This is a genomic window from uncultured Sphingomonas sp. (assembly GCF_913776855.1).
Lineage (GTDB): Bacteria > Pseudomonadota > Alphaproteobacteria > Sphingomonadales > Sphingomonadaceae > Sphingomonas.
Genome location: NZ_CAJYQD010000018.1, coordinates 1 through 57,179, shown reverse-complemented (window position 1 = coordinate 57,179; position 57,179 = coordinate 1). Strand labels below are relative to the sequence as shown.

General features: G+C 67.3%; 53 protein-coding genes (1 of these 53 running past the window's edge). 13 read left to right on the top strand and 40 right to left on the bottom strand.

The features are described 5' to 3' along the window. The 5 genes in view from QZ755_RS04520 to ribH are tightly spaced (at most 16 nt apart) and all read left to right on the top strand, a layout consistent with a single transcriptional unit that may run on beyond the window. Positions 1–235 carry the 3' portion of a hypothetical protein gene (locus tag QZ755_RS04520; protein ID WP_294320180.1) on the top strand. The gene continues 113 nt to the left of window position 1, outside the view, so 235 of the gene's 348 nt are visible here — the last part of the coding sequence; its start codon lies beyond the left edge, outside the window; the stop codon is at positions 233–235. After that, a complete protein-coding gene (gene ribD, locus QZ755_RS04515) occupies positions 232–1,221 on the top strand; it encodes a bifunctional diaminohydroxyphosphoribosylaminopyrimidine deaminase/5-amino-6-(5-phosphoribosylamino)uracil reductase RibD (RefSeq protein WP_366509161.1) in 990 nt (329 codons plus the stop codon). Before QZ755_RS04520 ends, ribD begins: the two co-directional genes overlap by 4 nt. Positions 1,222–1,237: 16 nt before the next feature. Then, a complete protein-coding gene (locus tag QZ755_RS04510) occupies positions 1,238–1,843 on the top strand; it encodes a riboflavin synthase (protein ID WP_294320177.1) in 606 nt (201 codons plus the stop codon). Further along, positions 1,830–2,960: a 3,4-dihydroxy-2-butanone-4-phosphate synthase gene (gene ribB, locus QZ755_RS04505; RefSeq protein ID WP_294320175.1), complete on the top strand. Its 1,131-nt coding sequence runs from the start codon at positions 1,830–1,832 to the stop codon at positions 2,958–2,960. The genes QZ755_RS04510 and ribB overlap by 14 nt, the downstream gene beginning before the upstream one ends. A gap of 1 nt (position 2,961) precedes the next feature. Beyond that, positions 2,962–3,384 carry a 6,7-dimethyl-8-ribityllumazine synthase gene (ribH, locus tag QZ755_RS04500; RefSeq protein ID WP_294320173.1) on the top strand — a complete coding sequence of 141 codons (423 nt, stop codon included), beginning with the start codon at positions 2,962–2,964 and terminating at the stop codon, positions 3,382–3,384. A gap of 133 nt (positions 3,385–3,517) precedes the next feature. Here ribH and QZ755_RS04495 read toward each other — a convergent pair whose 3' ends face one another. Then, on the bottom strand, positions 3,518–4,135 hold the full coding sequence (locus QZ755_RS04495; protein ID WP_294320171.1) for a YbhB/YbcL family Raf kinase inhibitor-like protein: 618 nt from the start codon (positions 4,133–4,135) through the stop codon (positions 3,518–3,520). A gap of 155 nt (positions 4,136–4,290) precedes the next feature. Here QZ755_RS04495 and QZ755_RS04490 point away from each other — a divergent pair, with 155 nt between their 5' ends. Further along, complete coding sequence (locus QZ755_RS04490; protein WP_294320168.1) at positions 4,291–5,325, top strand: patatin-like phospholipase family protein; 1,035 nt, start codon at positions 4,291–4,293, stop codon at positions 5,323–5,325. Here QZ755_RS04490 and QZ755_RS04485 read toward each other — a convergent pair. From QZ755_RS04485 to QZ755_RS04470, 4 genes are all read right to left on the bottom strand, one after another. Then, positions 5,322–5,681, bottom strand: coding sequence for a Rieske (2Fe-2S) protein (locus QZ755_RS04485; RefSeq protein ID WP_294320166.1), 360 nt, complete (start codon positions 5,679–5,681; stop codon positions 5,322–5,324). The two genes, QZ755_RS04490 and QZ755_RS04485, sit on opposite strands and share 4 nt — an antisense overlap. Beyond that, complete coding sequence (gene hmgA, locus QZ755_RS04480; protein ID WP_294320211.1) at positions 5,678–6,958, bottom strand: homogentisate 1,2-dioxygenase; 1,281 nt, start codon at positions 6,956–6,958, stop codon at positions 5,678–5,680. Before hmgA ends, QZ755_RS04485 begins: the two co-directional genes overlap by 4 nt. Before the next feature lie 235 nt (positions 6,959–7,193). After that, positions 7,194–8,252, bottom strand: coding sequence for a 4-hydroxyphenylpyruvate dioxygenase (gene hppD, locus QZ755_RS04475; RefSeq protein WP_294320209.1), 1,059 nt, complete (start codon positions 8,250–8,252; stop codon positions 7,194–7,196). 32 nt (positions 8,253–8,284) lie between these two features. Continuing rightward, a complete protein-coding gene (locus QZ755_RS04470) occupies positions 8,285–9,211 on the bottom strand; it encodes a LysR family transcriptional regulator (protein ID WP_294320164.1) in 927 nt (308 codons plus the stop codon). Positions 9,212–9,334: 123 nt separating this feature from the next. On the opposite strand from QZ755_RS04470, the gene QZ755_RS04465 reads away from it, so the two are divergent. Beyond that, positions 9,335–11,422, top strand: coding sequence for a malate synthase G (locus QZ755_RS04465; RefSeq protein WP_294320162.1), 2,088 nt, complete (start codon positions 9,335–9,337; stop codon positions 11,420–11,422). A gap of 367 nt (positions 11,423–11,789) precedes the next feature. Here the strand turns inward: QZ755_RS04465 and QZ755_RS04460 are convergent, their stop codons facing one another. From QZ755_RS04460 to ftsE, 4 genes are read right to left on the bottom strand one after another with little or no spacing between them, the layout of a single operon-like run. Beyond that, positions 11,790–12,515 (bottom strand): lysophospholipid acyltransferase family protein, encoded by a 726-nt coding sequence (locus QZ755_RS04460; protein ID WP_366509160.1) that lies wholly within the window; start codon positions 12,513–12,515, stop codon positions 11,790–11,792. Further along, the gene (locus QZ755_RS04455; RefSeq protein ID WP_294320160.1) at positions 12,512–13,051 is read right to left on the bottom strand and encodes a YdcF family protein; all 540 of its coding nucleotides are present in this window, start codon (positions 13,049–13,051) and stop codon (positions 12,512–12,514) included. Before QZ755_RS04455 ends, QZ755_RS04460 begins: the two co-directional genes overlap by 4 nt. Continuing rightward, the gene (locus QZ755_RS04450; protein ID WP_294320158.1) at positions 13,048–13,929 is read right to left on the bottom strand and encodes a permease; all 882 of its coding nucleotides are present in this window, start codon (positions 13,927–13,929) and stop codon (positions 13,048–13,050) included. Before QZ755_RS04450 ends, QZ755_RS04455 begins: the two co-directional genes overlap by 4 nt. Beyond that, complete coding sequence (ftsE, locus tag QZ755_RS04445; protein ID WP_294320156.1) at positions 13,926–14,612, bottom strand: cell division ATP-binding protein FtsE; 687 nt, start codon at positions 14,610–14,612, stop codon at positions 13,926–13,928. Before ftsE ends, QZ755_RS04450 begins: the two co-directional genes overlap by 4 nt. A 184-nt stretch (positions 14,613–14,796) precedes the next feature. On the opposite strand from ftsE, the gene QZ755_RS04440 reads away from it, so the two are divergent. Next, positions 14,797–15,621, top strand: coding sequence for a zinc-ribbon domain-containing protein (locus QZ755_RS04440; RefSeq protein WP_294320154.1), 825 nt, complete (start codon positions 14,797–14,799; stop codon positions 15,619–15,621). A 203-nt stretch (positions 15,622–15,824) separates the two neighbouring features. Here the strand turns inward: QZ755_RS04440 and pdeM are convergent, their stop codons facing one another. The 4 genes from pdeM to QZ755_RS04420 all read right to left on the bottom strand — a co-directional run bounded on the left by pdeM (position 15,825) and on the right by QZ755_RS04420 (position 22,712). Continuing rightward, on the bottom strand, positions 15,825–16,487 hold the full coding sequence (gene pdeM, locus QZ755_RS04435) for a ligase-associated DNA damage response endonuclease PdeM (RefSeq protein WP_294320152.1): 663 nt from the start codon (positions 16,485–16,487) through the stop codon (positions 15,825–15,827). Positions 16,488–16,863: 376 nt separating this feature from the next. Continuing rightward, the gene (locus QZ755_RS04430; protein WP_294320150.1) at positions 16,864–18,129 is read right to left on the bottom strand and encodes a DUF445 domain-containing protein; all 1,266 of its coding nucleotides are present in this window, start codon (positions 18,127–18,129) and stop codon (positions 16,864–16,866) included. 172 nt (positions 18,130–18,301) lie between these two features. Beyond that, positions 18,302–21,499, bottom strand: a complete 3,198-nt coding sequence (locus QZ755_RS04425; RefSeq protein ID WP_294320148.1) for an efflux RND transporter permease subunit — start codon at positions 21,497–21,499, stop codon at positions 18,302–18,304. Between the two features lie 4 nt (positions 21,500–21,503). Further along, a complete protein-coding gene (locus QZ755_RS04420; protein ID WP_294320146.1) occupies positions 21,504–22,712 on the bottom strand; it encodes an efflux RND transporter periplasmic adaptor subunit in 1,209 nt (402 codons plus the stop codon). Positions 22,713–22,897: 185 nt separating this feature from the next. On the opposite strand from QZ755_RS04420, the gene QZ755_RS04415 reads away from it, so the two are divergent. Beyond that, positions 22,898–23,626 (top strand): SIMPL domain-containing protein, encoded by a 729-nt coding sequence (locus QZ755_RS04415; protein ID WP_294320144.1) that lies wholly within the window; start codon positions 22,898–22,900, stop codon positions 23,624–23,626. 71 nt (positions 23,627–23,697) lie between these two features. On the opposite strand, the gene QZ755_RS04410 is transcribed toward QZ755_RS04415, so the two are convergent. Genes QZ755_RS04410 through QZ755_RS04395 form a run of 4 tightly spaced genes read right to left on the bottom strand, consistent with a single transcriptional unit; the run spans position 23,698 to position 26,366 of the window. After that, on the bottom strand, positions 23,698–24,096 hold the full coding sequence (locus QZ755_RS04410; RefSeq protein WP_294320142.1) for an acyl-CoA thioesterase: 399 nt from the start codon (positions 24,094–24,096) through the stop codon (positions 23,698–23,700). Next, positions 24,093–24,725, bottom strand: coding sequence for a hypothetical protein (locus tag QZ755_RS04405; protein ID WP_294320139.1), 633 nt, complete (start codon positions 24,723–24,725; stop codon positions 24,093–24,095). The genes QZ755_RS04410 and QZ755_RS04405 overlap by 4 nt, the downstream gene beginning before the upstream one ends. Then, on the bottom strand, positions 24,722–25,063 hold the full coding sequence (locus QZ755_RS04400; RefSeq protein WP_294320137.1) for a DNA primase: 342 nt from the start codon (positions 25,061–25,063) through the stop codon (positions 24,722–24,724). The genes QZ755_RS04405 and QZ755_RS04400 overlap by 4 nt, the downstream gene beginning before the upstream one ends. 55 nt (positions 25,064–25,118) lie before the next feature. Next, positions 25,119–26,366 carry a multidrug effflux MFS transporter gene (locus QZ755_RS04395; RefSeq protein WP_294320134.1) on the bottom strand — a complete coding sequence of 416 codons (1,248 nt, stop codon included), beginning with the start codon at positions 26,364–26,366 and terminating at the stop codon, positions 25,119–25,121. Between the two features lie 119 nt (positions 26,367–26,485). On the opposite strand from QZ755_RS04395, the gene QZ755_RS04390 reads away from it, so the two are divergent. Both QZ755_RS04390 and QZ755_RS04385 read left to right on the top strand, forming a co-directional pair. Beyond that, positions 26,486–27,439, top strand: a complete 954-nt coding sequence (locus QZ755_RS04390; protein WP_294320132.1) for a 2-oxoglutarate and iron-dependent oxygenase domain-containing protein — start codon at positions 26,486–26,488, stop codon at positions 27,437–27,439. Positions 27,440–27,560: 121 nt separating this feature from the next. After that, positions 27,561–28,853 carry a homoserine dehydrogenase gene (locus QZ755_RS04385; protein ID WP_294320129.1) on the top strand — a complete coding sequence of 431 codons (1,293 nt, stop codon included), beginning with the start codon at positions 27,561–27,563 and terminating at the stop codon, positions 28,851–28,853. 228 nt (positions 28,854–29,081) lie between these two features. Here QZ755_RS04385 and QZ755_RS04380 read toward each other — a convergent pair whose 3' ends face one another. The 13 genes from QZ755_RS04380 to QZ755_RS04320 all read right to left on the bottom strand — a co-directional run bounded on the left by QZ755_RS04380 (position 29,082) and on the right by QZ755_RS04320 (position 43,779). Next, positions 29,082–29,480 carry a hypothetical protein gene (locus tag QZ755_RS04380; protein WP_294320127.1) on the bottom strand — a complete coding sequence of 133 codons (399 nt, stop codon included), beginning with the start codon at positions 29,478–29,480 and terminating at the stop codon, positions 29,082–29,084. A 32-nt stretch (positions 29,481–29,512) separates the two neighbouring features. Next, a complete protein-coding gene (locus tag QZ755_RS04375) occupies positions 29,513–30,052 on the bottom strand; it encodes a demethoxyubiquinone hydroxylase family protein (protein ID WP_294320125.1) in 540 nt (179 codons plus the stop codon). Next, a complete protein-coding gene (locus QZ755_RS04370) occupies positions 30,049–30,528 on the bottom strand; it encodes a disulfide bond formation protein B (protein WP_294320123.1) in 480 nt (159 codons plus the stop codon). Before QZ755_RS04370 ends, QZ755_RS04375 begins: the two co-directional genes overlap by 4 nt. A gap of 4 nt (positions 30,529–30,532) precedes the next feature. Further along, positions 30,533–31,882 carry a S41 family peptidase gene (locus QZ755_RS04365; protein ID WP_294320204.1) on the bottom strand — a complete coding sequence of 450 codons (1,350 nt, stop codon included), beginning with the start codon at positions 31,880–31,882 and terminating at the stop codon, positions 30,533–30,535. A 187-nt stretch (positions 31,883–32,069) separates the two neighbouring features. Beyond that, positions 32,070–33,896: a methyl-accepting chemotaxis protein gene (locus QZ755_RS04360; RefSeq protein ID WP_294320121.1), complete on the bottom strand. Its 1,827-nt coding sequence runs from the start codon at positions 33,894–33,896 to the stop codon at positions 32,070–32,072. A gap of 102 nt (positions 33,897–33,998) precedes the next feature. Then, positions 33,999–35,153 carry a peptidoglycan DD-metalloendopeptidase family protein gene (locus QZ755_RS04355; RefSeq protein WP_294320120.1) on the bottom strand — a complete coding sequence of 385 codons (1,155 nt, stop codon included), beginning with the start codon at positions 35,151–35,153 and terminating at the stop codon, positions 33,999–34,001. Then, the gene (locus QZ755_RS04350) at positions 35,150–35,572 is read right to left on the bottom strand and encodes a 23S rRNA (pseudouridine(1915)-N(3))-methyltransferase RlmH (RefSeq protein ID WP_294320119.1); all 423 of its coding nucleotides are present in this window, start codon (positions 35,570–35,572) and stop codon (positions 35,150–35,152) included. The genes QZ755_RS04355 and QZ755_RS04350 overlap by 4 nt, the downstream gene beginning before the upstream one ends. A gap of 13 nt (positions 35,573–35,585) precedes the next feature. After that, entirely contained in the window at positions 35,586–35,975 is a 390-nt protein-coding gene (gene rsfS / locus QZ755_RS04345) for a ribosome silencing factor (protein WP_294320117.1), read from the bottom strand. Beyond that, positions 35,975–36,604: a nicotinate-nucleotide adenylyltransferase gene (locus QZ755_RS04340; protein ID WP_294320115.1), complete on the bottom strand. Its 630-nt coding sequence runs from the start codon at positions 36,602–36,604 to the stop codon at positions 35,975–35,977. The genes rsfS and QZ755_RS04340 overlap by 1 nt, the downstream gene beginning before the upstream one ends. Continuing rightward, entirely contained in the window at positions 36,601–37,863 is a 1,263-nt protein-coding gene (locus tag QZ755_RS04335) for a glutamate-5-semialdehyde dehydrogenase (protein ID WP_294320113.1), read from the bottom strand. The genes QZ755_RS04340 and QZ755_RS04335 overlap by 4 nt, the downstream gene beginning before the upstream one ends. Positions 37,864–37,991: 128 nt before the next feature. Continuing rightward, complete coding sequence (locus QZ755_RS04330; protein WP_294320111.1) at positions 37,992–41,300, bottom strand: TonB-dependent receptor; 3,309 nt, start codon at positions 41,298–41,300, stop codon at positions 37,992–37,994. A 223-nt stretch (positions 41,301–41,523) separates the two neighbouring features. Then, positions 41,524–42,696: an acetyl-CoA C-acetyltransferase gene (locus tag QZ755_RS04325; protein WP_294320109.1), complete on the bottom strand. Its 1,173-nt coding sequence runs from the start codon at positions 42,694–42,696 to the stop codon at positions 41,524–41,526. A 15-nt stretch (positions 42,697–42,711) separates the two neighbouring features. Further along, positions 42,712–43,779, bottom strand: a complete 1,068-nt coding sequence (locus QZ755_RS04320) for an alpha/beta fold hydrolase (protein WP_294320107.1) — start codon at positions 43,777–43,779, stop codon at positions 42,712–42,714. Positions 43,780–43,808: 29 nt separating this feature from the next. Here QZ755_RS04320 and phaR point away from each other — a divergent pair, with 29 nt between their 5' ends. After that, positions 43,809–44,399, top strand: coding sequence for a polyhydroxyalkanoate synthesis repressor PhaR (gene phaR, locus QZ755_RS04315; protein ID WP_294320105.1), 591 nt, complete (start codon positions 43,809–43,811; stop codon positions 44,397–44,399). Positions 44,400–44,584: 185 nt separating this feature from the next. Here the strand turns inward: phaR and QZ755_RS04310 are convergent, their stop codons facing one another. After that, a complete protein-coding gene (locus QZ755_RS04310) occupies positions 44,585–45,385 on the bottom strand; it encodes a methyltransferase domain-containing protein (RefSeq protein WP_294320103.1) in 801 nt (266 codons plus the stop codon). Between the two features lie 26 nt (positions 45,386–45,411). Between QZ755_RS04310 and QZ755_RS04305 the strand changes: the two genes are divergently transcribed. Continuing rightward, positions 45,412–45,603 carry a hypothetical protein gene (locus QZ755_RS04305; RefSeq protein WP_294320101.1) on the top strand — a complete coding sequence of 64 codons (192 nt, stop codon included), beginning with the start codon at positions 45,412–45,414 and terminating at the stop codon, positions 45,601–45,603. Between the two features lie 128 nt (positions 45,604–45,731). Here the strand turns inward: QZ755_RS04305 and QZ755_RS04300 are convergent, their stop codons facing one another. From QZ755_RS04300 to mdh, 9 genes are all read right to left on the bottom strand, one after another. Further along, positions 45,732–46,898, bottom strand: a complete 1,167-nt coding sequence (locus QZ755_RS04300; protein ID WP_294320202.1) for an aspartyl protease family protein — start codon at positions 46,896–46,898, stop codon at positions 45,732–45,734. Between the two features lie 35 nt (positions 46,899–46,933). Next, positions 46,934–48,478: a CpaF family protein gene (locus QZ755_RS04295; protein WP_294320099.1), complete on the bottom strand. Its 1,545-nt coding sequence runs from the start codon at positions 48,476–48,478 to the stop codon at positions 46,934–46,936. 149 nt (positions 48,479–48,627) lie between these two features. Then, positions 48,628–50,028: a dihydrolipoyl dehydrogenase gene (gene lpdA / locus QZ755_RS04290; RefSeq protein ID WP_294320097.1), complete on the bottom strand. Its 1,401-nt coding sequence runs from the start codon at positions 50,026–50,028 to the stop codon at positions 48,628–48,630. A gap of 15 nt (positions 50,029–50,043) precedes the next feature. Then, complete coding sequence (locus tag QZ755_RS04285; RefSeq protein ID WP_294320095.1) at positions 50,044–50,535, bottom strand: DUF1877 family protein; 492 nt, start codon at positions 50,533–50,535, stop codon at positions 50,044–50,046. A 23-nt stretch (positions 50,536–50,558) separates the two neighbouring features. Further along, positions 50,559–51,806 carry a 2-oxoglutarate dehydrogenase complex dihydrolipoyllysine-residue succinyltransferase gene (odhB, locus tag QZ755_RS04280; protein ID WP_294320093.1) on the bottom strand — a complete coding sequence of 416 codons (1,248 nt, stop codon included), beginning with the start codon at positions 51,804–51,806 and terminating at the stop codon, positions 50,559–50,561. A 42-nt stretch (positions 51,807–51,848) separates the two neighbouring features. After that, on the bottom strand, positions 51,849–54,809 hold the full coding sequence (locus QZ755_RS04275) for a 2-oxoglutarate dehydrogenase E1 component (RefSeq protein ID WP_294320091.1): 2,961 nt from the start codon (positions 54,807–54,809) through the stop codon (positions 51,849–51,851). Positions 54,810–54,883: 74 nt separating this feature from the next. Then, the gene (sucD, locus tag QZ755_RS04270) at positions 54,884–55,768 is read right to left on the bottom strand and encodes a succinate--CoA ligase subunit alpha (RefSeq protein WP_294320089.1); all 885 of its coding nucleotides are present in this window, start codon (positions 55,766–55,768) and stop codon (positions 54,884–54,886) included. Between the two features lie 52 nt (positions 55,769–55,820). Further along, complete coding sequence (locus QZ755_RS04265) at positions 55,821–56,117, bottom strand: GIY-YIG nuclease family protein (RefSeq protein ID WP_294320087.1); 297 nt, start codon at positions 56,115–56,117, stop codon at positions 55,821–55,823. A 58-nt stretch (positions 56,118–56,175) separates the two neighbouring features. Further along, positions 56,176–57,138, bottom strand: a complete 963-nt coding sequence (mdh, locus tag QZ755_RS04260; RefSeq protein WP_294320086.1) for a malate dehydrogenase — start codon at positions 57,136–57,138, stop codon at positions 56,176–56,178. Positions 57,139–57,179: the final 41 nt, after the last annotated feature.

Sequence of the window (57,179 nt, the reverse complement as noted above, 5' to 3'; positions counted from 1 at the left end):
GCTGGTGATCGGATGGGGGTTCGTCCACGATTCCTATTTCGAACGCGCGTACAAGCCGAACATCATCTATGTCGAAAGCTGGCCCGCGAACCGCACCGACGAAGAGATCATCGCCCAGCAGCAGATCGACCTGGCCAAGGAAAAGGCCGAGGCCGCCGCATTCGAACGCGATCGCGCCAAGCGGCAGGCCGAATGGAAGAAGATCGACGACAAGCTGAAAAGCTGGGGCATCTGACCCGTTCGCACCCTGCAGGGGCCGCCGACGACGCGCGCTGGATGGGCGCGGCGCTGACGCTGGCCGAACGGACGCGGGGGCAGACCGCGCCCAATCCCAATGTCGGCTGCGTGATCGTGAACGACGGCCGGGTCGTCGGGCGCGGCTGGACCCGACCCGGCGGCCGCCCCCATGCCGAGGCGGCGGCGCTGGAGCAGGCCGGGGATCGGGCACGGGGCGCGACCGCCTATGTCACGTTGGAGCCTTGCGCCCATGTGTCGCCGCGCGGGCCGGCCTGTTCCGACCTGCTGATCGACAGCGGGGTGGCGCGGGTCGTCGTCGCACTGACCGATCCCGATCCGCGCACCGATGGACAGGGGATCGCCCGGCTGCGTGCCGCCGGAATCGCGGTGACCTGCGGCGTGCGGGCCGACGATGCCGCGCGCGGCATGGCCGGGTTCCTGACCCGGCGGACGCTGGGGCGGCCGTTCGTCACGCTGAAGCTCGCCTTGTCGCTCGATGGGGCGGTGTCGCGTGCCGATGGGCAGAGCCAGTGGATCACTGGAGCCCAAGCGCGGGCGCACGGCCATCTGGAGCGCAGCCGGCATGAGGCGATGCTGGTCGGGCGCGGCACGGCCGAGATCGATCGCCCGACGCTGAACGTCCGCCTGCCCGGCCTTGGTCAGCGCAGCCCGCAGCGGGTGCTGCTGTCGGCGGACAGCGCGGTGCTGGAGGGTTTCGCGATGCTGGCGAGTATCGGGCAGCTAGCCGATCTGCCCGGTGACCATGTGCTGGTGGAGGGCGGGGCGGCGACGGCGGCGGCGTTCCTGCGCGCCGATGCGGTCGACCGGCTGCTGCTGTACCGCGCGCCGATCCTGATCGGTCATGGCCGCACCCTGCCCGACATCGGCCTTACGGATCTGGCACAGGCGCATGGCCGCTGGCGGTTGCACGACGCCCGGATGCTTGGCAGCGACCGGCTGGAGGTTTACGAGCGCGCCAGATAGGGAGTGGAAACGAAGCGTGTTCACCGGAATAGTCAGCGACGTAGGGCGCATCGAATCGATCGACGGACCGGGCGATCTGCGGGTGCGGATCGGCTGTGCGTACGACACCGCCACCATCGACATGGGCGCGTCGATCGCCTGTTCGGGCGTGTGCCTGACGGTGGTGGGAAAAGGACCGAACTGGTTCACGGTCGATGTGTCGGGCGAAACCGTGTCGCGCACCGCCGACCAATGGGTCGCGGGACGTCCGCTGAACCTCGAACGCGCGCTGAAGCTGGGCGACGAGCTGGGCGGGCACATCGTCACCGGCCATGTCGACGGCGTGGGACAGGTGGTCGACGTGACCGCCGACCATGATTCGACCCGCGTGACCTTTGCGATCCCCCGCAGCCTCAGCGCGTTCGTCGCGGGGAAAGGCTCGGTGACGATCGACGGCGTGTCGCTGACCGTCAACGACGTGACCGACACCGCCGATGGCACCCGCTTCACCGTCAACCTGATCCCCCATACCCAGGCGGTCACGACGCTTGGGACCCTCGCGCCGGGGCAGTCGGTCAATATCGAGATCGACGTCCTCGCCCGCTATCTGATGCGAATGGAACAAGTCCGTGGCCAATCCTGAACTGGCGGGCCTCCGCCACGCCTTCCTCTCCAGCCCCGAAGAGATCATCGACGAAGCCCGCAACGGGCGGATGTTCATCCTGGTCGATGATGAGGATCGCGAGAATGAGGGCGATCTGGTCATCCCGGCACAGATGGCGACGCCCGATGCGGTCAATTTCATGGCGCGGCACGGGCGGGGCCTGATCTGCCTGGCGATGACCAAGGGGCGGGTCGAACAGCTCGGCCTCGACCTGATGGCGCGCAACAACGGGACGCGGCACGAAACCGCCTTCACCGTCTCGATCGAGGCGCGCGAGGGGGTGACGACCGGCATCTCCGCCGCCGACCGTGCGCGGACGATTGCGGTGGCGATCGACGCGTCGAAGGAAGCATCGGAGATCGTGACGCCGGGCCATGTCTTCCCGCTGGTCGCGCGGGAAGGGGGCGTGCTGGTGCGCGCCGGCCATACCGAGGCGGCGGTCGACGTGTCGCGTCTTGCCGGACTCAACCCCTCCGGCGTGATCTGCGAGATCATGAACGAGGACGGCACCATGGCGCGGATGGACGATCTTGTCGGCTTCGCGCAGCTGCACGGCCTCAAGATCGGGACGATCCGCGACCTGATCGCGTACCGCCGGCGCCACGATCATCTGGTCGAAAAGCGGGCGGAAACCGTGTTCGACAGCGAATGGGGCGGCGAATGGCGCGCCATGACCTTCTGGAACAAGGCGACCGGCAGCGAGCAGGTTGCGCTGGTCAAGGGGCTGATCGATCCGGGCAAGCCGACGCTGGTGCGGATGCACGCGCTGTCGCCGTTCGCCGATCTGTTCGGCGAAGGAGGGGCACGCGGCGGTCTGCTGCGCCAGTCGATGCGGATCATCGGTGAGGAAGGCGCCGGTGTCGTCGTCGTCATCAACCGCCCGCGCCCCGATGGCCTGACGCTCGCCATCCATGCCCGCAGCGGCGCGCCGGTGCCCGACATGGAGGAGCTGCGCGATTACGGTGTCGGCGCGATGATCCTGAACGAACTGGGCGTCGAGGACATGGTGCTGCTGACCAACACCCATCACACGCTGGTCGGCCTCGACGGCTATGGCCTCAAGATCGTCGGCGAACGGCCGATCACGGAGAATTGATATGGCGAAGATATTGATCGTCGAGGCGCGATTTTACGACCATCTGAACGACCTGCTGCTGGACGGCGCCCGCGCCGCGATCGAGGCGGCAGGGCATGAGCATGAGACGATCACCGTGCCCGGCGCGCTGGAAGTGCCCGGCGCGATCGCGATCGCCGATGCCGCCGAAACCTATGACGCGTTCGTCGCGCTGGGCGTCATCATTCGCGGCGAGACCTATCATTTCGAGGTCGTGGCGAACGAAAGCGCGCGCGGGTTGATGAACCTGAGCCTCGAAGGCGTACCGGTCGGCAACGGCATCCTGACCGTCGAGGACGAAGCGCAGGCGCTGACCCGTGCGAAACGGCACGAAAAGGACAAGGGCGGCGAGGCTGCCAAGGCTGCGCTGGCGATGCTGGAACTGCGCGAGCGGTTTTCGGTCTAGCTAAATCCTCCCCGGCACGGGGAGGGGGACCAGCCGCAGGCTGGTGGAGGGGGCTGTCCGCAAACGGATCGCTGGAGGAAGCCCCCCTCCACCACCGCTGCGCGGCGGTCCCCCTCCCCGTGCCGGGGAAGATTCAGATCGGTGCCACCTCACCGACCGGACCCACCTCCGCCGGCTCACCGCGCGAATAGACCCCGGTGAGCAATCCTGCCGCCAGCACCCGGCCCGCCATCGCCTCGACCACGGCACTCCGCCCCGGATTGGGGTCGAGATGCGGGGCTTGCCTGAGCGCGAACAGCTGAAACGCATAGCGATGCTCGCCATGTCCGGTCGGCGGATCGGGCGGCAGCCAGCCTTCGCGCAGATAGCTGTTGCGGCCGACATCGCCGTGCGTCGCGTCGCCGTCGCCATCGGGGCGGATGTCGCCTTCGGCCAGTTGCCCGTCCGCCGCCGCGATGTCCCACAGGATCGCATGGACCAGTGGCTGGGGCGAGGGCGCGTCGGCATCCTCGACGATCAGCGCCAGCGACGTTGCGCCCGCCGGTACCCCGCGCCAGTGCAACGGCGGCGACACGCCCGTGCCATCGGCAGTGAAGCGGTCGGGCAGGCGCTGCCCATCAGCAAAGGCGAGGCTGGCGAGGTCGAGGCTGTCGAAGCTGCCGAGCGCCGGATCGACGATCGTCAGCTTGGACGCGCCGGCGCGGACGTTCCGCAGCAATGCGCCCAGCCATCCCGGAACATGTTCGAGCATGACGGTCCTTTCGATGCTATTCCGACCAACAACCGGCAAAGGGCGGGGCGGGGTCCGTTGAGACCGGAAATAATGCGCTCGGTCGCGCGGGACGCAACCGGATACGAAGTGTGCCTGTTGCGTTGCAGCAAAACGAATTGCCGCAGGAGCCGTCCATGTCCGCCTCGACCGAACCGCCGCGCCTCGCCCTCGCGCTGCAGGGGGGCGGCGCGCATGGCGCCTATGGCTGGGGCGTTCTCGACCGGCTGCTGGAGGAGGACCTGCCGATCGTCGCGGTCAGCGGCGCATCGGCAGGCGCGCTGAACGGCGCCGCGCTGGTCACCGGGCTGGTGGCGGGCGGGCGACAGGGCGCGAAGGACGCGTTGGAGCGGCTGTGGGACACGGTGTCGCGAACCTCGCCGTTGCAGGCGTTCGACCTTGGCATGTGGGCGCCGCCGCTGTTCGAACCGGCGCTGCGCCGCTCGCTGGAGGTCGGCAAGCTGGTCGGGCGCTATGTCGCGCCGCTGTCGCCGGGCTTGCGCGACATGCGCGCGCTGCGCCGCGTCGTGGAGGAAAGCATCGACCTGTCACTGCTGCGCGTTCGCAGGGCGATCCCGCTGTCGATCGCCGCGACCCGTGTTGCGACGGGGGCGGCGCGGCTGTTCGACAATGACGCGATCACGCTCGACGCGCTGATGGCGTCGGCGTGCCTGCCCGACCTGTTCGGACCGGTGACGATCGACGACGAACCCTATTGGGACGGCGGTTTTTCGGCGAACCCGGCGCTCGAACCGCTGATCTTCGGCGGCCATGGGCAAAGCGACCTGCTGATCGTCCAGATCACGCCCTTCGCGACGCAGGACACGCCCGAGACGCTGGTCGAGGTGATGGGGCGGATGAGCGATATCGGATTCAATGCGTGCCTGCTGCGCGACCTCAAGGCGCTGACGCAGGTGCAGGCAATCGCGCGCCGCGCGCCGCCGATCGACGCCAATTTCACTGCACTGGCCAACACCAACCTGCACCTGATGGAGGCATCGCCGGCGCTCGCGGCACGCGGCCCCACCGGCAAGATCGATACCCGCCGGTCGCAGCTGGAGGCGCTGCGCGAACTGGGACGCGGCACGGCGGATGCGTGGCTACGCGACCATGGGGCCAGGCTGGGGCGCGGATCGACGCTGACCGCACTGCCCGAAGGAGTCGCGGCCTAGGCGGTGACGATCGCCCCGCCGACGACCGCGACCGGCCACGGCGTCAGCGACTGCCCCGGACACGGCCCGCCAAGGCATTTGCCGTCCGCAATCGCAAACAACGCCGCGTGCCAGCTGCACGTGATCGCACTGCGATCCGGCGTCAGATAGGCGTCGAGCGTCTGCGCCAGCGGCAGCCCCATATGCGGACAGCGGTCGACATAGCCGAACACCGCGCTCCCCTGTCGCACCACGAAGCCGTGAAAACGCCCGGCGCGCAGTTGCAGGACGTAATTGCGCGCGGTGCCATCGGGAATGTCGGACAACGGCCCGATCGTAACGCCGGCCGGCGTCGCAAAGACGCGTTCCTCGGTCATCCGGGCAGCTGCGCCTTGGCGAAACCGGTCCACACATCGTCGTAGTCGAGCTGCATCGTCGGCGTGGCCATCGCCCAGGTGGTCGGCCGCACGACGTGGCGGGTTTCGAACATGAACGCCATGGTGTCGGCGATCCGGTGCGGTGTCAGGTCGGTGGCGACCGCCTTTTCATAGCTCGCCTGATCGGGGCCGTGGCCGTTCATCTGGTTGTGGAGCGACGCGCCGCCGGGCGCGAAGCCGCCTTCCTTCGCATCATAGGCGCCGGTGACCAGCCCCATGAACTCGCTCATCACGTTGCGGTGGAACCAGGGCGGGCGGAACGTGTCCTCCGCCACCATCCAGCGCGGGGGAAAGATCACGAAATCACAATTGGCGGTGCCGGGCGTCTCACTGGGCGCGGTCAGCACGGTGAAGATCGACGGGTCGGGATGGTCGAAGCTGACGGTGTTGATCGTGTTGAAGCGGGTGAGGTCATAGCGGCACGGCGCCAGGTTGCCATGCCACGCCACCACGTCGAACGGCGAATGGTCGAGCGTAGTCGTCCACAGCCCGCCCTGGAATTTCTGCATAACCTCGCAGGACACGTCGCTGTCCTCGAACCATGCCGAGGGCGTTTCGAAGTCGCGCGGATTGGCGAGGCCGTTGGCGCCGATCGGCCCCAGATCGGGGAGGCGGAACAGGCTGCCGTAATTCTCGCAGACATAGCCGCGCGCCGCACCATCGGGCAGGCGTACCCGGAACCGCACCCCGCGCGGGATCAGCGCGATCTGCAGCGGGGCAATATCGATCCGGCCCAGTTCGGTATCGATCGCCAACGCACCCTGCTGCGGTACGATCAGCAACTCGCCATCGGCGGAAAAGAAGGCGCGCTCCATGTCCTTCGTCGCGGCATAGAGATGAATGCCGACCCCGCTCTGCGCCGCGACGTCGCCGGTCGCGCCATAGGTGACGAGGCCGTCGACCCAGTCGGTCGGCTCGGTCGGCAGGGGCAGCGGATCCCAGCGCATCCGGTTGGGGCTGGGCGGCGTCTCGATCGGCGCGGACTGGAGTTGTCGCGCGCCGGCATAGGGAACGAACGCGCCATGATTGGCGGTCGGGCGCAGGCGGTATAGCCACGAGCGGCGGTTCTCGCTGCGCGGTGCGGTGAAAGCGGTGCCGGACAGCTGCTCGGCATACAGGCCGAACGGCACGCGCTGCGGGCTGTTGCGGCCGATCGGCAGCGCGCCGGGGACCGCTTCGGTGGCGATGTGGTTGGCGAAACCGGGGTGGTAGGTCATGGTCACCTCATGATCCTCCCCGGAACGGGGAGGGGGACCGTTCGCATCGCGAACGGTGGAGGGGGCTGGCCGCAAATGGTCCGCTGGTGGATGCCCCTCCTCCACCAGCTTCAGCCGCCCGCCGGGCCGTCAGTCTCGGCGAAGCCGCGCCTTATGGCCCGGCTCCGATGCGCTGGCCGGTCGACGGCAGCGCCTGCGCGCTGCACCGCGACCGAAGCCTTTGCTTCGGTCTGGGTCAGGCGTCGACCGTGATGACCCCGCGTCGGATCTGATCCAATTCAATCGACTCATACAGTGCCTGGAAATTGCCGTTCCCGAACCCCTCATTCCCCTTGCGCTGGATGATCTCGAAAAAGATCGGCCCGAACATCGGTTCGGTAAAGATCTGCAACAGCAACCCTTCGTCACCGACATTGCCGTCGATCAGGATGCGGTTGCGCTTGAGCCGCTCGAGGTCCTCGCCATGGCCCGGTACGCGCTTGTCGACCAGTTCGTAATAGGTCTCGATCGTGTCCTGCAGCTTCACGCCCCGCGCGCGCAGCTTTTCCACCGTTTCGAAAATATCCTCGGTAGTGAATGCGAGATGCTGGATGCCCTCGCCATTATAGTCGCGGATGAATTCCTCGATCTGGCTCTTGTCGTCCTGGCTTTCGTTCAGCGGGATGCGGATCGCCTTGTCGGGTGCGATCATCGCCTGGCTGAACAGGCCGGTCGCCTTGCCCTTGATGTCGAAATACTTTTGCTCTTCGAACCCGAAAATCTGGTTGTAGAAGGTCGACCAGGTCCGCATCTGCCCGCGCTTCACATTGTGGGTCAGGTGGTCGAGCAGGTCGAGGCCGACATTGTTCTCGGCCTCCGCCTCCGCCGCGCCCGGCATTGCCTCCCAGTCGTCGTACAGCGAGCCGGCATCGCCATGCCGATCGACGAGGTACAGCATCGACCCGCCGATCCCCTCCAGCGCATAGCCATCGCCCAGCACCCCGCGCGACGCATCGGCCGGCTTGGCACCGCGCGCGACTGCCGCGTCGAACGCCGCCTTCGCATCCGCCACGCGGAACGCCATGCCTGACGCCGAAGGTCCATGCTGCGCAGCAAATTCCGCAGCATGGGCGTCGGGAATACGGTTCAGCAGCAGGTTGATTCGGCCCTGCTTGTAGCGGACCACGTCGCGGGTGCGGTGCTTCGACGCGGCGACGAAACCGAACTGTTCCAGCTGCTTGGCCATGCGGTCGAGGTCGGGCGCGGTGAATTCGCAGAATTCGAACCCGTCTAGGCCCATCGGGTTGACGTCCATGTGGTCCACGGCTGCATCCTCTCAAATTCGTATCAATTGATACCAATCTGATCCCAACCCATCGGCGAGTCAAGCGTCTCCCATGGCGGCGGCGACCAGCGGGCGGCGAGATGGTCGACAAAGGCGGTGACCGCCGGGCGCGGATCGGCGGCATGGATGGCGTGGATACCCAGGTCGCGCGGTCCCTCCCACGCCGGCAGCACCCGCACCAGCCGCCCGTCGGCCAGCGCCCGCCCGACGTCCCAGAGCGAGCGCAGCGCGATGCCGACCCCGGCCAGCGCCAGTTCGCGCACGACCTCGCTCGAATTGGTGCGGACATGGCTGCGTCCGGTCACCTGCACCCGCCCGCCGGGGCGCAGCAGCGTCCAAGGCAGCTGTCCGTCCGCAGCGAGCAGCCGGTGGTCGGCGAGCGCCCTCGGATGCGTCGGAGCGCCGTGTTCGGTGATATAGGCCGGGCTGGCACATACCACGCGGCGATTGTCGGCTAGCCGCCGCGCGACATGGCCGGCGGGCGGATCGGCGGTAATGCGGATCGCGCAATCGATCCGTTCGGCCGCCAGGTCGACAAGTCCGTCGGACAGCGACAGTTCGAGCTGTACCGCCGGATGGTCGCGCAGGAAATCGCCCAGCTGGGGTGCGATATGCAGCCGCGCGAACGAGGTCGGCGCCGCGATACGCAGCGGTCCGGCGGGCGCGGCGGCGGCCCCGGTCACTCGCGCTTCGGCGGCGGCCAGCGCCGACAGGATGGGGGTCAGGTCGGCATGGAGTTGCGCCCCGACCGGCGTCGGATGCAACCGCCGGGTGGTCCGCTCGATCAACCGCGCGCCCAGCCGCGCCTCGAACCGGGCCAGTCGTTTCGACACCATCGCGGGTGAGGTATCCAGTACCCGCGCGGCGGCGGCGATGCTGCCGGTGTCGAGGATCGCGGCGAACAGTTCGTGGTCGGGATCGAGCGGCATTCGTTCCTCACCGGCATGGCTGTACTGCGATTATGGGTGGTTCCGGCGGGAAAGGCGAGGGCGTATGCTCCGCTCGTATCGTCATTCCGGCCTGCGCCGGGATGACGAATTGGAGAGAATGCCATGCCGGAAACCTTCGTCGAACGCGCCGGGCTACAGGTCGCGACCGAACTCGCCGCCTTCCTCGAACGCGACGCCCTGCCTGGCACCGGCATTCCGGCCGACTCCTTCTGGGAAGGGACCGCGGCGATCCTCGCCCGGTTCGCGCCCGAAAACCGCGACCTGCTGCACCACCGTGACCGTTTGCAGGCACAGCTCGACGCATGGTTCGTGGCGCGGCAGGGCCAGCCGATCGACCCGGCTGAACAGGCCGCGTTCCTGCGTGAGATCGGCTATCTGGTCGCGGAGCCGACGCCGTTCACCGTCCATCCGGCGGATGTCGATCCGGAGATCGCGACGCTGGCCGGGCCGCAGCTGGTCGTGCCAATCCTCAATGCGCGTTTCCTGCTCAACGCCGCCAATGCGCGCTGGGGCAGCCTGTATGATGCGTTGTACGGCACCGATGCGATCCCCGGTGCGGCGGCACCCGGCGGCTATGATGCCGCGCGCGGAAGCCAGGTGATCGACCGGGCCAAGGCGTTCCTCGACGAAGCCGTGCCGCTCGCCACCGGCAGCTGGCGCGACTGGGCAGGGGGCACGCCCGACCTTGCCGATCCGGCGCAGCTGGTCGGGCGGGCCGGGGACAATTGGCTCCTGCGCCATCAAGGGCTGCACATCGAACTGGTCATCGACCGTACCCATCCGATCGGCAGCGGCGACCCGGCGGGACTCGCCGACATCCTGCTCGAATCGGCGCTGACGACCATCTGCGACCTCGAGGATTCGGTCGCGGCGGTTGATGCCGCGGACAAGGTTGCCGCCTATGCCAATTGGCTGGGGCTGATGCAGGGCACGCTGACCGCGCAGTTCGCCAAGGGCGGGCGCGAGGTCACGCGGACGCTGGCCGACGACCGGCGCTACACGACCCCCGATGGCAGCGAACTGGTCCTGCCCGGCCGGTCGCTGCTATTCGTGCGCAATGTCGGGCATTTGATGACGACGCCCGCTATCCGCCTGCCCGATGGTGGCGATGCCCCGGAAGGCATAATCGACGCGATCGTAACCAGCCTGATCGCGCTGCACGATTTGAACGGACCGCGCGCCAACAGCCGTGCGGGATCGATCTACATCGTCAAGCCGAAGCAGCACGGCCCGGAAGAGGTGGCCTTCACCGACCGGCTGTTCGATGCGGTCGAGGATTTGCTGCACCTGCCGCGCCACACGATCAAGGTCGGGGTGATGGACGAGGAACGCCGGACCTCCGCCAATCTCGCGGCCTGCATCCACGCCGTCCGCCACCGGATCGTGTTCATCAATACCGGCTTTCTCGACCGTACCGGCGACGAACTGCACAGCGCGATGCACGCCGGGCCGATGATCCCCAAGGGCGAGATGAAAGGCGCCGACTGGATCGCGGCGTACGAGGATCGCAACGTCCAGATCGGCCTTGCCTGTGGCCTTGGCGGGCGGGCGCAGATCGGCAAGGGCATGTGGGCCGCCCCCGACCGGATGGGCGACATGCTGGCGGCAAAGATCGCGCATCCGATGAGCGGGGCTAGCACCGCCTGGGTCCCGTCCCCCACCGCCGCGACGCTGCACGCGCTGCATTATCACGCTGTCGATGTTGCGCAGCGACAGGCGACGCGCGCGGCCGAACCGGTGGCGTCGCTCGACCGGCTGCTGACCCTGCCGCTGGCGCTGGGGCGCAACTGGGAGCGGGAGGAGGTCGCGCGGGAGCTGGACAACAACGTTCAGGGCATTCTCGGCTATGTCGTGCGCTGGATCGATCAGGGGATCGGCTGTTCGAAGGTGCCGGACATCCATGACATCGGATTGATGGAGGACCGCGCGACGCTGCGCATTTCGTCGCAGCATGTCGCCAACTGGCTGCTGCACGGCGTCTGCACGACGGCGGACGTCGACGCGGCGTTCGAACGGATGGCGGTCAAGGTCGATGCGCAGAACGCCGGCGACCCGGCCTACCGCCCGCTGGCCGACGGCATCGCGCTACAGGCGTCGCGGGCGCTGGTGTTCGAGGGGCTTGAGCAGCCCAATGGCTATACCGAGCCGTTGTTGCACGCGTATCGGGCGGTGGCAAAGGCGGCGGGGTGAGATAGGAGCCTGATCCAATCCGTCTGCAACAGGCGTCATCCCAGCGAAGGCTGGGATCTTTTGGTGGTAGCACGGGAAAAGGGCCGCTTGAGGCCCCAGCCTTCGCTGGGGCGACGTTTCTGGTCGAACGAATACAATTTCAGGTCGTGGCTCCGTATTTTTCGACCCGTCGACTGAACTCGGCTTCCAACTGCGGATGCGCCTCAAAGGCTGGTTTCATCACGTTCAAGCTGATTTCCGCCAGCGCAGAAGCGATACCTAATCGAAGCTCCTGTCTTCAGGCAGATGCTCCAAAAGCAGGTCATACAGACGGACCAGCTCTCGAGATGCGACGGTCCCGCCGGTCGCGAGAATACGTGCGATGTCTTCATCCATGACGAGTTACTCCCGTCATTACGCCCCCCACCGCCGGCTCCAGCGCATTGATCGCGGCATGGACCCGCGCCTCGATCTCCTCGCGCGGCAACCCGGCCGGGATCGGATCGAAGAAGCGGATCGTAATCACCCCCGCCCGGCTCGGCCCTTTGCGCGGCATACAGCGCCCGCTGTCCAGCGCCACCGGCACGACGGCCATGTTCAGCGCCTTGTACAGCCCGGCAAAGCCCGACCGCAGCGGCGGGGCCTCGCCGACCGCGACCCGCGTGCCTTCGGGAAAGATCAGCACCGACCGGTTTTCTACCCGCGCCACGGCGGCTTCCTTCAGCATCTGGCGTAGCGCCTTGGATGACGCATCGCGGTCGACGCCGATCGCGCCATAGGCTTTCGCGGTCCTGCCCCAGAAGGGCATGTCGATCAGCTCGCGCTTCATCACGATCAGCGGGCCGTCGATCCGCTCGGCCATTTCCAGCGTCTCGAACATCGCCTGGTGCTTGACCGCAAAGAGGTACGTGCCGGGCGGCCGCGTGCCCTCGACCCGCACCCGCACGCCCAATATCCAGCGCGCCAGGAAGCGGTGGGTGCGGATCCACACATGGGCATGGACATGCATCGCCCGCTGCCCGAACCGCGCGGACAAAGGCGCGCTCAGCACGATCGGCACCGACGCACCATAGAACAGGATGCGGAACAGGATCGTGCGGACCCACGCGATCACAGGTCGATCCCCAGCCGCATCACCAATCCCCGCACGATATATTTGTTATATTCGCCGAACAGCAGCGCGAAGCCGGGATTGGCCTTGACCGGATCGCGCACGATCTCGACCGAATTGCCCAGTGCATGGCGCAGCTCCATCGCGGCGCGTGCCATATGCCAGTTGGAGGTGACCAGCCGGACCGAGCGATAGCGGTTGCGCCGCACCCAGTCGGCGGTCTCGTCGGCGTTGGAGCGGGTATCGACCGCCTCATGGCCCAGGTCGACGCAGCAGCGGAACAGCCGGCGCGGCGCACCGTTCGCGGCGGCCAGCTCGCCCGGCCGCACATCGGGGTCGACGCCGGTGACCAGCATCCGCTTCGCCTCGCCGCGTTCGATCACCGCCAGCCCACGCTCGATCCGTCCCGGCCCACCCGTCGGCACAACCACGCCGTCGGTCCGGCGCGGGTCGGTGAGCGGCGTCGGCAGCGTCACCGCGAACAGCGCGAAGCCCAGCGCATAGAGCAGCAGCACGACCGCAAGGATGCGCCCCATCACAGCACCCCCGCCAGCCGCCGCAGTACCGCGATCCGCGCCGCCAGCATGGCCAGCGCGGTAAAGGCGAAGGGCAATGCCGCGACCACCGCCCAGTCGAGTGGCATGAGCGTGACGCCATCGACCAGCTGCGATTCCAGCGTCGCCATCCGTTCCCCCAGCGCCGCGATTACCAGTCCGCCCGCCAGCACGCCGATCAGGGCGCCGGTCAGCGTGTCCTGCCCGATACGGCGCTGGAACAGGCGTGCGATCTGAAGGTCGGTCGAACCCAGCATATGCAGGATGTCGATCGTTCCGCGATGCGTATCAAGCCCCGCCCGTGCCGCGAGCAGCACGACGGCGGCGGTGGCACTCGCCATCACCAGCACCAGCGCAAACGCGGTCAGCCCGATCGCGCCGACGAAGCTGCGCACCGGGGCCAGCCACGTCGCATGGCGATCGACCCGGATGCCCGCACCGACACCCCTGGCCAGTGCTTCCACCCGCGCCACCGCCGCGTCGTCGCCGCTTCGCAAGTCCACATCGATCATCGCCGGCATCGGCAGGTCGGCGTCCAGCCCCGCCTCGCCCAGCCACGGCTTCAGCAGTTCGGCCAGGCGCGCACGATCGACTTCGCTTACGCGCGTCACATCGGCCGATGCCTGCAACCGCGCGAGCAGGCGGACGACCTCCGCATCGCGCCTTGCCGCGTCGCCCTCGATCACCTGCACCGTCAGCCGCGCCGCCAGTTGCCGGTCGAGCGCACCGCCGGCATTGCGCGTCGACAGGCCCAATGCGGCGCTCAGCGTCGTCAGGAAGATCATGATCGCCATGATCCACACCATCGCGCGGCGTCCCTGCCGGTCGTCGAGCAGCGGCTGTACGCCGGCACGCCGGGTCATGCGGCGCCGATGCCGGTAACACCGACCAGCCGCCCGCGGTCGAGCTGCATCAGCCGCGCGCCCGCCACCCGGTCGAGCAGGTGGTGGTCGTGCGTCGCCATCACAACGGTCGTGCCCAGCCGGTTGAGCGAGGCGAACAGCTTCAGCAACCGTTCGGCCATGTCGGGGTCGACGTTGCCGGTCGGTTCGTCGGCGACCAGCACTTCGGGCCGGTTGATGACCGCGCGGGCGATGGCGACGCGCTGCTGCTCCCCGCCCGACAGTGTCGGCGGACGGGCATCGGCGCGGTCAGTCAGCCCGACCCATGCCAGCATTTCGCCCACCGGCTCGGCGATATCCTCTTCCGGCATCCCCGCGACCCGCAGCGGGAGCGCGATATTGTCGCGCGCGGACAGATGCGGCACCAGCCGGAAATCCTGGAACACCACCCCGATGCGGCGGCGAAAGCCGGGCAGGCGGCTGCGCGGCGATGTCACCATGTCTTCACCGAACAGGCGGATCACGCCCCGGCTGGGTCGCTGCGAGAGATAGAGCAGGCGCAGCAGCGACGTCTTGCCCGCGCCCGATGCTCCGACCAGGAAATGGAACGTGCCGGCGCTCAGCGTAAAGCTGACGTCGCTCAGCGTTTCCGGCCCCTGACCGTACCGAAGACCGACATTTTCGAACTGAACGATGCTGGCCACGGGCGCCCTTGCTTCCACCGGTCCTTGTGCCCATCGCACATGGGGGCAATTGTCTCAAGCACCACGCAATCGCGCCTTGCCATCGACCGCAAACCCGCCGTAGATTCAGCGCCAGTTTTAGTCGCGCCCAGTTGGCTCCGTACGTGGCGGCCCGGCGCGGCCCATGCAGGGGGCAGGGGACGACATGATCCTCGAATGTACGCAATGCCATATGCGGTATCTGGTCGCTGATTCGGCGATCGGCCCGGCGGGGCGCACGGTGCGTTGCGCGGGATGCCGGCATAGCTGGTTCCAGCCGCCGGCGATGCTCGACCTCGGCACCACGGCGGCGGTAACTCCGCCCACCGAACCGGCGCGCGTGCCGCAACCGGCGATGGCCGAAGCGGTCGCCGACGCGCCGCGCCCCCGGACCGCCCCACCGACCGCCGCCGCGCCCGACCTCCCCTATGCTGAAGCGTCGCGTCCCGCACCCTTGCGCGCGCGCAGCACCGAACCGCGCCGCTATGTCGATCCGGAGGCCGAGCGGGCCGAGCGCGGCGAACCGATCAATGCCTTTGCCCATCAGGCGCCGTTCGTGCCGCGCCGCAATCCGGCGCGCCGCCGCACCGCGATGGCGGTCGCCGCCGGAGTGGCGATGCTCGCGGCCTGTGGCGGCATCCTCTATACCGGCACGCCCGGCATCGCCGAACAGCTGGGCCTGCCGATCGCATCGAGCGCCAGCGACGCGCTGAAATTCGCAATCAACACACCCGAACGCCGGCTGCTGTCGAGCGGCAACGAACTGTTCGCGGTATCGGGCCGGATCATCAACGAAACCGGCAGCCGCCAGCGCATTCCCGACATTCGCGCCGTGCTGAAGGACAGCCAGAACCGCGACGTCTATAGCTGGACGATCAAGCCGCAGACGCGGGTGATCGGGCCAAGCGGAAGCCTCAGCTTCAACAGCGCCGCGCTGGACGTGCCCGCCAATGCCAAGGAACTCGAACTGAGCTTCGCGTCGGGACTGTAGCGGGCAGTTACGTCGCTCTCCCGCATCCCCGCGCAGGCGGGAATCCAGGGTAACTGGCGGCGATGTTCGCGGCCCTGGACCCCCGCCTGCGCCGGGGTACGGATCCAGACGATGCGCGCCGCGGTTCCGCTAAGTGGCCGTTGACTGCGCACCGTAGCGGACTCCCCAGCCCACACCGGGTTACGTCGAAGGCCGTGGCACCCTCACGCCGCGATCGGAAAGCGCAGCAACCGGTCCTCCAGCGCGATCAGCGCCTCGGCACCACCGCCCACCGCGCGCACGATCTCCGGGTGATGCGCGTCCAGCCCGCCGGTCAGCGACCCGAACGCCGGCAGGATCAGCTTGGTCGCGCTCGCCACGAAACACCGCCGCGACACGCCGCGCCCGCGCAGCTTCAGCCGCAGCTTCGGGTGGAAATGGCCCGACAGTTCGGGGCGGGGGTCGGCCGGATCGGCCTCGTGGCGCAGCACCACCCCGTCGACCACCGCTTCGTCGACCACCCGCCCGCCGCAATGGTCGGCGACCACCCGGTCGTGATTGCCGGTGATCCACGTCCAGTCCGCACCGCCGGTCAGCGCACGCAACCGGTCCTGCGCCTCGGCCGACAGCCGGTCGCACCCGCCGATATCGTGGAAACTGTCGCCCAGGCACCAGATTTCCGCCGGCCGCGTCCGCGCGACCACCGCCTCGATCCCGGCCAGCGTTTCCAGCGTGTCATAGGGCGGCAGCATCTGCCCGAACTGCGCGAACCAGCTCGCCTTTTCGAAATGCAGGTCGGCCAGCAGCAACGCGCGCCGCGCCGGCCAGAACAGGGCACCGGCGGACAGGGCGTCAAAGGCGTGGCCGGCGAACGAAAGGCGAACCATGGCCCGGCTATAGCGCAGCCGCCGCGTTGCTCAAGCCATGCGGGCGTAACGATCGCCCGGCGCGATGGGGCCCGACTGTCCTACACCGCCACGACCTGTCATGGTCGCTGCCGCTCTTTCTCACGTCCGTTTATCCTGCTGTGCGATGTCCCCGATCGGATGCGCTCCGAAACTGTGGCGAGTGTGAACTTTGTGAACTTTGGAGCCTGCGAACGGCCAGCCCGAAGCTGCGATGGCTTCAGGATTACCCGTTTCTCCTGAGCAGCCACTGCGCTTGTCGAAGGGGCGTATCGAAGGACCTTCCGTCAGGTGCTTCGACCTCGCTCGGCACGAACGGTCGGAGCCTGTCTCATCGGCCTCCAGGTTCAGATTGCCCCTACAGCCACAGGTCCACGACATGGATCGCCAGCCCGACCATGCCGCCGACCAGCGTCCCGTTGATGCGAATATATTGCAGGTCCCGGCCGACCGCGTTTTCAAGCCGCCCGGTAATGGTCTGCGCATCCCAGCCGCGCACCGTGTCCGACACGAGGCGCACGATCCCGTCGCCATAATCGGCAACCCCGCCCACCACCGCGCGGCGAACGAAGCGGTTCACCTTGGCCTTCAGTACCGGATCGGACTGCAACGTCTGGCCCAGCTGCCGCATCGCCTCGCCGATCGGGCCGGCGAGCGCCCGGTCGGGATCGCGCGCGGCGCGCAGCATCCCGCCACGAATCTTCTCCCACACCCCCATCCACCAGCCGGCCAGCGCCGGATTGTCGATCAGGTCGTTCTTCAGCCGCTCGACCTTGGCCTGCATCTCGGACGAATGTTGCAAATCATGGGCCAGCAGCGCGAGGCCTTCGTTTGCCTTCGCGCGCAGCGGGTGGGCGGGGTCTTCGGCGACCTCTGCCAGCATCTTGTGCAGCCCCTTCACCACCGACGACGCCAGCGTCTCGTCCAGCCCGGTCCAGCGCAGCACTGCGCCAGCGCGCTTCTGCACCATCGCGCGGACCAGATCGTCGTTGGCGTCGAGCGTCTTGGCGGTCCAGCGGATGATCGCATCGACCAGCGGCAGATGCCGGTCGTCGGCGATCGCCGCCTCCAGCGTGCGGCCCAGCGCCGGCGACACCTGCATCGCACGCAACCGGTTGGCGAGCGCGCCCCGCACCATCGTCCCGAACTGATCGGGGTCGAGTCCCTCCAGCACATTGACCGCCAGCCGGGATGCGCCGTGGCGCAGCCGACCGCTGCGCGCCGCCGGATCGGCCAGCCACTTGCCCGCCGCCCCCGCCGCATCGACCCGGTGCATCCGCCGCGCGACGACCCGCGCGGTGAGGAAATTGTCGCGCAGGAACGCGGCCAGCGTGTCGCCGATCCGATCCTTGTTGCGCGGAATGATCGCGGTATGCGGGATCGGCAGCCCGAGCGGATGGCGGAACAGCGCGGTGACCGCGAACCAGTCGGCCAGGCCGCCGACCATTGCCGCCTCGGCAAAGGCCTGGACGAAGCCCCAGGTGGGATGCACCCCCTCCATCCGCCGCGACAGCATGAACAGCGCCGCCATCGCCACCAGCATGAACGTGGCAAGCCGTCGCATCCGGCGTAAGGGCGCGGGAACCGCGTCGCCGGCGCGAGTGATGCTGAAGGGGGAGGCCATCCCCGAAACAATCGCCGGATGGCCGGAAAGTTCAATAGGGGCGGTACGCTGCCCCCGCCAAACACGTCACCCCAGCGCAGGCTGGGGTCTCCGGCGGTTCCTGCTGCGTGCTGTCACCGGGAGACCCCAGCCTCCGCTGGGGTGACGCTTGTGTCGGGGCGACGGATGGCTGCTACTCCGCCGCCGGCAGCGACTTCGGCCCGTCGCCGGGCGGCAGCGGCGCACCGGGCTTGTGGTCGATCGCGAGGCCATCGGCATCGCCCGGACGATAGGTGAGCAGGCGACGCGACAGACGCGGGCCGACCCAGCGTTCGAGGCCGACCGCCAGGCTGAACGCGCCCGGCACGATCAGCAGCGTCAGCAGCGTCGACAGCGTAAGGCCGCCGATGACCGTGATCCCCATCGGCGCGCGGAACGATCCGTCACCCGACAGCGCCAGCGCGGTCGGCACCATGCCCGCGACCATCGCGACCGTGGTCATCACGATCGGCTGCGCGCGCTTGTGCCCGGCATCGAGGATCGCGACCTCCTTCTCGACGCCCTTCTCCATCTCCTCCAGCGAGAAATCGATCAGCAGGATCGAGTTCTTGGCGACGATGCCGAGCAGCATCAGCAGCCCGATATAGACCGGCATCGAGATCGGATTGCCCGAAATCCACAGTGCCAGCAGCCCGCCCAAAGGTGCCAGGAACAGCGACCCCATGTTCACGAAGGGCGGCATCACCCGCTTGTAGAGCAGTACCAGCACCGCAAAGACGAGGAAGATGCCAGAGATCACCGCGACGATGAAGTTCTGGATCATCTCGCCCTGCCACTTCGCCTGACCGACGGTCAGTTCGGTTACGCCCAATGGCAGGTTCTGCATCGTCGGCAGCGCGTGGATCGCCTTTTGCGCGACGCCGGTCACGACGCCGGGGGCAAGATCGGCCCCGACGACCAGGCGGCGTTGCTGGTTGATGCGATCGATCTTGGTCGGACCTGCGCCAAAGCCGATATCGGCGACGACCGACAGCGGCACCGACCCGCCATTGGCGGTCGGCACCGGCAGGTTCTGGATCGTCGACAGGCGCGAACGGGCGTCGCGCGACAGCGCGACGCGGATCGGAATCTGCCGGTCGCTGAGCGAGAAGCGCGCGCTGTTCTGGTCGATGTCGCCCAGCGTCGCGATGCGGATCGCCCCCGACAGCGCGGCGGTGGTGACGCCAAGGCTGGCGGCAAGGTCGCTGCGCGGACGGATGATGATCTCCGGCCGCTTCAGGTCGCCCGACACGCGCGGCGCGACCACCATCGGCAGCTTTTCCATCTCCTTGACCAGCTTGTTCGCGGTTTCGTTCAGCTTGACCGGATCGTCCCCGCCCAACGTGATCGACAGGTCGCGGCTCGACCCGCCCCAGCCGAACTGCGACCGGAACGACACCCGCGCATCGGGGATCGCCGCCAGCTGCGGGGCAAGCCCGCGTTCGAACTCGGTGCTCTTGACCGAACGCATCGCGGCAAAGGACGCATCATCCATCAGCCCGAAGAAGTGGCGCACGCGCTCGCCGAACGCCGGCTTCTCGATCAGCTCGGCGGTGACGCGGCCATTGCCGGCATAGCTCGACGAATAGACCGACTTCACCAGCGGCTGCGCCGCCAGCAGCTTCTCCACGCGCTTCACGACGACGGCGGTCTGTTCCAGCGTGGTGCCCGGCACCATCTCGACCGTCGCGGTCACCCGCTCGCGATCCTGCGGCGGCTGGAACGTCTGGGGCAGGACCATGAACATGACGACGGTCAGCGCCAGCGCGACCACGCCGGCGACGATCGTCGACCAGCGATGGCGCAACGTCCAGCGCAGCACGCCCATGTAGCGATCCATCAGCCAGCCCTCGCCATGGCTGGCCGACCCGTGTGCCTTCAGGAAATAGGCGGCGATCATCGGGGTGATGAGACGCGCGACGGCAAGGCTCATCAGCACCGACGCGACGACGGTCAGGCCGAAATTCTTGAAGAACTGGCCCGAAATGCCCGGCATCAATCCGACCGGCAGGAAGACCGCGACGATCGCCATAGTGGTCGCCAGCACGGCGATGCCGATCTCGTCCGCCGCGTCGATCGATGCCTGATAGGCGGATTTGCCCATGCGCATGTGGCGGACGATATTCTCGATCTCCACGATCGCATCGTCGACCAGTACGCCCGCGACCAGGCTGAGCGCCAGCAGCGTCATCTGGTTGAGCGTAAAGCCCAGCATGTCCATGAACCAGAAGGCGGGGATCGCCGACAGCGGGATGGCCAGCGCCGAGATCATGGTCGCACGCCAGTCGCGCAGGAAGATGAAGACGACGATGATGGCGAGCAGCGCGCCTTCGTACATCGCGGTCATCGCCGAATGATACTGGATCTCGGTGAACTTGACCGAATTGGACAGCAGGGCGAAGCGGACCTGCGGGTTGCGCTTCTGCAGGTCGGCCAGTTTCTTTTCCGCCTCGTGGAACACGGTGACGTCGGACGCGCCCTTCGCACGCTTGATATCGAACGCCAACACCGGGCGGCCATTATATTCGGCGCGGCTCTTGGGTTCGGCATAGGCGTCGCGGACTTCGGCGATGTCGGCCAGGCGGACCGAGCGACCGCCGGCGACCGGCACCTGCGTCTGCGACAGGGCATAGGCGGTGGCGGCATTGCCCAGCACGCGAACCGATTGCTGCGACCCGGCGATCTCCGCCTGGCCGCCCGCCGCGTTCAGATTGACCTGGCGCAGCGCCTGGTTGACCTGGCTTGCGGTCAGCCCCTGCGCCTGCAGGCGCGCGGGGTCGAGCGTGACGCGGATTTCGCGGTCGACGCCGCCGACCCGTTCGACGGTCGCCATGCCGTCGATCGACAGCAATTCCTTCGACACCGTATTGTCGACATACCAGCTGAGCTGTTCCGGGGTCATGTCGTCGGCGATCGCGGTCCACGACGCGATGTCCGAATCGGTCGTGTTGGCGCGATAGACCTGCGGTTCGAGGATGCCGTCGGGCAACTGGCTGCGAATCTGGTTCACCGCCTCGCGCACGTCGTTGACCGCGCGGTCGATCGGCGTCCCGATGTCGAGCTGGATGACGGTGGTCGACGTGCCCTCGGTCACGCTCGATTCGATCTGGTCGATGCCCTGCAACGCGCGCACCGCCGCTTCGACCCGCTGGGTCACCTGCGTTTCGAGTTCGGTGGGGGCGGCGCCCGGCTGGCTGATGACGACGATCGCGACCGGGAATTCGATGTCCGGGTCCTGGTTCACGTCCATGCGCATGAAGCTGACGATCCCGGCGATCGTCAGCGCGAGGAACAGGACCAGCGGCGGCACCGGGTTGCGGATCGACCACGCCGATATGTTGCGAAAGCCCATGGCGCTATTCCTTGCGTGCAGGCGCGGCGGCGGCGCGGACCGGCACCACCTGCTGCCCCGGATTGAGGAACGCGCCGGCGCTGGCGACCACGCGTTCGTTGCCCATCAGGCCCGACGCGATCAGCGCGCCTTCGTCCGAAACCTCGGCCACGCGGACGTCGCGGCGTTCCGCCTTGTCCTGCGCATCGAGGACATAGACATAGCTGCCCTTGTCGTCGCTCAGCACCGCCGATTCGGGCAGCAGCGGCGCGGTCGACGCACCCGCGCCGATCCGGGCGCTGGCAAAGCCGCCGGGGCGCAGCGCGGGGTCGTAGCGCAGCGCGATGCGGGCGATGCCCTGCCGCGTCTGCGGATCGATCACCGGCGATACCTGCCACACCTCGCCCTTGAACACGCGGGTATCGCCGACCGGTACGACCTCTGCCGGCACGCCCGCGCGGACGGTGGCCAGATCGGCCTCCGACAGCTGGGCGCGCATTTCCATCTGTCCGCCCATCGCGATGCGGAACAGTACGCCGCTGCCCCCGCCGATCACCTGCCCCGGTTCGACGGCGCGGGTCAGCACCAGACCGGCGGCAGGTGCGCGGATGTCGAGCCGGCGGTTGCGCGCCTGCGTCTCGGCCAGCTGCGCCTGCGCCACGCCGACACGGGCATTGGCGGCGTCGCGGGTCGCGGTCTTGCGATCGATATCGGCCTTCGACACGAATCCGCGTTCGACCAGCTGCTTTGAACGGTCCAGTTCGGTCTGTGCGATCTGCGCATCGGCGCGGGCGACGCGGACTTGCGCCGCCAGCGATTCGGCGGTCTGCGCCTGCACCGACCGATCGACCGTGGCGAGGACCTGTCCGGCGCTTACCCAGCTGCCCGGTTCGACCAGCACCTGCGTGACCAGGCCGCCCTCGCCGACGACGCCGACCGGCATCTCGCGCCTGGCAGCCAGTGATCCGGTGCCGGTGACGGTACGCATCACCGTGTCGCGGCCGGGCGTGACGACGGTGACCTTGGGCAGCGAGCCCGTGGATGCGGCGGCGGGCGCGCTCTTGGCGGCCGGAGCGTCACCGCCCTTGCGGCCGAATGCCCAGAAGGCGCCGACCACGACCAGCAGGATGACGACGATCCCGACAATCACCGCGCGGCGGCGCGACCGCGGCGCGTCCTCCGGCCCGGTCAGCATAGGGCGGTCGCCCGCGATCGACGTCGATTCGTAATTCATCCACCCCATCCCATTGGAGGCCCCCAGCCCGGTCTGCGCTGTATTATCTCAATACAGCACCGTTCTCAAGCATAGACATCGCGTTTTTCGATAAGAACGACAAGCCTCGCATCGTTTGCGTTCAGCGTGCGTTTTGACGCGGCCCCGTAACGACCTGGTTCGTTGCGATTGTATTCGAAAGGGAAATGCCGATGTTCCGTTCCGCCCTGATCCTGGCCGCCATCGGCGGCGCGCTGCCCGCCGCTGCGCAACAGGTCGTGCCTGCCACCACGCCGGTCCTGATGGATGCGACGCTGCTCGACGTGGTTGCCGAGGGAAAGGCGACGCGGGTGCCCGACATCGCAACGATTCGCGCCGGCGTCGTCAGCCAGTCGCCGACCGCCGCCGCCGCGCTGTCGGACAATGCACAGCGGATGACGCGCGTCGTGGCGGCGCTGCGCAAGGCGGGGGTGGCCGAGCGCGACATCCAGACCGCGCAGATCCAGCTCCAGCCGCAATATCGCTATGCTGAAAACCAGCCGCCGGCGATCACCGGCTATCAGGCGAGCAACAGCGTGTCGGTCCGCTTCCGCAACGTGGCGAAGAGCGGGTCGATCCTCGACACGCTGGTGGCGCAGGGCGCGAACCAGATCGAGGGGCCGAACCTGTCGGTCGATGCTGCCGACGCGGCGCTGGACGAAGCCCGCACCGACGCGATCCGCCGCGCCCGTGCCCGCGCCGAGCTGTACGCGAAGGCCGCCGGGATGCGCGTCGACCGAATCGTGTCGATCGTCGAGAATGGTGGCGACCAGCCGCCGGTGCCGATGCCGATGATGGCTTCGGCGCGCATGGTGAAGATGGCCGATTCGACCCCGCTGGCGGCGGGCGAACAGGACCTTACCGCGACCGTCTCGGTACGCTTCCTGCTGCGTTGATCGGGGGGGTGGCTCCCTCCATCCGGGCGAGCCATTGTCGTCATTCCCGCCCGCCGCGGGAATGACGACGATCAGCCCAGAAACCTGTCCGCAACGTCCGCTGGCACCCGGACCAGCCGCCCGGTCCGCCGGTCGAGTACCGCCCAGGTCGTCCGCGCATCGACCTTCACCCGCCCATCCGCGCCGGTGAAGCGCATCAGCCGGTCGAACCGCGCCCCGCGCGGTGCCTCGCCGACCCAGGTTTCGGCGATCACCGTTTCCCCGGCGGCGACATTGCCGCGATAGTCGATCTCGTGCCGGGTGATGACCCAGACATAGGCGGCCTGCTGCTCGGGCGTCGCGACCGCCGTCCAATGTTCGACCGCCACGTCCTGAATCCAGCGGACCCAGACCGCATTGTTTACATGGCCCAGTTCGTCGATGTCGTCGGGACCCGCGGTGATCGAGCGGGTGAAGCGGGGGGTGGTCATTGCGGGACGATCGGCTCCGAAGCGGGACGCGGCTTCAGGCCGCTGTCCGACAGGCGCCATGCCCGTTGTTCGGCGGTCGCGCCATCGATATTGCCGGTCCGATGTAGCGTGACCGGTCCGGTGAGCGATACCGGCGTCCCATCGGTCAGCTTGCCGGTGACGCGGACCGGTATCTGGATATAGCGCTGCCCGGCACCCGCATCGATCCGCCCCGGCGTGCCGATCGTCGCGCGATAATCGGCATATTTTGCAAAGGACTGGGCAAATGCGGCCTGCGTCATGCCCGACGCTTGTCCGCCACCACCCCATAGCCGCCATGCATCGGCATAGCGCCGCTCGCCGATCGCGGCGAAATAGGTCCGCAGGACCTGTGCCGCGTCGTCCGCGCCCGGCTCGGCCGTCGCGTCGCCTGGCGTAGGGGAGGGGGAAGGCGGCGGCGCGCTGACACCGGGAATGCCCTCGCCCGCCGGAATGCTGGTCGCGGGGGTGACCGGGGTCGGTGCGCCGGCGGCGGGGACCGGTTCGGCAGGCGCGGCGGCATTGGCCATCGCGTCATTCTCGGCCGGTCCGCCGCCGCCGCCGCACCCGGCCAGCAGCAGCGCCAGCGCCGCGCTGCCCGCGATCCTCACGGCTTGATGGCCTGCCCGGCGCTGTCGTCTAGGTCGTCATCCTCGGCCAGATTATCCTCGTCGAAATCGGCCTGCAGTTCGTCCTCTTCCTGATCGCCCTGTCCGGTGACGGTCGTGTCGTCATCCTCTTCGGCAAGTTCGTCGTCGACCATGTCGAGTTCGTCCTCATCCGCGTCGTCCGACATGCCGAGATCGGGCTCGAGGTCGGTCAGGATCGTTCCGTCACTCGGGCCATCGCGCGTCGCTTCCAGGATTTCGGCACGCTGGCTTTCGTCATAGCCATCCTCGTCATAGCCGTCGTCGCCGGTACCCTGTCCGTTTACCTGATGCCCGCCCATTGCGCGTCTCCTATCCAGTCAGGCTGGGGAAACCCGTATGCCGCCGGGCAGGTTCCTACCCCCGGCGCAACAGGCGGCCATGTTCGGTGCGAAACACGACGAGCAGAGCGATCAGCCCCAGTCCCAGGAACCCGCCGTACAGCGGCACCGTCGTCCCGTCGAACGACTGGCCGATGACCGCGCCCAGCACCGCGCCGACCAGCATCGACACGAAACCCTGCAGCGACGAAGCGGTACCGGCGATCGACCCCATATTCTCCATCGCCATCGCCGAGAAATTGGAGGTCGCAAGGCCGAAACAGGCCATCATCATCGCCTGCAGCACGATGAAGCTCGCCAGCGATTCGATGCCCGCCAGCGTCACCGCCAGATGCACGGCGGCGACCGCGACCAGTCCCAGCAGCGCGGCGTGCGAGATCAGCCGCGTGCCGAAGCGCATCACGATCCGCGAATTGAAGAACGATCCCGCCGCCATCGTGCCCGCGACACAGGCGAAGACGATGGTAAGCAGCTTGGGCCGTTCGAACGTCACTTCCATGATCTGCTGGATCGATCCGACGAATCCGAACAGCCCGCCCGACAGCAACGCTGCGGCGATGGTGTAGCCGACCGCATAGCGATCGCGCAGGACCATGCGATAGCCGGCAAGGATGCGCGCCGGCTCCAGCGGCTGGCGCTCCGATACGGGCAGCGTTTCGGGCATCCGCGCGACGAACCAGGCAAGGATCATCACGGTGACGATCGCGATGCCGCCAAAGATCCAGCGCCACGACGCGAATGCCAGCACCAGTTCGCCGAACGACGGTGCCAGCACCGGGGCGGCCATGAAAAAGATGAATGCCAGGCTCATGACCCGCGCCATCGCCCGGCCGGAATAGCAGTCGCGCACCAGCGCCACCGTCACCACCCGCGCGCCCGCAACCGCTGCGCCTGAGGCGAGGCGTGCGATCAGCAACAGCACGAAGCTGCCCGAAATCGCCGCGATCAGGTTGGTGATCGCGCTGGCGATCAGGCCGAAGATCAGCACTGGGCGCCGGCCATAGCGGTCGGCCAGCGGACCATAGGCCAGTTGCGCCACCGAAAAGCCGATCAGAAACGACGTGATGACGAACTGCCGCGTATTGGGTTCGGCGACGTCCAGCGCAGTGCCGATCGCCGGGAGCGCGGGCAGCATCGAATCGATGCCGAGCGCGGTCAGCGCCATCAGTGCCGCGATCAGCGTGACGAACTCGCCGAACGGCAAGGGCGACCGGTCGGCGGAGGGCAGGGGCGTTTCGGCGGGGGATTCGATGGTCTGCGACATGGCGGGGCCTCCATGGCGCATGTCGCCCGCCGGGTCACGTAAAGGATGGCCCTGTTCGTCCGCCCGCCGCATGTCTATCGTCATCGTTCGTACCCGTATCTTTCAGGATGTTGAGACTCATGGCCGACACGCCGCTTTCGCAGGTTCCGCTGATTTCGATGGCGCAGGCGGAGCAGGACCCCGATGGCTTCGCGCGCGAATTCGGCGGCTCGTTCCAACGCTTCGGCTTCGCGATGGTGTCCGACCATGGCGTCGACCAGGGCGTGATCGATCGCGCCTGGGCGATGACCAAGGCGTTCTTCGACCTGCCCGAGGAGGAAAAGCGCCGCTATTTCGTCGAGGGCGGCGGCGGTGCGCGCGGCTACACCCCGTTCAAGACCGAAATCGCCAAGGGCGCGACCCATGTCGACCTGAAGGAATTCTGGCATGTCGGCCGCGAACTTGCCGCTGGCCATCGCTATGGCGACGTCATGCCCGCCAATGTCTGGCCCGACCGGCCGGAGGGGTTCCGCCAGGCGTTTCTCGACCTGTTCGCCGCGCTCGATGCCGCCGGCGACCGGCTGCTGTCGGCGATCGCGCGCTATCTTGGACTGGAGCCGAACTGGTTCGACCGTGCGGTCAAGGACGGCAATTCGGTCCTGCGCCTGCTCCATTATCCGCCGGTCGCCGCCGACGCCCCTGAAGTCCGCGCCGGCGCGCATGAGGACATCAACCTCATCACCCTGTTGCTGGGCGCGGAGGAAGCCGGGCTCGAACTGCTCGACCGCGACGGCCGCTGGCTGCCGGTCGCACCGCCGCCGGGCGCGATGGTCGTCAATGTCGGCGACATGCTGCAGCGGCTGACCAACCATGTCTTGCCCTCGACGACCCACCGCGTTGTCAATCCGGCTCCCGAACGCCGCGGCCATTCGCGCTATTCGATGCCGTTCTTCCTGCATCCCGCGCCCGATTTCCTGATCGAGACGCTGCCCGGCTGTATCAGCGAGGAACGCCCGAACCGCTATCCGACGCCGATCAGCTCGCACGACTATCTGTACGAACGGCTGGTCGAGATCGGCCTCATCAAGAAGTGACCGGAGAGGGCGAGGGCTGGCCAACGCCCTTCCCCTCCCGCATTCCACCCTCTAGAGACATGAAACCGGCCGGGGCGATGCTCCGGCCGCAATTTTGTTACGTGTGAAACCAGAGGAAACTATGACCGAACCGCTCCGCGTCGCCATCGCCGGCCTTGGAACCGTGGGTGCGGGGGTCATTCGGCTGATCGAAACCAATGGCGAGCTGATCGCCCGGCGCGCCGGTCGTCCGATCGAGGTGGTTGCCGTCTCGGCGCGTGACCGCTCGCGCGACCGCGGAGTCGATCTGTCGCGCTATCAGTGGGTCGATGATACCGCCGCGTTGGTCCATGCCGGCGATGCCGATGTCGTGGTCGAACTGATCGGCGGATCGGACGGCCCGGCGCTGACGCTGGCGCGCACGTCGCTGGCGGCGGGCAAGAGCTTCGTCACCGCCAACAAGGCGATGATCGCGCATCACGGCCTCGAACTGGCCGAGGCTGCCGAGGCAAAGGGCGTCGCGCTGAAGTTCGAGGCGGCGGTGGCCGGTGGCGTGCCGGTCATCAAGGGTCTGCGCGAAGGGGCGGCGGCCAATGAAATCTCGCAGGTGTTCGGCATCCTCAACGGTACCTGCAACTTCATCCTGTCGAAGATGGAGGCGGAAGGGCGCGACTTCGCCGAGGTACTGGCGGAGGCACAGGCGCTGGGCTTTGCCGAAGCCGATCCGAGCTTCGACATCGACGGCGTCGATGCCGCGCACAAGCTGTCGATCCTCGCCAGCATCGCGTTCGGCACGCGCCCGGCGTTCGATGCGGTGGCGGTGACCGGCATCCGCCACGTGCTGGCCGCCGATATCGCCGAGGCGGCGGCGCTCGGCTATCGTATCCGGCTCGTCGGCGTGGGCGAAGCGGGACCGCACGGGCTGTTCCAGCGCGTCCATCCGCACCTCGTGCCGCTCGACCATCCGCTGGCGCATGTCACCGGATCGCTGAACGCGGTGGTGGCGGAGGGCAATTTCGTCGGGCGGCTGTTCTTCCAGGGGCGCGGGGCGGGTGACGGCCCGACCGCCAGCGCGGTGGTCGCCGACCTGATCGACATCGCGCGCGGCGAGTTCGGCCCGCCCTATGCGATGCCCGCCGCCGCGTTGACCGCCGCCAGCCCCGAACAGGCCGGCGAGCGGCGGGGCCGCGCCTATGTCCGGCTGCAGGTGGCGGACAAGGTTGGTGTCCTCGCCGAAATCGCTGCGGCGATGCGCGACGCCGGCGTGTCGATCGAAAGCCTGATGCAGCGCGGCGCCAATGCCGATGGCAGCGTGCTGGTCGCGATCGTCACCCATGAAGGGCCGGAACGCTGCGTCGCGCAGGCGCTGGAAAAGCTCGAAAGCTCGGTCAGCGTGCTCGGCAAGCCGATGTGGATGCACGTTCTGGGCGGGTGAAGGATCAGGCGCCGCCCCGGCGAACGCTGGGGCGTCCCACGGCGGTGCGTGCGCTACACGTAACGGCGACATCACAGCCCGCGCTCGGGCTGCTATGCGCGGGATAGTCATCGCTGAGGCGTATCCCCGCGAAGGCGGGGATTCAGAGCCACCAACCTATGGTTGCGATCTCGACCCTGGCCCCCCGCCGGCGCGGGGGTACCGAGAAGCCTCATGCCATACGGGCAATCAGGGCAGCGGGATCGCTGATTCCGCCTTCGCCCGTGCCCGCCGTTCCGCCCGCGCCGCATTCGCGCGCTGGACGAAGCAGCCGGTCTGGCCACCGACGCCTGCGGTCGAGCAGCTGCCCGTTCCGCTGCCGCCGACGTTCAGATTATCCTCGACCCGCGTTGCCCAGCTTTCGCCATCGCGGGTCGGTTCGGCGTCGCGCAGTTCCTTCGGGATGCGAAAGCGTTCACGCTCGCTGCGGCGGACGCAGACGACGATTTCCTCACCGCTCGAATTGGTCGGGCATTTATCGTTGCCATAGATGACCAGCGTGCCGTTCTGGACCTGCGCGGCGGCAGGGGCGGCGGGCAGGGTGAAGGCGGCGAAAACGGCGGCACCGGCCAGAAGAAAGCGGGTCATCAGGTCCTCCTGCCGGGGTAACGCCCGGTCGGTCAAATACGTTTCGAAACTTCGATGGCGACGCGGCATCCCGCGCGGATCGCCGCCGACAGCACGGGGTAAGCGGGCGCGCGTTCGGCACCATGCGCCAGCGCCGCTTCCTTATGCTCCAGTTCCTCCGCCTGAAACCTTGCGATCGCCTCGCTTAACGCGGGATGATCGTCGCCCAGTTCGGCAAGCTGGTCCTCATAATGTTTGTCGATTTCGGTTTCGACCGCCGCGGTGCAGGCCATCGCCGCCTCCGGCCCGATCGCCGCCGTGACCGCGCCCAGCGCAAAGCCGGCCACGTCCCAAAAGGGCTGGATCAGCGTCGGGCGCACGCCGCGTTCGGCGATCAGCGCGTCGAAATAGGCGCGGTGTTCCGCCTCCTGCAACGCCATGCCCTGGATCGCCGCCGACATGGGACTGCGGTCGCCCATCACCGCCAACTGCCCGGCATAGATGCGGGTCGCGCCATATTCGCCCGCCTGATCGACGCGGATCATCGATTTCAGGCTATCGGGCCTGCGGTCGCCAGGCCGCCACTTGCTCATGTCCGCCTCCGAGTCGCGAGGATGAGTACCGCCAACGCACCAGTGATCGAAAGGATCGCGTTGAACCCGGCCAGCGACACACCGAACAGCGTCCATTGCGGCACGTCGCAGCGCACGACCGGCTGTGCCACGATCGCCGCCAGCAGGTCGCCGCCGGTCGCGTGCAGCGTGTTGGCGCAGGCGGTGATTCCCTGCCACCAGTGATATTCGACCCCGGCATGGAACACGCCGATCAGCCCGCTGACGAGGATCGCTACCCCGGCCAGCACGATCAGCGCCCGCTTGCCCGAGGTGCGCGGCACAACGAACGACAGCGCGGCAAGGGCGATGGCGGCATAATGCGGCCAGCGCTGCCAATGGCACATCTCGCACGGATATAGCCCGCCCAGAACTTGTGACGCCAGCGCACCCGCGATCAGCGTGAGCGGCAGGAGCAGCGCGATCCAGCGCGCCAGCGGCAGGTCGTTGGCCCGCATCGGATCAGCGCTTTGCCGGCTTGGGCGCCGGGGCCGCCGCCATGCGCGTGGTCGGCCCGACCCGGCCCATCGTCTGGAGCGCATAATAGAGCTGGAAATCGTCGATGCCGCGCTTCTTCAACGCCTCGGCACTTTCGGCGAAGCGCGGATCGTCCTTCGTATCCTCGGTCAGCGTCTTGTCGTCGACGCCGGCCTCGTTGACCAGATGGCGGCGCAGGTCGGCCTCGCGATAGACCGGGCGGCTCTTGTAATCGGGGTCCGAAATCTGCGGCACCTTCAGGTCGGGGTCGATGCCCCCTTCCTGTACCGATCGGCCCGACGGCGTGTGGTAGCGCGCGGTCGTCAGGCGGACGGCGGTGTTCTTCGACAGGTCGAAGATCGACTGGACCGATCCCTTGCCGAAGCTGCGCTCGCCCATCACGATCGCGCGGTGATGGTCCTGCAGCGCGCCGGCGACGATTTCCGATGCCGACGCGGTGCCCGGATTGGTTAGCACGATGATCGGCAGCCCCTGCGCAAGGTCGCCCGGCACCATCTCCTCGGCGAAATAGCGTTCGGTATCGGCCTTGTCGCGCCCGCGCTGCGACACGATCTCGCCGCGCGCGAGGAAGGTGTCGGACACCTCGATCGCCTGGTTCAGCAGACCGCCGCCATTGTCGCGCAGGTCGATGATATAGCCCTTGGGCTTGTGGCCCAGCGCCTTGTCGATCCCGGCGATCGCGGCGCGGGTGTCGGCGCCGGTCGTCTCGCTGAAGGTGTTGATGTTGATGACGCCGATGCCGTCCTTGACTTCCCACTTGACCGGCTTCTGCACGATCGTGCTGCGCACCAATGTCAGTTCGATCGGCTTGTCGCGGCCGGGGCGGACGATGGTCAGCGACACCTTCGATCCCGTCGGCCCGCGCATCTGCGCGACCGCTTCGTCCAGCGTGCCGCCGACGATCAGCTTGCCGTCGACATGGGTGATATAGTCGCCCGACTTGATGCCCGCACGCGCCGCCGGCGTATCCTCGGTCGGCGTGATGACCTTGACCGCGCCGTCCTCCAGCGTGACCGACAGGCCGAGGCCCGAATAATTCCCGGTCGTGGCGATGCGGAGGTTCTCGAAATCCTTCGCATCCAGATAGCTGGAATGCGGGTCGAGCGCGGCGAGCATCCCGCGCATCGCGCCTTCCATCAGCGTCTTATCGTCGACCTTGTCGACGTAGCTCGCCTTCACCCGGTTATAGACGTCCATGAAATTGTCGAGTTCGCGAAAGCTGCCGGCATCGGCCTGCGCCATCGCGCCGGTGGCGACGGGAACCAGCGCCAGCGCGCCGACGATGGCGGTGGCTTGGAGGAACGAACGGGACATACGCATAAACGCTTGGATGCTTTCGACTGCGGTACGTTTGTCACACTAGCGGTAAAACGTGCTGCGATCAAAGCGCTGTCTGATCGCGGCCCGCTGCATCGGACCGCCGGCATCGCCTGCCGGTCGTACCCCCGCCTGCGCCGGGGGTTACGCTGCGAAGGTCGATCCCCTTCCGATCGAGCGACCCTCAGAACGACGACCAGTCGTCCTCGTCCATTGCCAGCGCGGTATTGCCGGCGACGCGGGGCCGCATCGGGACGACCGTCGATGGCCGGGGCGGTGCCGCGGGGACCCGGCCGGGACGCGGCGCGGTGTCGCCCACCCGAAAGCTGCTGATCTGCCGCGCCATGCCGTCGGCGTCGGAGGCGAGGTTGCGGACCGCCGCCGTCGCTTCCTCGACCATCGCCGCATTCTGCTGCGTCATGCCGTCCATTTCCGACACGGCGGTATTGATCTGGTGCAGGCCCGTCGCCTGCCGTTCGGCGGAGGCGGCGATATTGGCGACCAGCCCGTCGATCTCGCCGATGCGACTGATGATCCGGGCGAGTGCGTCGCCGGTGTCCCCGACCAGCTGTACGCCGGTGCCGATCTGGGTCGAGGAGGCGGTGATACGCATCTTCACGTCCTTGGCCGCGTCCGCCGAACGCTGTGCCAGTGCGCGGACCTCGCTCGCGACGACGGCGAACCCCTTGCCCGCGTCGCCCGCGCGCGCGGCCTCGACGCCGGCGTTCAGCGCCAGCAGGTTGGTCTGGAACGAGATGCCGTCGATCACGCTGATGATGTCGCTGATCTCGGCCGATGCATGTTCGATGCCACGCATCGCCTCCACCGCGCGGCGGACGATCTCCCCCGACTGGTCGGCTTCGTGCCGCGCTTCGCTGACGATACGGTTGGCCTTGGCCGCACCGGCGGCGGTTTCGCGGACGGTGGAGGTGATTTCATCCATCGCAGCGGCGGTTTGCTCCAGGCTGGCCGCCTGTTGTTCGGTCCGTTGCGACAGGTCGTCCGATGCCTGGCGGATGTCGTCGGCGCCGTTGTTGATGCTGCTCGCCGCATCGGTCACGGTGGCGAGAGTCGCCTGCAGCGCGGCGACGGCGGCGTTGAAATCCGCCTTGATGCCTGCGAACGGGCCGGTCAGGTCGGCATCGATGCGCGACACCAGATCGCCCTTCGCCAGCCGGGCCAGCGCCGCGCCGAAACTGTCGACGATCAGCGTCGTCTGTTCCTCCTTGGCCCGCTCCGCCGCCACCAGCTGGTCGCGCAGCGCCTGCGTCGCACCGGCCAGCTGGCCCAGCTCGTCGCGGCGCCCGGTCGCAGGTACCGTCGCGGCCAGATCGCCCGACGTCATGCGCTTCAACGTGTCGACCAGCGCCAGCAACGGAACCACGACGAACCGGCGGGTCGCGATGCCGATGGCGACGATGACGGCAAAACTCGCAACGGTCGTGATGGCAAGCAGCAGGCTGGCGAGGCTGGCCGTGGCCGTCGCCTGTTCGCCGACATCGGACAGATGTGCCTCGATCGTATCGGATAGCGTACCCATGCCGTGCTCCAGCTTCTCGAACGCGGTCAGGAACACCGGCAGCAGCGCGGTAGCGCGTGCGGGATCGTCGGCGGCGGCATCGGTGATGCGACGGGCGGTGGCGATATAGGCATCGACCAGCGGCTGGATCTGCCTGGCCTGCGCCGCGACCGCTGGCGCATCGGCATAGGCCGCATCGGCCTGCAGCGCCTTGCGCAGCGCCGCCGTATCCTCCGTCAGTGCCCGGCGGTTTGCGGCGAGGTCAAGATCGCCGGCAGACGCGGCACGCAGCACCGACAGCACGTCTCCGCGAATCGCATCGTGCATCATGTCGGCGGTCATATGGTTGCGGAGCAGCGCCGAACCGCGCGTGATGTTGTCGCGCGCCGCCGCCTGCTGCCTGTTGGACCAGAGCGATGCGCCGGCCGACACGAATACCAGCAACGCGATCGTAGCGATCGCCGCCAATACCATCCGGTTGATCGAGTGCATATTGCCGTCCCTCCGCATCCGTCGTTCGGTACGCTATGCACGAAGATCGGATAATATACGGTTACAGGGCTGTTGACGTTTTGGAGAGGTGTTGACGCACACCTATAGAATCGCCGCCAGATCGACCGGCACGCCGCGTCGGCGTAGTTCGATCGTGACCGTCGGCGCATCGCCCTGCGGTGCGCGTCCGATCGGGGTACCGGCCACTACCCGGCCGTCGACCGGCCCGACGCTGGCGGCAAGGCCGGTGACGGTCGTCGTCCAGCCATCGCCATGGTCGAGGATGACGACCCGCCGATACCCGCGAAACCGCTTGCTGAACGCGATCCGGCCCGGCGCCGGGGCAATGACGGTCGCACCCGGCGCGACGGTCAGCGTCAGGCCCCGCGCCCGCACCCCGCTATCGCTGATCTCGCCGAACCCGGTCGCGACCTGGCCCGTCACCGGCAGACGATAGGCGGGCGGGGGCAGTGGGGACGGGGCACCCTCCGGCCGCGGCAGGGGGCCGGCCAGTGCGGCCAGCGCGACGCGGGTGTCCCGTGCCTCGCCCAGTTCCTCCAGCCGGTCGACGATGTCGCGCGCCTGTTCGCCCAGCGCGATCGCCCGGTCCGATTCGACCATCGCCCCACGGGCCAGCGCGCGCGACCGCAACCGCTGTGCCGCCTCCGCCCGGAGCAGCGCGAGGCGTTCGTTTTCCAGCCGCGCATTGCTGGCGGCCAACGTCGCCAGTGCGACCCCGGCCTGCGACCGCAGCCGCGCGGCATCGGCTACCCCGGCCCGGACCACGGCGGTGCGCTGCTGCATCGCGGGCACCACCGTGCCCAGCACGGCGCGGACATGGACCAGATCGTCGGTCGATCCCGGCTGTGCCACCGCCAGCCATGCCGGACGGGTGGCAAGCGACTGCAACGCGCCGACCAGCCGCGCGACCGGCGCCTGGCTCGCCGCCAGGTCACCACGGCGCCGGGCCAGCAACTCGCCGATCAGCGCGACGCGGGCCTGTGCCGCTTGGCGGTTCGCTTCGGCAGCGGTGATACGCGCGGCGAGCGCCGCCTGCGCCGCACCGGTCCGGTCGGCGCCGACCCGTGCCGCCCGTGCTGCCCGTTCCAGCCGTTTCGACCGGGCGGCGGCCTCGACCGCAGCGCGCTTTGCAGCGCCCAGCCGTTCGCGTCCCGACTGGACCGGATCGTCCTGCGCCCATGCCGTCGCCCCCGCCAGCGCGGCGAGTACCACGATCGGGACGAGCGCGCGCCTCATCCTTCGCGGTGATAGGGGTGGCCGGCCAGAATGCTGGCCGCGCGCCACAATTGTTCGGCCAGCATCGCGCGGGCCATCAGGTGCGGCCATGTCGCCTTGCCGAACGCCAGCAACAGGTCCGCCTGCGCCCGCTGCGTATCGTCAAAGCCGTCCGCGGCACCCAGCAGGAACCGCGTCTCGCGCACGCCGTCGTCGCGCCACCGGCCCAGCTGCGTCGCGAACGCCATCGACGGCAGGTCGCGGCCCTTTTCGTCCAGCATCACGATCCGCGTACCCGGCTCGACCGGCGGCACCTTTCCCCCGGTGTCGGGCAGTTCGGTGATCTTTATCGGCCAGCTGACCCGCTTGAGATAGCGGTCGATCAGCTCGGCTTCGGGACTGCGCCCGATCCGCCCGCGCGCGACGATATGCAGCAGCACGGGCGGGTCCGGTTCAGGCGTGCGCGGTCGGGTTCAGCGTGTCGCCGAACGCCCACATCCGCTCCAGATTGTAGAAGGTGCGAACCTCGGGGCGGAACAGGTGGACGATCACGTCACCGGTATCGATCAGCACCCAGTCGGCGGTCGGCAGCCCTTCGATGCGCGACGGTCGGCCGAATTCGGCCTTCACCCGCTCGGCCAGCTTCTGCGCCATCGACGCCACCTGCCGGCTCGACCGGCCGCTGGCGATCACCATGTAGTCGGCGATGCTCGATTTGCCGGCAAGCGGGATCGATACCGTCTCGACCGCCTGGTCGTCGTCGAGGCTGGCCAGCACCATGCGATGCAGCGCTTCGGTTTCGTTCATGGCATCGGTCGGGTCGGTAGGGGTCGGCAAGTTCATCAGCTTTCAGGGGCCTGTGCGCCGGACCGGTCGGACGGGATCATCCGGCGGTGCCAGGCGGGATCGGCGGCGCGGATCGCGGTCGCCGACGTCGGATCGGGACGGAAGCGCAAACGGACCAGTGCCGGCAAACTCCACATCGTCCATCGTTTCGCCTGGCCTGCGGGCCGCGCATGGCGCCGCAACCAACCCATCGCAGGACTAGCGAGGGCACGTCCATCATAGCCCGGACGCGCGATCACCGCAATCGCCACCGTCCGCGCGATTCCGCGCCAGTCGCGCCACCGGTGAAACTCCGCCAGATTGTCCGCCCCCATCAGCCAGATGAAGCGATGCTGAGGATACAACCGCACCAGTTTGCGTAAGCTATCGACGGTATAGCGCGTCCCCAGCCTGCGCTCGATCGCGGTCGGTCGGATCGGCGCATGGCGCGCCACACGCTTGGCCGAGGCCAGCCGTGCAGCAAGCGGTGCCATGCCGGCGGCGGGCTTCAGCGGGTTGCCCGGCGACACCAGCCACCACACCTCGTCCAGCGCCAGCGCACGCTTCGCCGCCAGCGACACCCGGCGATGGCCCTTGTGCGCCGGGTTGAACGATCCGCCCAGCAGCCCGATCGCCTTCGCCTTCAAGGCCGGGTCTGCCCGCTGCCCCGCACGATCCACTTATACGTCGTCAGCCCCTCCAGCGCGACCGGACCGCGCGCGTGCAGCCGCCCGGTGGCGATGCCGATCTCCGCGCCCAACCCGAACTCGCCGCCATCGGCGAACTGCGTCGAGGCGTTCCACATCACGATCGCCGAATCGACCCGCGCCAGGAAATGCTCGGCGGTCGCGACATCTTCAGTGATGATCGCATCGGTATGGTGCGACCCATGCGCAGCGATATGCGCGATCGCCGCATCCACGCCGTCGACAAGTTTTACGGACAGGATCGCGTCGAGATATTCGGTGTCCCAGTCGTCGGCATTGGCTTCGAGGATGTCGGAATGCAGCGCGCGCACCTCACCATCGCCGCGCAGCTCACACCCCGCGGCGATCAGCCCGGACAGGATCGGCAACGGGTCGGCATAGCCGCGGTCGATCAGCAGCGTCTCGGTCGCGCCGCACACCCCGGTGCGCCGCAGCTTCGCATTTACCACGATCGCCTGCGCCATCGCCGGATCGGCGGCGCGGTCGACATAGCTGTGGTTCAGCCCGTCGAGATGCGCCAGCACCGGCACCCGCGCTTCGGCCTGTACCCGCGCGACCAGGCTCTTGCCACCGCGCGGCACGATCAGGTCGATCATCCCCTCCGCCCCCAGCATCGCGCCGACCGCCGCGCGATCGGTCGTCTGAATCAGCTGTACCGCCCCTTCGGGCAGCCCGGCGCTCGCCAGGCCCCGCGCCATCGCGGCATGGATCGCGCGGTTGCTGTGGATCGCCTCGCTCCCGCCGCGCAGGATCGCGGCATTGCCCGCCATCACTGCCAGCGCCCCGGCGTCCGCCGTCACGTTGGGACGGCTCTCATAGATGATGCCGATCACCCCGATCGGCACGCGCACCCGGCTCAGCGTCAGGCCATTGGGCCGCTCGCTCCGGTCGATCACGTCGCCGACCGGGTCGGGCAGCCCGGCCACCGCCTCCACGCCCGTCGCCATCGCCTCCAGCCGCCCTGCGTCCAGCCGCAACCGGTCGAGCATCGCCCCCGACAGCCCGTTCGCCTCGGCCGCGGCAATGTCGCGCGCATTGGCGGCAAGGATCGCATCGCCGTCCGTCCGGATCGCGGCGGCGGCGGCCCGCAACGCAGCGGCCTTCGCGGCGGTCGGCGTCACGGCCAGTATCTGTGCGGCGGTCCGGGCGGCGGTGCCAAGCGCTGCAAGCGACGGGGATGCGGTGTTGGGATCGGTCATGACAACTCTTCGGCGGCGGACGCCTTGATGTCGCGCAGTTTGCCCGCCAGGTCCAGCCGCGTGCCCGCATAAAGAGAAGGGCGGGGGATTGCTCCCCCGCCCTCGGATATTCGCAATACGCTACTGGATCAGAAGCGTGCGCGGAAACCCGAATAGAAGCTGCGACCGCGATAATCGTAGATCGCCGAACCCGCACCCGTTGCCGTCGAGCCGAGCGGCGGGGCCTGGTTGAACACGTTGTCGACGCCGGCGAAGAATTGCAGACCGTCACGACGCGTGTCGCCGCTGCCCTGCACGCCGCCCACGTTCCATTCGAACCGAAGGTCCGAATAGGTGATGACCGGATATTCCTGCGGCGAAGTTGCGTCGATGTTCGATGCGGGCAGGCCGTTCACTCCGCTCCGGAACGATTCGTAGGCACCGGTGAACTGCTCGCCGATCAAGCGGAAGCGATAGCCGAAGTTGAAGTTCTTGATGCCCAGGTCGAGATCCAGCCGGGCTTCATCCTGCGGATCGCCCAGTTCGCTCATGATCCGGTTTTCGAAGCTCGGGTTGGTCACGTCTTCGAAATTGCTGCGCTTCAGCACGTGGACGTAGAGCAGGTTGGTCGTCAGGCTCACATCCTGGCTGAACCGCGCACGATAGATCAGCTGGGTGTCGATGCCGCGCGCCTGGCGCTTGGCAAAGTTCAGCGGCGCCACGATCAGCGAGTTGCCCAGGATCGCGCCCGGCAGTTCACCGTTCGGGCCGGTGCCCGGACCGGCGAAGCGCGTGAAGGCGCTGCAGAACACGTTGTCCAGCGTGGGGAAGTCGTAGCAGTTGTTGAGGATCTGCTGCGCACTGACGCTGGTGATGATGCCGTTCACGGTGATGTCGTAATAATCGACCGTCAGCGACAGGCCCGGCGCGAAGCGCGGCTGGAAGACGGCACCCAGCGTGTAGGAGTCGGAGGTTTCCGCCGCCAGGTTCGGGTTCGATCCGCTGACGATCGGCAACGAGTAGGTGATCGATCCGAGATTGGCCAGATTGCCCGCGCCGACCGCGGTGGTGCAGTTGGCACGACGCGTCGTGGAGCCACCATTGATCGCAGTGATGTTGCAGGGATCGGTGATCGAGCTGAAGTTCGGGACCAGCGGGAAGCCGGTTTCCGACACGTTCGGTGCGCGAACCGCGCGGGCATAGTTGGCGCGCAGGCGGATGTCGCTGATCGGCGACCACTGCACACCGCCGTTATAGGCATAGACGGTGCCCGTGCCGCCCTTGTAATCCGACACGCGACCGGCGCCGGTCAGCGACAGTTCGTGGAAGAACGGAACTTCCTTCAGCAGCGGGACGCGAAGTTCGCCGTAAGCTTCCTTCACTTCGAACGACGGCGGATCGAACACCGGGATCGAAACGGCGTTGTTGAAGCCCTGCGTCGTGAACGGGTCCTGACGATAGAACGCCTTCTCCCGGCGATATTCACCGCCGATGGCAAAGCCGATCGGGCCGCCGGGCAGTTCGAACAGCTGGCTGAGGTCGCCCGACACGAATGCCTGGCCGACGATCTGCTCCAGGCTGGCCTTGTTCGCAAAGGTGCTGCTGAAATAGGCGATCGCATCGGCATTGCCGGTGCCGGCCCCGAACGGGTTGTACGGGCGGCAGGCGGCAATGTCGGCAGCAAGGCGTGCGGCGTTGGCAGCGCGGTTTGCGACCGAGACGGCATCCGTCCGTGCGTCGGCAACCGCCGCCGTCGCGTCGAACTGCGACCGGCACTGGATCGCGCCGGTTACCGGATTGCGACCGGCATCCATCGCCAGCGAGAAGCGCTGGCGGTCGATATAGCCTTCGGTGATCGACGACTGGTCGAACCGACCATAGTTGCCCGAGATTTCATACGACCAGTCGTCGTTGAACGTCCCGCGCACGCCCAGCACGGCGCGATAGGTGTCGCGACGGAACTTTTCGTCACGCAGGCCGACGTCCAGCAGGTTCTTGGCCAGGATGAAACGATAGGTGCCGGCGGCGATCGCCGCCCGGTCGGCGGCGGTAAGGTTTCCGGCGGCGGGGCAGGTCACCGTCAGGCTCGGGTTACAGCCCGAATTGAGGATGAGGTTCGAGAGCGTCGTACGGTCCGCCGCATTCAGGAACGGGTTGTCGATGCGCGGACGCTCGCGGAAATCGCCGACATTGCCCTGGTTGCCCGAACCCGTCTGAATGAATGTCGGTCCGGCATTGTTGCCGACGGCTTCGGTGCGGTTGAACTTGCCCTCGAAGAAGACTTCGAATGCCGGGCTGAATTCGAAATGCGACAGCAGGTTGAAGTTGTAGCGCTGCAGTTCGGGCAGGACTGACAGCGTGCGGCCTTCACGGCCGGTCTGGCCGTTGCCGCCCAGACGGTTGGCGTTGATGCCCGTGCCGAACGGCGTGCCGGTCTGCTGGACCAGGCGTCCTTCCGGCGTGAAGAGATAGTTGCAGCTGAACGCCAGACCCGAATTGTTCGGCGCGCCGTTGTTCGCCAGCGTCGCGTTGCCACAGGCAGCGCCCAGCGCATTGCGCTGGTTGATCGGGATCAGGCCGTACGGGTTGATCGTGCCGCTGCGCACGTCGCGCAGGAAGATCGCGTCGGGGAAGCCGTCGCTACCATTGGGCAGGCCGCCGGTGTCGGCATCGACGGTGAACAGGCCGTCCTGCTGGCGGAACGCGGGCACGTCCGATGCGAACACGCGTTCCTGGCGCGAATATTCGCCGTGGAGCGTGATGTTGCCCTTGCCGTCGGCGAAATTGCGGCCGGTCATGGCGGAGATATATTGCGATCCGCCAAAGCCGGCACCGGCGATGCTGGCCGATCCGCGGATCTGCGAACCTTCGTAGGAGCGACGCAGGACGAAGTTGACGACGCCCGCGATCGCGTCCGAACCGTACACGGCCGAGCTGCCGCCGGTGACGATATCGATCCGCTCGACCAGGTCGTTCGGGATCGAACTGACGTCCACCGAAACCGCGTTAGACAGGATGTCGGCGGCGACGTGGCGGCGGCCGTTGACCAGCACCAGCGTGCGCGACGTGCCCAGGCCGCGCAGATCGAGCAGGTTCAGGCCGGCGATGCCGATGCCCAGGCCCGGATTCTGCTGCGAGAAGGTGCTGCGCAGCTGCGGCAGGTCGTTCAGCAGCTCACCGACATTCTGGTCGCTGTTCTGGAAGATCACGTCGCCCGCGATCGAGGTGATCGGCACGTCGGCGGTCAGGTTCGGCGTGCGGATGCGCGATCCGGTGATCGTGATGGTTTCGGACGGTTCCTGCTGGCAGGACGCGCGCGGATCGTCCGGCAGGCACTGATCGCTGGAGGTAGCCGCATCGGCTGCCGTTCCGGTCGATCCGGTCTGTGCAAAAGCGGCGTGCGGCAGCAGCGCGACGCTGGCGAGCGCCGTCGCACCGAGAAGTCGGTTGAAGTTCATGATTGGCCCCGTTTTGTGCCGGCGTTACGACCGGCGCTGGCCCTAGAAAATATCGGGACGGGGCTTCAGGCAAGGCGCGTCAGCGCACCAATATGTTTTCGTAATGTGAATGTGACATGAATGTCACGTTACAGTAATGTCATATTGGCGCGCCGCGCAATCGCATAATAATGTAATCAATATGCGTAACTAAATTATTCGGAAACGCGATATTGTAATTCTCTTACCGCTCGACGCACATCGCGATTCCCATGCCGCCGCCGATACATAGCGTCGCCAGCCCCTTCTTCGCGTCGCGGCGCTTCATCTCGTACAGCAGAGTCGTCAGCACGCGCGCGCCCGAGGCGCCGATCGGGTGGCCGATCGCGATCGCGCCGCCGTTCACGTTCACCTTGTCCGCGGTCCAGCCCATGTCCTTGCCGACGGCCAGCGCCTGTGCGGCAAAGGCTTCGTTGGCTTCGACCAGGTCGAGGTCGTCGACGCTCCAGCCGGCCTTTTCCAGCGCACGGCGCGATGCGGGGACGGGGCCGATGCCCATGATCGACGGATCGACGCCGGCGGTCGCCCAGCTCTTGATCGTGGCGAGCGGTTCGAGACCGCGCTTGGCGGCTTCGTCGGCCGACATCACGACCAGCGCGGCGGCGCCGTCATTCAGGCCCGATGCGTTGGCGGCGGTCACCGTGCCGTCCTTCTTGAACGCCGGACGCAGGCCCGACACGCCGTCGATGGTCGCACCGGCGCGGATGTATTCGTCCTGGTCGACAATCGTGTCGCCCTTGCGGCCCTTGATCGTGACCGGGGCGATCTCGTCCTTGAAACGACCCTCGGCGCGCGCGGCCTCGGCCCGGTTCTGCGAGCGGACGGCGAATTCGTCCTGCTCGCCGCGGGTCAGTTCATATTGCGCCGCGAGGTTCTCGGCGGTGATGCCCATGTGATAGCCGTTGAAGACGTCGGTCAGGCCGTCCTTGATCATGGTGTCGACCATGGTGCCATCGCCCATCTTGGTGCCGGCGCGCAACTGTACCGCATGGGCGGCGAGCGACATGCTTTCCTGGCCGCCTGCAACCACGATCGTCGCGTCGCCGGTCTGGATCGCCTGTGCCGCCAGTGCGACGGCGCGCAGGCCCGATCCGCAGACCTGGTTGATGCCCCATGCCGGCACTTCCTTGGGGCATCCTGCCGCCATCGACGCCTGCCGCGCCGGGTTCTGGCCATGGCCAGCGGTCAGCACCTGGCCCAGGATCACTTCCGAAACGTCCTCCGGCGCGACGCCCGCCTGATCCAGCGCGGCGGCGATCGCCTGCCGCCCCAGTTCGTGCGCGGGCACGGTGGCAAAGGAACCCAGGAAACTACCAACAGGCGTACGCTTGGCGGCAACGATGACGACTTCGGACATGGGCAATCCTTCTCCCTAAGGGTTCGGGCGTTCTCTACTGTGCGGAACGGCGCTTAGCCAGTGCGCAAGCGGTTCCCACAGGACGCTACGGCCCCGCCGCCCGACGATCATACCGACATGGCCGGCCGGCACCATCCGTTGGTCGGGCAGGCCGATCGCGCTGGCGGCGGGAACGATGCGGTCGTTCTCGGCCACGAACTCGACCATCGGTACCGGCGGACGGGGTGACACGACCCGCCCGCCGACACCCCAGCGCCCCCGGCCCGGCAGGTCGGCATCGAACAGGTCGTCGAACAATTCGCGTCCCGCAGCATAGGGAAGCGGCGCACCGCCATTGGCCCAGTCCTCCAGCGCGACGAACGCCTGCCCCGCCGGACCTGCGGAATCGAGATCGGCGAACTGCACGAATTTTTCGACCGTGCGCGCGGGATCGATCTGCCAGAACATCGACTGCAGCAATTCCATCGGCAGCAGCCCCAGTCGCTCGGCGGTTGGCTGGGCGGCGGTCCACATATCGGCGATCGCCGCGCGGCCGGCATCGCCGAACCCGTCGAAGCGCCACGGTGTCGCGATCAGCGCGATCCCGGCCACGGGCACGAACGCAGCGGTCGCCAACGCGATCGTCCCGCCCAGACAATAGCCGACCAGCAACGGCGGTTCGTCCAGCGTCGCGCACAGCCGCGCTACCGCCTGCGCATGGTCGCCCAGCTCCATCGCCCGGTCGTCGGGCGTGGGCGTGCCCCAATCGACCAGCAACACCCGCAACCCCTGTCCCGCCAGCCAGCGCAGCAGCGAAGTGTCGGGCGCCAGGTCGAGAACGAACGGCGGGTTGATCAGCGACGGGACCACCACCACCGCCCGCCCGGCACCGCCATAATCGCGCAGGCTGACGCGTCCGTCCCGCGCGATCGCCTCGGGAGCAGGGGCGCGGCGCAGGCGCGGCGCATCCTGATACGCGCGCAATCCGGCCAGCGCGCGGGTGCGGCGGTCGGGGTCGTTGAGCGTTTCGCTGCGCAGCATCGACAGAAAGAGTGGCAATGGGCGCGGCCCGTGTTGCGGCGCGGTATCAAGCGGTGTACCCATCCTGTCATCTTTCGCGCAAAGGTTTTTCCATGAAGAAGGCAGCGGCCGACGGCAGCCCCGTCATCATCAAGAAATACGCCAATCGCCGGCTCTATAATACCGAGACGTCGTCCTACATCACGCTCGAGCATCTGGCGGCGATGACGCGCGAGCATCGCGACTTCAAGGTGGTCGATGCCAAGACCGACGACGACATCACCCACAATGTGCTGACGCAGATCATCATGGAAGAGGAAAGCCGGGGGCAGACGTTGCTGCCGGTGAGCTTCCTGCGCCAGCTGATCACGCTGTACGGTGATTCGATGCAGGCGATGGTGCCGGGCTATCTGGAGGCGTCGATGGACAGCTTCCGCCGGAACCAGGAACAGTTCAAGACCGCGGTCGAGGGCGCCTTCGCCCATTCGCCCTTCGCCGAGATCGCCAAGCGTAACTTGGCGATGTTCGAGGCGGCGGCCCACGCCTTCAAGCCCGGCGCCCCCGGAGCGCCCGGCACTGCAGGGGCGACGCCCTCGCCGACCCCGGCAGCGACCACGTCGGAGGGAGCGTCCAAGAACGACGAGATGTCCGCGCTGCGTGCCGAACTCGCGCGGTTGCAGGACAAGGTCGACAAGCTGGGGTAAAACGGCAGGACCTGTTTTTCCTTTCCCGTTCGGTTCGAGCAGCTTCGAGCTTGTCGAGAAGCGTCTGTCGAGAACTTGCGCAAAGCGGAACCGCGTTCTCGATATGCGCTCTCGACTTCGCTCGATCGCTACTCGAACCGAACGGTGTGGGCGGGGCGGGGGGCGGTTACCGCCCCCCGAACCCCTCACCTCGGCTTGACGAACCGCAGCGTCATCCGATCGCTTTCCCCGATCGCAGCATATTTCGCGCGGTCGGTATCGCCCAGTCGATAGGTCGGCGGCAGCGTCCACACCCCCTGCGGCCAGTCGGCGGTGTCCTTCGGGTTGGCGTTCACATTCGACCGCCCCGCCAGCTTGAACCCGGCCTTGGTCGCAAAGGCGATGACCGAGCTTTCCTTCATATAGCCCGACTTTTCCTCGGCCGCAGCGTCGCGTGCTTCGGGCAGGCGGTGTTCGACCACGCCCAGCACGCCGCCCGGCTTCAACATGCGGAACATCGCGTCGAACGCCGCCTGCGCCTGATCCGCCCCGCCGAAGCGCCAGTTATGGACGTTCCGGAACGTCAGCACCTTGTCCGCCGTGCCGTCAGGTACGCCGACCGTTCCGGCAGCGACCGGGAAGGCCACGACCTGGGCCTTGCCGAACCCCGTCGCGTCGCGTGCCTGCAGCTTCGTCACCATGTCGACGGTGCGGGGCAGCGGCCCGGCGGCGATATAGCGGCCCTTTTCGCGCAGCATCGGGGCCAAGATTTCACTGTACCAGCCATTGCCCGGCCAGATTTCGACCACGGTATCGCTCGGCTTCACGCCAAAGAACGCCAGCGTTTCCGCCGGGTGGCGATAGCGGTCGCGCGCCACATTGGCCGGGCTGCGCAGCGGCGATGCGATCGCGCTGGCCAAGGGTCCACGCGGTGCCTGGGCCGGGGCTGGGGAGAGGGCGACCAGCGCGGCACTTAGGACTGGCAGGAACAGGGCGGTTCGACGCATGGGGAAACTCCTGACGGGAGGAATAGGTGGACGACGCACACAGGCTGTTATGGACGATTGCGGGCGTCGCGGCGATGCTGTTTGCGGTGTCGGTGCTGGCGGAACGCCGCCGTACCTTGCGTCGTGATCCCGATCGCGTCGGCTGGATGCCGTGGATGCTCGTGCAACTGATCGCGGTGCTGCTGGTCGTGTTCGCGGTGGCGATGGCGTTGAAATAGGAAAGCCCGCCGCATGACGTCGCCCGAGTGAAGGCTGCGGCCCCACGCGGCTCCTGTCCCGCCTGATAACCGGGAGATCCCAGCCTCCGCCGGGATGACGTTCGAGTAAGGGGGGACTGTATCAACCCCTAATAGAAACGCGCCAGCGTCAGCGACCGTTCGGTCCCGTCGCACAGCGCCAGCTTCACGACCCGCCCCGGTGTGTCCGTGCCCCAGCGGACATCGACCCCGCCATCGGCGGTCAGCGCCACCGGCTTGCCATCGACGGTGCAGATCAGCTCGTCGGCCTTCCACCCCGCCTTTGCCGCAGGACCCCCGGCCATGACGTGCAGCACGCGCAGCCGGGCGCGGTCATAGCCGAGTAGCAGGCCGCTGGTCGATTTGAGCGGCGGGGACGGGGCGGTCGGGTTGGGGGCGACCACCATCTGCCCGGCGGCGGGGTCGAGCAACACGCGGTAGCGCAGCAACAGCCCGGTGCCGACCCGTCCCGCCACGCGGACCTGCCTGGTAAAGCCGCCATCGCCCTCGATCCGGAGTTCGATGGGGCCAGTCGGCACCCCACCCAGCGCAACCTGATCGGTCACGGTCAGCCCGGCCTCGACCACCCCGCCCGCGCCGAACGCGATGGTCGAGGTGACGCGCGCGCCCTTGATCCCGCCTGCGCGCCACTGGCTGCGCGCGATGCTCAGCGATCCGCCGTCGCCGGTGTCGATCAGCAGCGGGCGGACACGGTGCTTCCCGAGCGTCGCCTCGGTCAGATACAGCCCGCTGCCAGCCTGCAAATTCATCGGGACACGCGTGCCGGCAAAGGGCATTCGGCCGCTGGGCAGCAGGCGAAACCGGCGATTGGCGAAGTCGATGTCGATCGCATTGGGTGCGATCAGGTCGGTTCCGACCAGCACCTCGGCATCGCCGGAGGCACTGGCGAGCAATTTCGGCAGGTCGATCACCGCCACCCGTCCGCCGCTGCGACTGAACGCGCCGAACGCGACCGTCTTCGTCGCGGCCCAGTCGACGCGGATCGCCCCGCCCAGTGCGATGCCGGCGGCGGCGTCCTTCGTATCGATCGACAGTTTCGCTCGCCGCGCGAACTCCCGGCTGACCGCGCTGTGGTTGAGGCCGGTGTCGAGCAGCGCCTGTGCCGCCACCCCATCGATGGTCATCGCGAAGCGTAGATGATTGGCGGCGGTCAGTGTGAAGGGTACCCAGCGCGCTTCCGCATCGCTGGCGAGTTGCCCCTGCGCATGGGCGGCGGCGGGCGCGCAGAGCAGCAGCGCGAGGATCAGGCGGAGCATCACCACGCGACTGTAGGCGCGCCAAGTGCCTGATGCTACAAGCATGCCTCCAGCAACGCCTGGTCGAAACCATATTGTTTCGCCTTGTCGAGCGTGTAGGGGCGCATCCCCATCGAACGATATTCGCCGATGATCTTGCCGTCGGCGCTTTCGTCCAGATATTCGAACTTGAACAGTTCCTGGGTGACGATCACCGGGCCTTCCATCCCGATTACCTCGGTAATGTTGGTCACGCGGCGCGAACCGTCGCGCAGGCGCTTCACCTGCACGATCAGGTCGACTGAATCGGCGATCTGGCGGCTGATCGCTTCCTTCGGCACCTTGATGTCCGACATCATCACCATGTTCTCCATACGCGCCAGGCATTCACGCGGGGAGTTGGAGTGGAGCGTCGCCATCGATCCGTCGTGGCCGGTGTTCATCGCCGCCAGCAGATCGAAACACTCGCTGCCACGGATTTCGCCCAGGATGATCCGGTCCGGGCGCATACGCAGCGCGTTCTTCACCAGGTCGCGGATCGTGATCTCGCCTTGCCCCTCCAGATTCGGCGGGCGGGTTTCGAGGGGGAGCCAGTGCGGCTGCTGCAGGCGCAATTCGGCGGCGTCCTCGATCGTCAGCACGCGCTCGCCGGGGTCGATCATCTTCGACAGGGCGTTGAGCATCGTGGTCTTGCCCGAACCGGTGCCGCCGGAAATCACGATGTTGAAGCGGCTGGCCCCGGCGACCTTCAGCGCGGTCGCCATCTTCGTGCTCATCGACCCGAAACCGGCCATCATGTCGATGGTGATCGGCTTGGCCGAAAACTTACGGATCGAGATTGCGGTGCCCTTGAGGCTCAAGGGCGGCACGATCACGTTGACGCGGCTGCCGTCCTTCAGGCGGGCGTCGGCCAGCGGCGTGGTCTGGTCGACGCGGCGGCCGACCGAGTTGCAGATGCGCTGCGCGATCTGGAACAGATGTTCCTCGTCGCGAAAATTGATGTTGGCGAGTTCGAGCTTGCCCTTGCGCTCGACAAAGGTCTGTTCGGGGCCGTTGACCATGATGTCGCTGATTGCCGGATCGGCCAGCAATTCCTCGAGCGGCCCCAGACCCAGCAGTTCGTCGACCAGCACCTTTTCCAGCGCGAACTGCTCGCGCCGGTTGAGCGTCAGCTTCAGCTCGGCCAGCACTTCCCCCACGATCGGGCGAAATTCCTCGGCCAGTTCGTCCTTGGTCAGCGTCGCGGCGGCTTCGGGATCGACGCGTTCGAGCAGGCGGGGCAGCACCTGTTCCTTGATCCGGTGGATCGAGGTTTCGAACCCCTCGACCCGGCTGTTGCCGGCCTCGCCCGACAGTGCCTGCCGATCGGCAAGGCGCTGCATCGCGTCGCCGACCCCTTGCGGCAAGGCGCTGGCCTGTTCGCCGGGCATGGGTTCGAGGTCACCGCCGGGCAGCGGCACTTGCCCCAGCGACGGGAATTGCGCCGCGCCGTCCAGATCGGCCGCACGCGCTGGTCCCGATCCCTGCATCGGGCGGGCGACGCCGAAGGAAGGCCTGCCGCCCGATCCGCCCAATCCGCTGCGCCGTCCGAATGCGTTCACGCCTGCCACCCCGTCGAATTCCTGGGCGTGAGCCTAGACGACAAGCTTTTACAACTTCCTAACCATCGATCGCCGGGCGACCCGGACGCGGAAGGGGCGGGGCATGTCACCATGCCCCGCCCCCCGAACGTCCCTGAAGGCTGTCGCGATCAGATATGGATCGGCTTGCCCTGCACCGCCATCGCCGCTTCCTTCAGCGCCTCGGCATGGGTCGGGTGCGCGTGGCAGGTGTAGGCGATGTCCTCACTGGTCGCGCCGAACTCCATCGCCTGTGCCGCCTGCGCGATCATCGTGCCGGCCAGTGACGACACGATCCACACACCGATGACGCGGTCGGTCTTGGCGTCGGCGATGACCTTCACGAAGCCGTCGGTGTCGCGGTTGGTCTTGGCGCGGCTGTTGGCGGCGAAGGGGAACTTGCCGACCTTGATCTCGCCCTTTTCCTTGGCAGCCTCTTCCGTGAGGCCGACGCCGGCAATTTCAGGCATGGTGTAGACAACCGACGGGATCACGTCGTGGTTCACGATGCCGGTCTGCCCGGCGATGAATTCCGCGACCGCGACGCCTTCATCCTCGGCCTTGTGCGCCAGCATCGGGCCGTGGACCACGTCGCCGATCGCCCAGATGCCGTCAACCTTGGTGCGGAATTCCTCGTCGATATCGACCTGTCCGCGCTGGTTGACCGCCAGGCCCGCCTTGTCGAGCGCGAGGCCTTCGGTGTTCGCGCGGCGGCCGATCGACACCAGCACCGCATCGGCGGTCAGCGTGGTCGCCTCACCGCCGGCGGCGGGTTCGAGCGTCAGCGTGGCGGTGCCGCCATCGACCGACGCGCCGGTGACCTTGGTCGACGTCTTCAGGTCGAAGCCCTGCTTCTTGAACAGCTTGGCTGATTCCTTGCGGACCTCACCGTCGAAGCCCGGCAGGATCTGGTCGGCATATTCAACCACGGTGACCTTGGCACCCAGGCGACGCCACACGCTGCCGAGCTCGAGGCCGATCACACCGCCGCCGATCACCACCAGATGCTCGGGCACCTTGGGCAGCGCCAGCGCACCGGTCGAATCGACGATGATCGCCGCGTCGTTATCGACCTGCACGCCCGGCAGCGGGGTGACGCTCGAACCCGTCGCGATCACGATGTCGCGCGCGGTGACAGTGCGGTCGCCGACCTTTACCGTGTTGTCATTCTCGAACGCGGCATAGCCCTTCAGCCATTCGACCTTGTTCTTCTTGAACAGATATTCGATGCCGCCGGTCAGTTCGCCGACCGCCTTCTTCTTCTCGGCATGCATCTGGTCGAGGTTGAGCGACGCACCCTGGATCTCGACACCGAACTTGGCGAGGTGACCGCCGGTCGCTTCCTCGTACAGTTCGGATGCGTGCAGCAGCGCCTTGGACGGGATGCACCCGACGTTCAGACAGGTTCCGCCCAGCGTCTCACGCCCTTCGGCGCAGGCGGTCTTCAGCCCCAGCTGCGCCGCGCGGATCGCCGCGACATAGCCACCGGGGCCGGCACCGATCACGAGGACGTCGAAGTCATATTCAGCCATGATGTGTATCCCGTCCTAGTCGTTGTGGGCGATCACGCGGATCGCGCCGTCGCCGGTACGGCGGCATTGTGCCGCAAATTGTCGCAGGGCCGGTATCCCCTGCGTCACATAGTCAAGCGCGTCGGCGCTGCCGAAGGTATCTGCCAGATAGACATCCGCCTTCGCCATTGCAGGTGGATCGAACCGGCGGGCGAGGGTGGCGTCGTCTTGCCTGTCGAGTGCGTCGGCGAACGCCTTCATCAGCGGCGGCGCGATCAGGCCGATCCCGCCCTCGCCATTCTCGTCCGCACCCAGCTCAGGCAGCGCGGCGATGATGATCCCAAGCGTATGCCCGACATCCTCGGCCGATCCGGTCAGCAGATAATGGACCGCGTGCCATGCTTCGCCCAGATCGAGGAAGTCGAGATTCTCGACGCCTTCCTCGAACAGGAACTCCTCGAACACCGATGGGTCGGCGACCAGCCGGTCGATGTCGGCATCGCCGGCCCGACGCAGATAGATCACCATGCCCATCGGTCTTCGTCCGCCTCTTAGAGGTCGATCAGCAGGCGCGTCGGGTCCTCGATCGCGTTCTTCAGCGCGACGAGGAAGGTCACCGCCTCGCGACCGTCGATCAGGCGATGGTCGTAGCTGAGTGCCAGATACATCATCGGACGCACCACGACCTGTCCGTCACGGACGACCGGGCGTTCCTCGATGCGGTGGAGGCCCAGCACCGCCGACTGCGGCGGGTTGATGATCGGGGTCGACATCAGCGACCCGAACACGCCGCCGTTCGAGATGGTGAAGGTGCCGCCCTTCATCTCGTCCATCTTCAGCGTGCCGTCCTTGGCGCGCTTGCCGAAATCGCCGATCGTCTTCTCGACGCCCGCGACCGACAGCTTGTCGGCGTCGCGGATGACCGGGACGACGAGGCCGCCCGGCGCCGACACGGCGACCGAGATGTCGGCATAGTCGCGATAGACGATCTCATCGCCCTCGATTGATGCGTTGACCGACGGAATGTCCTTCAGCGCCATCGTCGCGGCCTTCACGAAGAAGCCCATGAAGCCGAGGCGGACGCCATGCTTCTTCTCGAACAGGTCCTTGTACTTGGCGCGCGCCTCGATCACCGCCGTCATGTCGACGTCGTTGAAGGTAGTGAGCAGCGCGGCGGTGTCCTGCGCTTCCTTCAGGCGGCGGGCGATCGTCTGGCGCAGGCGCGTCATCTTCACGCGCTCTTCGCCACGGGTCGGGGCGGCGCTGGCAGCCGGCGCTGCGGCGGCCGGGGCGGCAGCGGCAGGCGCGGCGGCGGCCGACTTGTCACCGGCGGCGGCGACCACGTCTTCCTTGGTGATGCGACCGTCACGGCCGGTGCCCTTGACCTTGGCCGGGTCGACACCGTGTTCGAGGATCGCGCGGCGCACCGATGGCGACAGCGCTGCGGCGTCGACATTGGTGTCGCCGGCGGCCGGGGCCTGCTGCGCGGCGGCCGGGGCAGGGGCGGCGGCGGGGGCAGCGTCCTGCTTCGGGGCATCGGCCTTCGGCGCAGCGGCGCCGTCGCCCGATTCGATCGTGGCGATCATCGCGCCGACCGACACGGTGTCGCCCGGCTGCACGGCGTGCGCGCCCATGACACCGGCCACGGGTGCCGGAACCTCGACCGACACCTTGTCGGTTTCAAGCGAAGCGATCGGTTCGTCGGCGGCGACCGCCTCACCGGGCTTCTTCAACCATTCGCCCAGCGTCGCTTCGGTGATCGATTCGCCCAGCGTGGGGACCAGAACTTCGGTTGCCATCGGATCTTCCTCATCTCCCCCGTGTCGGGGGTAATAACACGGTTAGGATGCGGCCTTGCCGGTGGCGCGATCGCCCTCGGCCTGACGGGTGCGGCGGATTTCGTCGCGGACATTGTGGCCGAGCGCATCGGCGACCAGCGCGCCCTGTTCGGCCTGGTGGCGCTTCATCAGCCCGGTGGCGGGCGATGCCGCCGCCGCGCGACCGGCATAGCGGGCGCGTGCGACTGGGGCACCGGCTTCGGCAAGGGCCTCCTCGATCGCCGGTTCGGTCAGGAACCACGAACCGTTGTTCTTCGGCTCCTCCTGCGCCCAGACCACGTCGGTCAGGTTGGGCAGGTTCTTCAGCCGTGCGACCAGCGCATCGGTCGGGAACGGATAAATCTGTTCCACGCGGACGATCTGCGTCTGCGTATCGCCCGCCGCGTCGCGTGCTTCGATCAGGTCGAACGCGACCTTGCCCGAACACAGCACCAGCCGCGTCGTGTTGGCATCCGCCGGGGCCGACGGATCGGACAGCAGCCGCTTGAAGTGCGTACCCGGCAGGAAGTCCTCGGTCTTCGACACCGCCATCTTGTGCCGCAGCAGCGACTTGGGTGTCATGATGACGAGGGGCTTGCGGAAATTGCGATGCATCTGGCGACGCAGCAGGTGGAACAGGTTCGCCGGCGAGGTGACGTTGGCGACCTGCATATTGTCGCCCGCGCACAGCTGCAGGAAGCGCTCCAGACGTGCCGAGCTATGCTCCGGACCCTGGCCTTCATAACCGTGCGGCAGCATCATCACGAGGCCGTTGGCGCGCAACCACTTGGCTTCGCCCGCCGCGATGAACTGGTCGATCATGATCTGCGCGCCGTTGGCGAAATCGCCGAACTGCGCTTCCCAGATTACCAGCGCCTTGGGGTCCGCCAGCGCATAGCCATATTCGAAGCCCAGCACGCCATATTCGCTGAGCGGGCTGTCGAGCACTTCGAAGCTGCCATGCTCGATGGTCTTCAGCGGCACGAACTTGTGTTCGTCGGTCTGGTCGACCCACACCGCGTGCCGCTGCGAGAAGGTGCCGCGACCCGAATCCTGCCCCGACAGGCGGACGCCGAAGCCTTCCGACAGCAGCGAACCGAAGGCCAGCGCCTCGGCGGTCGCCCAGTCGAAGCCTTCGCCATTGCCGAACATGCCGCGCTTGGCGTCGAGAACACGGGCCAGCGTCTTGTGGACCTGCAGGTCGTCGGGGATCGTGGTCAGTGTGCGGCCGAGCGAGTCGAACAGCTTCTGTTCGATGCCGGTGTCGACCGAGCGGCGCGAGCCTTCCGGGTCCATCGGCGCGTGCAGCCCCGACCAGCGACCGGCGAACCAGTCGGCGCGGTTGGGCTTGTAGCTCTTGGCGTTCTCGAACTCGCCTTCGAGCAACTGGGTGAACTCGGCGGTCTTGGCGGCGACGAACTCGCCGTCGATGACGCCTTCGTCGGCGAGGCGCTTGCCATAGATTTCGCTAACGCCGGGATGGCCCTTGATCTTGGCGTACATCAGCGGCTGGGTGAAGGACGGTTCGTCGCCTTCGTTATGGCCGAAGCGGCGATAGCACCACATGTCGATCACGATGTCGCGCTTGAATTGCTGGCGGAACTCGATCGCCATCTTGGTGGCGAAGGTCACCGCTTCGGGATCGTCGCCGTTGACGTGGAAGATCGGTGCCTGCACCCCCTTCGCCACGTCCGACGGATAGGGCGACGAGCGCGCGAACTGCGGCGACGTCGTGAAGCCGACCTGGTTGTTGATGATGAAGTGGACGCAGCCGCCGGTATTGTAGCCGCGGATACCCGAGAAACCGAGGCATTCCCACACGATCCCCTGGCCGGCGAACGCCGCATCGCCATGGATCAGGACCGGCAGCACCTGTTCGTGCTTCTCCAGGTCGCCACGGAAGGTCTGCTGCGCACGCACCTTGCCCAGCACGACCGGGTTCACCGCTTCGAGGTGGCTGGGGTTCGCGACCAGCGACATATGGACCGACACGTCGTCGAAGCTGCGGTCGGTCGAGGTGCCGAGGTGGTACTTCACGTCGCCCGAGCCGCCGATGTCGTCGGGGTTGGCGCTGCCGCCAGCGAATTCGTGGAACAGCACGCGGAACGGCTTGGCCATCACGTTGGTCAGCACGTTCAGGCGGCCACGATGCGCCATGCCGTACACGATCTCGCGCACGCCCAGCTGGCCGCCGTACTTGATGACCGCTTCCAATGCCGGGATCATCGATTCACCGCCGTCGAGGCCGAAGCGCTTCGTGCCGACGTACTTGCGGCCGAGGAACTTCTCCCACTGTTCCGCCTCGATGACCTTGGCGAGGATCGCCTTCTTGCCTTCGGGGGTGAACTGGATCGCCTTGTCGCGGCCCTCCATCCGGTCCTGAAGGAAGCGGCGCTCCTCCACGTCCGCGATGTGCATATATTCGAGGCCGACATTGCCGCAGTAGTTTGCGCGCAGGATGTCGACGATCTCGCGAACGGTCGCCCATTCGAGGCCGAGCGTACCGCCGAGATAGACCGGCGTATCGATCTCGGCATCGGAGAAGCCGTAATATTCGGTGCGCAGATCCTCGGGCATCTCACGGGTGGCGAGGCCCAGCGGGTCGAGGTTAGCGGCAAGGTGCCCGCGGACGCGATAGGTGCGGATCAGCAGCTGCGCGCGGATCGCGTCGCCGGCGGCCTTCGCCACGTCAACCTTGGGTGCAGCAGGCGCGGCGGCCGGGGCGGGCTTGCCGCCCCGCGCGGGCTTGGGCGCCGGCTCCATCTGCGTCGGGTCGAGCGCGGCGGTCAGCGCATCGGTCTCGGTCAGCGGCCAGCGCTTGCTCTGCCAGCTGGGGTGCTGGGTCGCACCTTCCAGCCCGTCGAACCACTGGCGCCAGCCGGCATCAACCGACGAGGGGTCCTCGCGGTAGCGACCATAGAGCGTTTCCACGAATGCCGGGCTGACGCCGGCGGCGATGTCGAAATCCTGGCCTTCGTAGCCCATGGTCACTTCCTGTCGTTCAGTCCCGGTCCAACCGGGATGTGCCCCGCGCGTTCCGTCGCGCAGGGCACGTTCGTTCAACCGTTCAGCACTTCGAGCAGCGTCGAGCCGAGTTCGCTGGGCGATGCCGCGACCTTGATGCCTGCTGCTTCCATCGCCGCGATCTTGCTTTCCGCATCGCCCTTGCCGCCCGACACGATCGCACCGGCATGGCCCATGCGACGGCCCGGAGGCGCGGTGCGGCCCGCGATGAAACCGGCCATCGGCTTCTTGCGGCCACGCTTGGCCTCGTCGATCAGGAACTGCGCGGCCTGTTCCTCCGCATCGCCGCCGATCTCGCCGATCATGATGATCGACTGGGTCTGGTCGTCGGCCAGGAACAGTTCCAGCACGTCGATGAAGTTGGTGCCGTTGACCGGATCGCCACCGATGCCGACGGCGGTCGTCTGGCCAAGGCCGGCGTTCGAGGTCTGGAACACCGCTTCATAGGTCAGCGTGCCCGAGCGCGACACGACGCCGACGCTGCCCTTCTTGAAGATCGACCCCGGCATGATGCCGATCTTGCACTCGCCCGGCGTCAGCACGCCGGGGCAGTTCGGACCGATCAGCCGCGACTTCGAACCCGACAGCGCGCGCTTGACCTTGACCATGTCCAGCACCGGAATGCCTTCGGTGATTGCGACGATCAGCGGGATTTCGGCGTCGATCGCTTCGAGGATCGAATCGGCGGCGAAGGGCGGCGGAACGTAGATGACCGAGGCGTCGGCACCGGTCTTCGACTTGGCTTCGGCGACGGTGTTGTAGACCGGGAGGCCCAGATGCTCGGTCCCGCCCTTGCCCGGCGTCACGCCGCCGACCATCTGCGTGCCATATTCCAGCGCCGCCTTGGTATGGAAGCTGCCGGTTTCGCCGGTCATCCCCTGGGTGATGACCTTGGTGTTCTTGTTGACGAGGATGCTCATGCGTCTGCTCCAGCGTACCCCGGCGAAGGCCGGGGTCCAGTTGCGAAGGCGGTCATGGTCGTGCGATCCGATCGTACAGGTCGTCCCAGTCGGGATTGAGGCCTTCGATCTCGCGCAGTTTCCAGGCTCGCTTCCATTCCTTCATTCGCCGCTCGCGCAGGCGGGCGGAATTGATGTCGTCATGCACCTTGTACCAGACGAGGCGATGACAGTTTCGTTTGTTGGTGAAGCCATCGACCGTCCCGTTGCGGTGGTCGTAGATGCGTTTCACCAGGTCGCTGGTCGATCCGACATAGATCGTCCCGTTACGCCCGCTGGCCATGATGTAGACGAAACCGCGTCGTTCCATCATCGGCCTTTACCCAACTGGACCCCGGCCTTCGCCGGGGTACGGTCGTTGTGCGGGATTACGCCAGCGTCTCGTCGATCCCCTTGCAGGCGACCAGCAGTTCCTTGACCGCGTCGACCGAGACCTGGAGGTTGGCCTTGGCTTCGTCGCCCAGCTTCACTTCGACGATCTTCTCGACGCCGCCGGCACCGATCACGACGGGCACGCCGACATACAAATCATCGACGCCATATTCACCCGACAGATACGCCGCGCAGGGCAGGACGCGCTTCTGGTCGTACAGATAGGCTTCGGCCATCGCGATGCCGCTGGTGGCGGGCGCGTAGAAGGCCGAACCGGTCTTGAGCAGGCCGACGATCTCGCCGCCGCCGCCACGGGTACGCTTGACGATCGCGTCGACGCGCTCCTTGGTCGACATGCCCATTTCGATCAGGTCGGTGACCGGGATGCCGCTGACGGTCGAATATTCGAGGACCGGGACCATCGTGTCGCCATGGCCGCCCAGCACGAAGCTGTTGACGTCCTTGACCGAGACCTTGAACTCGTCCGCCAGGAAGTGGCTGAAGCGCGCGCTGTCGAGGACGCCGGCCATGCCGACGACCTTGTTGTGCGGCAGGCCGCTGAATTCGCGCAGCGCCCACACCATCGCGTCGAGCGGGTTGGTGATGCAGATGACGAACGCGTCGGGGGCGTTGTTCCTGATGCCCTCGCCGACGGCCTTCATCACCTTCAGGTTGATGCCGAGCAGGTCGTCGCGGCTCATGCCGGGCTTGCGTGCCACACCGGCGGTGACGATGATGACGTCCGCGCCCGCGATGTCGGCATAGTCGTTGGTGCCGGTGATCGTCGCGTCGAACCCTTCGACCGGGCCGCACTGCGACAGGTCGAGCGCCTTGCCCTGCGGCACGCCTTCCACCACGTCGAACAGAACGATATCGCCCAGCCCCTTGAGGGCGGCGAGGTGGGCGAGGGTCCCGCCGATGTTGCCAGCGCCGATCAGCGCGATCTTCTTGCGAGCCAAGACGTCTCTCTCCGTAGCAAGTCGGACGCGGTCCTGCCGCG

Bases quoted from the DNA above. Each gene is read 5' to 3' on its own strand.
- ribH (WP_294320173.1), top strand. From the start codon at position 2,962: ATGGCGAAGATATTGATCGTCGAGGCGCGATTTTACGACCATCTGAAC.
- QZ755_RS04495 (WP_294320171.1), bottom strand. From the start codon at position 4,135: ATGCTCGAACATGTTCCGGGATGGCTGGGCGCATTGCTGCGGAACGTC.
- QZ755_RS04490 (WP_294320168.1), top strand. From the start codon at position 4,291: ATGTCCGCCTCGACCGAACCGCCGCGCCTCGCCCTCGCGCTGCAGGGG.
- QZ755_RS04485 (WP_294320166.1), bottom strand. From the start codon at position 5,681: ATGACCGAGGAACGCGTCTTTGCGACGCCGGCCGGCGTTACGATCGGG.
- hmgA (WP_294320211.1), bottom strand. From the start codon at position 6,958: ATGACCTACCACCCCGGTTTCGCCAACCACATCGCCACCGAAGCGGTC.
- hppD (WP_294320209.1), bottom strand. From the start codon at position 8,252: ATGGACGTCAACCCGATGGGCCTAGACGGGTTCGAATTCTGCGAATTC.
- QZ755_RS04470 (WP_294320164.1), bottom strand. From the start codon at position 9,211: ATGCCGCTCGATCCCGACCACGAACTGTTCGCCGCGATCCTCGACACC.
- QZ755_RS04465 (WP_294320162.1), top strand. From the start codon at position 9,335: ATGCCGGAAACCTTCGTCGAACGCGCCGGGCTACAGGTCGCGACCGAA.
- QZ755_RS04450 (WP_294320158.1), bottom strand. From the start codon at position 13,929: ATGACCCGGCGTGCCGGCGTACAGCCGCTGCTCGACGACCGGCAGGGA.
- QZ755_RS04440 (WP_294320154.1), top strand. From the start codon at position 14,797: ATGATCCTCGAATGTACGCAATGCCATATGCGGTATCTGGTCGCTGAT.
- pdeM (WP_294320152.1), bottom strand. From the start codon at position 16,487: ATGGTTCGCCTTTCGTTCGCCGGCCACGCCTTTGACGCCCTGTCCGCC.
- QZ755_RS04430 (WP_294320150.1), bottom strand. From the start codon at position 18,129: ATGGCCTCCCCCTTCAGCATCACTCGCGCCGGCGACGCGGTTCCCGCG.
- QZ755_RS04425 (WP_294320148.1), bottom strand. From the start codon at position 21,499: ATGGGCTTTCGCAACATATCGGCGTGGTCGATCCGCAACCCGGTGCCG.
- QZ755_RS04420 (WP_294320146.1), bottom strand. From the start codon at position 22,712: ATGAATTACGAATCGACGTCGATCGCGGGCGACCGCCCTATGCTGACC.
- QZ755_RS04415 (WP_294320144.1), top strand. From the start codon at position 22,898: ATGCCGATGTTCCGTTCCGCCCTGATCCTGGCCGCCATCGGCGGCGCG.
- QZ755_RS04410 (WP_294320142.1), bottom strand. From the start codon at position 24,096: ATGACCACCCCCCGCTTCACCCGCTCGATCACCGCGGGTCCCGACGAC.
- QZ755_RS04400 (WP_294320137.1), bottom strand. From the start codon at position 25,063: ATGGGCGGGCATCAGGTAAACGGACAGGGTACCGGCGACGACGGCTAT.
- QZ755_RS04395 (WP_294320134.1), bottom strand. From the start codon at position 26,366: ATGTCGCAGACCATCGAATCCCCCGCCGAAACGCCCCTGCCCTCCGCC.
- QZ755_RS04390 (WP_294320132.1), top strand. From the start codon at position 26,486: ATGGCCGACACGCCGCTTTCGCAGGTTCCGCTGATTTCGATGGCGCAG.
- QZ755_RS04385 (WP_294320129.1), top strand. From the start codon at position 27,561: ATGACCGAACCGCTCCGCGTCGCCATCGCCGGCCTTGGAACCGTGGGT.
- QZ755_RS04380 (WP_294320127.1), bottom strand. From the start codon at position 29,480: ATGACCCGCTTTCTTCTGGCCGGTGCCGCCGTTTTCGCCGCCTTCACC.
- QZ755_RS04375 (WP_294320125.1), bottom strand. From the start codon at position 30,052: ATGAGCAAGTGGCGGCCTGGCGACCGCAGGCCCGATAGCCTGAAATCG.
- QZ755_RS04370 (WP_294320123.1), bottom strand. From the start codon at position 30,528: ATGCGGGCCAACGACCTGCCGCTGGCGCGCTGGATCGCGCTGCTCCTG.
- QZ755_RS04365 (WP_294320204.1), bottom strand. From the start codon at position 31,882: ATGTCCCGTTCGTTCCTCCAAGCCACCGCCATCGTCGGCGCGCTGGCG.
- QZ755_RS04360 (WP_294320121.1), bottom strand. From the start codon at position 33,896: ATGCACTCGATCAACCGGATGGTATTGGCGGCGATCGCTACGATCGCG.
- QZ755_RS04355 (WP_294320120.1), bottom strand. From the start codon at position 35,153: ATGAGGCGCGCGCTCGTCCCGATCGTGGTACTCGCCGCGCTGGCGGGG.
- rsfS (WP_294320117.1), bottom strand. From the start codon at position 35,975: ATGAACTTGCCGACCCCTACCGACCCGACCGATGCCATGAACGAAACC.
- QZ755_RS04335 (WP_294320113.1), bottom strand. From the start codon at position 37,863: ATGACCGATCCCAACACCGCATCCCCGTCGCTTGCAGCGCTTGGCACC.
- QZ755_RS04330 (WP_294320111.1), bottom strand. From the start codon at position 41,300: ATGAACTTCAACCGACTTCTCGGTGCGACGGCGCTCGCCAGCGTCGCG.
- QZ755_RS04325 (WP_294320109.1), bottom strand. From the start codon at position 42,696: ATGTCCGAAGTCGTCATCGTTGCCGCCAAGCGTACGCCTGTTGGTAGT.
- QZ755_RS04320 (WP_294320107.1), bottom strand. From the start codon at position 43,779: ATGGGTACACCGCTTGATACCGCGCCGCAACACGGGCCGCGCCCATTG.
- phaR (WP_294320105.1), top strand. From the start codon at position 43,809: ATGAAGAAGGCAGCGGCCGACGGCAGCCCCGTCATCATCAAGAAATAC.
- QZ755_RS04310 (WP_294320103.1), bottom strand. From the start codon at position 45,385: ATGCGTCGAACCGCCCTGTTCCTGCCAGTCCTAAGTGCCGCGCTGGTC.
- QZ755_RS04300 (WP_294320202.1), bottom strand. From the start codon at position 46,898: ATGCTCCGCCTGATCCTCGCGCTGCTGCTCTGCGCGCCCGCCGCCGCC.
- lpdA (WP_294320097.1), bottom strand. From the start codon at position 50,028: ATGGCTGAATATGACTTCGACGTCCTCGTGATCGGTGCCGGCCCCGGT.
- QZ755_RS04285 (WP_294320095.1), bottom strand. From the start codon at position 50,535: ATGGTGATCTATCTGCGTCGGGCCGGCGATGCCGACATCGACCGGCTG.
- odhB (WP_294320093.1), bottom strand. From the start codon at position 51,806: ATGGCAACCGAAGTTCTGGTCCCCACGCTGGGCGAATCGATCACCGAA.
- QZ755_RS04275 (WP_294320091.1), bottom strand. From the start codon at position 54,809: ATGGGCTACGAAGGCCAGGATTTCGACATCGCCGCCGGCGTCAGCCCG.
- sucD (WP_294320089.1), bottom strand. From the start codon at position 55,768: ATGAGCATCCTCGTCAACAAGAACACCAAGGTCATCACCCAGGGGATG.
- QZ755_RS04265 (WP_294320087.1), bottom strand. From the start codon at position 56,117: ATGGAACGACGCGGTTTCGTCTACATCATGGCCAGCGGGCGTAACGGG.